At 70.3% G+C, this 53,986-nt stretch carries 59 protein-coding genes and 1 pseudogene (1 of these 60 cut by a window edge); 18 read left to right on the top strand and 42 right to left on the bottom strand.

Annotated elements, in window-relative coordinates:
• From ACYQ0U_RS15670 to ACYQ0U_RS15655, 4 genes are all read left to right on the top strand, one after another.
• On the top strand, window positions 1-495 hold the 3' portion of the coding sequence (locus ACYQ0U_RS15670) for a dihydropteroate synthase (protein WP_459974535.1). 372 nt of this gene lie to the left of the window's left edge; 495 of the gene's 867 nt are visible here — the last part of the coding sequence; the start codon falls outside the window, past its left edge; its stop codon occupies window positions 493-495.
• A 7-nt stretch (window positions 496-502) separates the two neighbouring features.
• On the top strand, window positions 503-2,455 hold the full coding sequence (locus tag ACYQ0U_RS15665) for an ASKHA domain-containing protein (RefSeq protein ID WP_459974533.1): 1,953 nt from the start codon (window positions 503-505) through the stop codon (window positions 2,453-2,455).
• Window positions 2,394-3,050 (top strand): DUF1638 domain-containing protein, encoded by a 657-nt coding sequence (locus ACYQ0U_RS15660; RefSeq protein ID WP_459974531.1) that lies wholly within the window; start codon window positions 2,394-2,396, stop codon window positions 3,048-3,050. The genes ACYQ0U_RS15665 and ACYQ0U_RS15660 overlap by 62 nt, the downstream gene beginning before the upstream one ends.
• A 318-nt stretch (window positions 3,051-3,368) precedes the next feature.
• Window positions 3,369-3,704 carry a GNAT family N-acetyltransferase gene (locus ACYQ0U_RS15655; RefSeq protein WP_459974529.1) on the top strand — a complete coding sequence of 112 codons (336 nt, stop codon included), beginning with the start codon at window positions 3,369-3,371 and terminating at the stop codon, window positions 3,702-3,704.
• 118 nt (window positions 3,705-3,822) lie between these two features.
• Here ACYQ0U_RS15655 and ACYQ0U_RS15650 read toward each other — a convergent pair whose 3' ends face one another.
• Both ACYQ0U_RS15650 and ACYQ0U_RS15645 read right to left on the bottom strand, forming a co-directional pair.
• On the bottom strand, window positions 3,823-4,695 hold the full coding sequence (locus ACYQ0U_RS15650) for a methylenetetrahydrofolate reductase (protein ID WP_459974527.1): 873 nt from the start codon (window positions 4,693-4,695) through the stop codon (window positions 3,823-3,825).
• Window positions 4,696-4,735: 40 nt separating this feature from the next.
• The gene (locus ACYQ0U_RS15645) at window positions 4,736-6,133 is read right to left on the bottom strand and encodes an MFS transporter (RefSeq protein WP_459974525.1); all 1,398 of its coding nucleotides are present in this window, start codon (window positions 6,131-6,133) and stop codon (window positions 4,736-4,738) included.
• A gap of 71 nt (window positions 6,134-6,204) precedes the next feature.
• On the opposite strand from ACYQ0U_RS15645, the gene ACYQ0U_RS15640 reads away from it, so the two are divergent.
• Window positions 6,205-7,065 (top strand): GTP-binding protein LepA, encoded by an 861-nt coding sequence (locus ACYQ0U_RS15640; RefSeq protein ID WP_459974524.1) that lies wholly within the window; start codon window positions 6,205-6,207, stop codon window positions 7,063-7,065.
• On the opposite strand, the gene ACYQ0U_RS15635 is transcribed toward ACYQ0U_RS15640, so the two are convergent.
• The 3 genes from ACYQ0U_RS15635 to ACYQ0U_RS15625 all read right to left on the bottom strand — a co-directional run bounded on the left by ACYQ0U_RS15635 (window position 7,062) and on the right by ACYQ0U_RS15625 (window position 9,935).
• Entirely contained in the window at window positions 7,062-7,631 is a 570-nt protein-coding gene (locus ACYQ0U_RS15635; protein ID WP_459974522.1) for a TetR/AcrR family transcriptional regulator, read from the bottom strand. The genes ACYQ0U_RS15640 and ACYQ0U_RS15635 overlap by 4 nt on opposite strands.
• 24 nt (window positions 7,632-7,655) lie before the next feature.
• Window positions 7,656-9,080 (bottom strand): fatty acid desaturase, encoded by a 1,425-nt coding sequence (locus ACYQ0U_RS15630; RefSeq protein WP_459974520.1) that lies wholly within the window; start codon window positions 9,078-9,080, stop codon window positions 7,656-7,658.
• Window positions 9,081-9,182: 102 nt separating this feature from the next.
• The gene (locus tag ACYQ0U_RS15625) at window positions 9,183-9,935 is read right to left on the bottom strand and encodes a maleylpyruvate isomerase family mycothiol-dependent enzyme (protein ID WP_459974518.1); all 753 of its coding nucleotides are present in this window, start codon (window positions 9,933-9,935) and stop codon (window positions 9,183-9,185) included.
• 55 nt (window positions 9,936-9,990) lie between these two features.
• Here ACYQ0U_RS15625 and ppgK point away from each other — a divergent pair, with 55 nt between their 5' ends.
• A complete protein-coding gene (ppgK, locus tag ACYQ0U_RS15620; RefSeq protein ID WP_459974516.1) occupies window positions 9,991-10,746 on the top strand; it encodes a polyphosphate--glucose phosphotransferase in 756 nt (251 codons plus the stop codon).
• A 27-nt stretch (window positions 10,747-10,773) separates the two neighbouring features.
• Here ppgK and ACYQ0U_RS15615 read toward each other — a convergent pair whose 3' ends face one another.
• Complete coding sequence (locus tag ACYQ0U_RS15615; protein WP_459974514.1) at window positions 10,774-12,147, bottom strand: NAD-dependent malic enzyme; 1,374 nt, start codon at window positions 12,145-12,147, stop codon at window positions 10,774-10,776.
• Window positions 12,148-12,249: 102 nt separating this feature from the next.
• Here ACYQ0U_RS15615 and ACYQ0U_RS15610 point away from each other — a divergent pair, with 102 nt between their 5' ends.
• Window positions 12,250-12,840, top strand: coding sequence for a TetR/AcrR family transcriptional regulator (locus tag ACYQ0U_RS15610; RefSeq protein WP_459974512.1), 591 nt, complete (start codon window positions 12,250-12,252; stop codon window positions 12,838-12,840).
• Window positions 12,841-12,869: 29 nt separating this feature from the next.
• Complete coding sequence (locus tag ACYQ0U_RS15605; protein ID WP_459974511.1) at window positions 12,870-15,173, top strand: MMPL family transporter; 2,304 nt, start codon at window positions 12,870-12,872, stop codon at window positions 15,171-15,173.
• 23 nt (window positions 15,174-15,196) lie between these two features.
• Here ACYQ0U_RS15605 and ACYQ0U_RS15600 read toward each other — a convergent pair whose 3' ends face one another.
• Entirely contained in the window at window positions 15,197-15,673 is a 477-nt protein-coding gene (locus tag ACYQ0U_RS15600; RefSeq protein WP_459974510.1) for an SRPBCC family protein, read from the bottom strand.
• A gap of 85 nt (window positions 15,674-15,758) precedes the next feature.
• On the opposite strand from ACYQ0U_RS15600, the gene ACYQ0U_RS15595 reads away from it, so the two are divergent.
• Complete coding sequence (locus ACYQ0U_RS15595) at window positions 15,759-15,950, top strand: hypothetical protein (protein WP_459974508.1); 192 nt, start codon at window positions 15,759-15,761, stop codon at window positions 15,948-15,950.
• A 21-nt stretch (window positions 15,951-15,971) separates the two neighbouring features.
• Here the strand turns inward: ACYQ0U_RS15595 and ACYQ0U_RS15590 are convergent, their stop codons facing one another.
• The 3 genes from ACYQ0U_RS15590 to ACYQ0U_RS15580 all read right to left on the bottom strand — a co-directional run bounded on the left by ACYQ0U_RS15590 (window position 15,972) and on the right by ACYQ0U_RS15580 (window position 18,458).
• Window positions 15,972-16,853 (bottom strand): formylglycine-generating enzyme family protein, encoded by an 882-nt coding sequence (locus ACYQ0U_RS15590; protein ID WP_459974506.1) that lies wholly within the window; start codon window positions 16,851-16,853, stop codon window positions 15,972-15,974.
• Window positions 16,850-18,091 carry a D-arabinono-1,4-lactone oxidase gene (locus ACYQ0U_RS15585; RefSeq protein WP_459974504.1) on the bottom strand — a complete coding sequence of 414 codons (1,242 nt, stop codon included), beginning with the start codon at window positions 18,089-18,091 and terminating at the stop codon, window positions 16,850-16,852. The genes ACYQ0U_RS15590 and ACYQ0U_RS15585 overlap by 4 nt, the downstream gene beginning before the upstream one ends.
• A 61-nt stretch (window positions 18,092-18,152) precedes the next feature.
• Entirely contained in the window at window positions 18,153-18,458 is a 306-nt protein-coding gene (locus ACYQ0U_RS15580; protein WP_459974502.1) for an STAS domain-containing protein, read from the bottom strand.
• 85 nt (window positions 18,459-18,543) lie between these two features.
• Between ACYQ0U_RS15580 and ACYQ0U_RS15575 the strand changes: the two genes are divergently transcribed.
• Together ACYQ0U_RS15575 and ACYQ0U_RS15570 are read left to right on the top strand one after the other, a co-directional pair.
• The gene (locus tag ACYQ0U_RS15575; protein ID WP_459974500.1) at window positions 18,544-18,939 is read left to right on the top strand and encodes an ATP-binding protein; all 396 of its coding nucleotides are present in this window, start codon (window positions 18,544-18,546) and stop codon (window positions 18,937-18,939) included.
• A gap of 73 nt (window positions 18,940-19,012) precedes the next feature.
• A complete protein-coding gene (locus tag ACYQ0U_RS15570) occupies window positions 19,013-19,465 on the top strand; it encodes a PTS sugar transporter subunit IIA (RefSeq protein WP_459974499.1) in 453 nt (150 codons plus the stop codon).
• A 38-nt stretch (window positions 19,466-19,503) separates the two neighbouring features.
• Here the strand turns inward: ACYQ0U_RS15570 and ACYQ0U_RS15565 are convergent, their stop codons facing one another.
• From ACYQ0U_RS15565 to ACYQ0U_RS15495, 15 genes are all read right to left on the bottom strand, one after another.
• Window positions 19,504-19,704 (bottom strand): hypothetical protein, encoded by a 201-nt coding sequence (locus tag ACYQ0U_RS15565; RefSeq protein ID WP_459974497.1) that lies wholly within the window; start codon window positions 19,702-19,704, stop codon window positions 19,504-19,506.
• A 409-nt stretch (window positions 19,705-20,113) separates the two neighbouring features.
• Complete coding sequence (locus ACYQ0U_RS15560; RefSeq protein ID WP_459974495.1) at window positions 20,114-20,518, bottom strand: hypothetical protein; 405 nt, start codon at window positions 20,516-20,518, stop codon at window positions 20,114-20,116.
• Between the two features lie 13 nt (window positions 20,519-20,531).
• The gene (locus ACYQ0U_RS15555; protein WP_459974493.1) at window positions 20,532-22,172 is read right to left on the bottom strand and encodes a GMC family oxidoreductase; all 1,641 of its coding nucleotides are present in this window, start codon (window positions 22,170-22,172) and stop codon (window positions 20,532-20,534) included.
• A gap of 190 nt (window positions 22,173-22,362) precedes the next feature.
• Window positions 22,363-23,121 carry an IclR family transcriptional regulator gene (locus tag ACYQ0U_RS15550; protein WP_459974612.1) on the bottom strand — a complete coding sequence of 253 codons (759 nt, stop codon included), beginning with the start codon at window positions 23,119-23,121 and terminating at the stop codon, window positions 22,363-22,365.
• Window positions 23,122-23,177: 56 nt separating this feature from the next.
• On the bottom strand, window positions 23,178-24,305 hold the full coding sequence (locus ACYQ0U_RS15545) for a mandelate racemase/muconate lactonizing enzyme family protein (RefSeq protein ID WP_459974491.1): 1,128 nt from the start codon (window positions 24,303-24,305) through the stop codon (window positions 23,178-23,180).
• A complete protein-coding gene (locus ACYQ0U_RS15540; RefSeq protein ID WP_459974489.1) occupies window positions 24,302-25,639 on the bottom strand; it encodes a nickel pincer cofactor-dependent isomerase, group 22 in 1,338 nt (445 codons plus the stop codon). The genes ACYQ0U_RS15545 and ACYQ0U_RS15540 overlap by 4 nt, the downstream gene beginning before the upstream one ends.
• Complete coding sequence (locus tag ACYQ0U_RS15535) at window positions 25,632-27,350, bottom strand: dihydroxy-acid dehydratase (RefSeq protein ID WP_459974487.1); 1,719 nt, start codon at window positions 27,348-27,350, stop codon at window positions 25,632-25,634. The genes ACYQ0U_RS15540 and ACYQ0U_RS15535 overlap by 8 nt, the downstream gene beginning before the upstream one ends.
• Window positions 27,350-28,087, bottom strand: a complete 738-nt coding sequence (locus ACYQ0U_RS15530; RefSeq protein ID WP_459974485.1) for an ABC transporter ATP-binding protein — start codon at window positions 28,085-28,087, stop codon at window positions 27,350-27,352. The genes ACYQ0U_RS15535 and ACYQ0U_RS15530 overlap by 1 nt, the downstream gene beginning before the upstream one ends.
• A gap of 4 nt (window positions 28,088-28,091) precedes the next feature.
• Window positions 28,092-29,867, bottom strand: a complete 1,776-nt coding sequence (locus ACYQ0U_RS15525; protein ID WP_459974483.1) for a branched-chain amino acid ABC transporter ATP-binding protein/permease — start codon at window positions 29,865-29,867, stop codon at window positions 28,092-28,094.
• Window positions 29,867-30,742: a branched-chain amino acid ABC transporter permease gene (locus ACYQ0U_RS15520; protein ID WP_459974481.1), complete on the bottom strand. Its 876-nt coding sequence runs from the start codon at window positions 30,740-30,742 to the stop codon at window positions 29,867-29,869. Before ACYQ0U_RS15520 ends, ACYQ0U_RS15525 begins: the two co-directional genes overlap by 1 nt.
• Window positions 30,743-30,770: 28 nt before the next feature.
• The gene (locus ACYQ0U_RS15515; RefSeq protein ID WP_459974479.1) at window positions 30,771-32,135 is read right to left on the bottom strand and encodes an ABC transporter substrate-binding protein; all 1,365 of its coding nucleotides are present in this window, start codon (window positions 32,133-32,135) and stop codon (window positions 30,771-30,773) included.
• A gap of 40 nt (window positions 32,136-32,175) precedes the next feature.
• Entirely contained in the window at window positions 32,176-32,940 is a 765-nt protein-coding gene (locus ACYQ0U_RS15510) for an SDR family NAD(P)-dependent oxidoreductase (protein ID WP_459974477.1), read from the bottom strand.
• Window positions 32,941-32,944: 4 nt separating this feature from the next.
• The gene (locus ACYQ0U_RS15505; RefSeq protein ID WP_459974475.1) at window positions 32,945-33,361 is read right to left on the bottom strand and encodes a GlcG/HbpS family heme-binding protein; all 417 of its coding nucleotides are present in this window, start codon (window positions 33,359-33,361) and stop codon (window positions 32,945-32,947) included.
• A gap of 28 nt (window positions 33,362-33,389) precedes the next feature.
• A complete protein-coding gene (locus ACYQ0U_RS15500; protein ID WP_459974473.1) occupies window positions 33,390-34,199 on the bottom strand; it encodes a cyclase family protein in 810 nt (269 codons plus the stop codon).
• Window positions 34,192-34,395, bottom strand: a complete 204-nt coding sequence (locus ACYQ0U_RS15495; protein ID WP_459974471.1) for a tautomerase family protein — start codon at window positions 34,393-34,395, stop codon at window positions 34,192-34,194. Before ACYQ0U_RS15495 ends, ACYQ0U_RS15500 begins: the two co-directional genes overlap by 8 nt.
• Window positions 34,396-34,567: 172 nt before the next feature.
• On the opposite strand from ACYQ0U_RS15495, the gene ACYQ0U_RS15490 reads away from it, so the two are divergent.
• The 3 genes from ACYQ0U_RS15490 to ACYQ0U_RS15480 all read left to right on the top strand — a co-directional run bounded on the left by ACYQ0U_RS15490 (window position 34,568) and on the right by ACYQ0U_RS15480 (window position 37,298).
• Window positions 34,568-35,740 carry an MFS transporter gene (locus ACYQ0U_RS15490; protein WP_459974469.1) on the top strand — a complete coding sequence of 391 codons (1,173 nt, stop codon included), beginning with the start codon at window positions 34,568-34,570 and terminating at the stop codon, window positions 35,738-35,740.
• Window positions 35,731-36,381 (top strand): histidine phosphatase family protein, encoded by a 651-nt coding sequence (locus ACYQ0U_RS15485; RefSeq protein ID WP_459974467.1) that lies wholly within the window; start codon window positions 35,731-35,733, stop codon window positions 36,379-36,381. Before ACYQ0U_RS15490 ends, ACYQ0U_RS15485 begins: the two co-directional genes overlap by 10 nt.
• Window positions 36,382-36,674: 293 nt before the next feature.
• On the top strand, window positions 36,675-37,298 hold the full coding sequence (locus ACYQ0U_RS15480) for a hypothetical protein (protein WP_459974465.1): 624 nt from the start codon (window positions 36,675-36,677) through the stop codon (window positions 37,296-37,298).
• Window positions 37,299-37,504: 206 nt separating this feature from the next.
• On the opposite strand, the gene ACYQ0U_RS15475 is transcribed toward ACYQ0U_RS15480, so the two are convergent.
• Window positions 37,505-37,999, bottom strand: a complete 495-nt coding sequence (locus tag ACYQ0U_RS15475) for a nuclear transport factor 2 family protein (RefSeq protein WP_459974463.1) — start codon at window positions 37,997-37,999, stop codon at window positions 37,505-37,507.
• Here ACYQ0U_RS15475 and ACYQ0U_RS15470 point away from each other — a divergent pair.
• The 3 genes from ACYQ0U_RS15470 to ACYQ0U_RS15460 are packed head-to-tail and all read left to right on the top strand — an operon-like array spanning window position 37,944 to window position 38,774.
• Complete coding sequence (locus tag ACYQ0U_RS15470; RefSeq protein ID WP_459974461.1) at window positions 37,944-38,189, top strand: FCD domain-containing protein; 246 nt, start codon at window positions 37,944-37,946, stop codon at window positions 38,187-38,189. The two genes, ACYQ0U_RS15475 and ACYQ0U_RS15470, sit on opposite strands and share 56 nt — an antisense overlap.
• Window positions 38,190-38,229: 40 nt before the next feature.
• A complete protein-coding gene (locus ACYQ0U_RS15465; protein WP_459974459.1) occupies window positions 38,230-38,511 on the top strand; it encodes a type II toxin-antitoxin system Phd/YefM family antitoxin in 282 nt (93 codons plus the stop codon).
• Window positions 38,508-38,774 (top strand): type II toxin-antitoxin system RelE family toxin, encoded by a 267-nt coding sequence (locus tag ACYQ0U_RS15460; protein ID WP_459974456.1) that lies wholly within the window; start codon window positions 38,508-38,510, stop codon window positions 38,772-38,774. Before ACYQ0U_RS15465 ends, ACYQ0U_RS15460 begins: the two co-directional genes overlap by 4 nt.
• Window positions 38,775-39,356: 582 nt before the next feature.
• On the opposite strand, the gene ACYQ0U_RS15455 is transcribed toward ACYQ0U_RS15460, so the two are convergent.
• From ACYQ0U_RS15455 to ACYQ0U_RS15395, 13 genes are read right to left on the bottom strand one after another with little or no spacing between them, the layout of a single operon-like run.
• The gene (locus ACYQ0U_RS15455; protein ID WP_459974454.1) at window positions 39,357-40,127 is read right to left on the bottom strand and encodes an SDR family oxidoreductase; all 771 of its coding nucleotides are present in this window, start codon (window positions 40,125-40,127) and stop codon (window positions 39,357-39,359) included.
• 33 nt (window positions 40,128-40,160) lie between these two features.
• Window positions 40,161-41,783 carry a class I adenylate-forming enzyme family protein gene (locus tag ACYQ0U_RS15450; RefSeq protein WP_459974452.1) on the bottom strand — a complete coding sequence of 541 codons (1,623 nt, stop codon included), beginning with the start codon at window positions 41,781-41,783 and terminating at the stop codon, window positions 40,161-40,163.
• The gene (locus tag ACYQ0U_RS15445; protein ID WP_459974451.1) at window positions 41,780-42,082 is read right to left on the bottom strand and encodes a putative quinol monooxygenase; all 303 of its coding nucleotides are present in this window, start codon (window positions 42,080-42,082) and stop codon (window positions 41,780-41,782) included. The genes ACYQ0U_RS15450 and ACYQ0U_RS15445 overlap by 4 nt, the downstream gene beginning before the upstream one ends.
• 10 nt (window positions 42,083-42,092) lie before the next feature.
• Window positions 42,093-42,860, bottom strand: coding sequence for an uL22 family ribosomal protein (locus ACYQ0U_RS15440; protein WP_459974449.1), 768 nt, complete (start codon window positions 42,858-42,860; stop codon window positions 42,093-42,095).
• Window positions 42,857-44,092: an NAD(P)/FAD-dependent oxidoreductase gene (locus tag ACYQ0U_RS15435; protein ID WP_459974447.1), complete on the bottom strand. Its 1,236-nt coding sequence runs from the start codon at window positions 44,090-44,092 to the stop codon at window positions 42,857-42,859. Before ACYQ0U_RS15435 ends, ACYQ0U_RS15440 begins: the two co-directional genes overlap by 4 nt.
• On the bottom strand, window positions 44,092-44,421 hold the full coding sequence (locus tag ACYQ0U_RS15430) for a Rieske 2Fe-2S domain-containing protein (RefSeq protein WP_459974445.1): 330 nt from the start codon (window positions 44,419-44,421) through the stop codon (window positions 44,092-44,094). The genes ACYQ0U_RS15435 and ACYQ0U_RS15430 overlap by 1 nt, the downstream gene beginning before the upstream one ends.
• Window positions 44,418-45,458: a ferritin family protein gene (locus tag ACYQ0U_RS15425; RefSeq protein WP_459974443.1), complete on the bottom strand. Its 1,041-nt coding sequence runs from the start codon at window positions 45,456-45,458 to the stop codon at window positions 44,418-44,420. Before ACYQ0U_RS15425 ends, ACYQ0U_RS15430 begins: the two co-directional genes overlap by 4 nt.
• Window positions 45,455-45,763, bottom strand: coding sequence for an MmoB/DmpM family protein (locus ACYQ0U_RS15420; RefSeq protein WP_459974441.1), 309 nt, complete (start codon window positions 45,761-45,763; stop codon window positions 45,455-45,457). The genes ACYQ0U_RS15425 and ACYQ0U_RS15420 overlap by 4 nt, the downstream gene beginning before the upstream one ends.
• Window positions 45,757-46,068, bottom strand: coding sequence for a toluene-4-monooxygenase system B family protein (locus tag ACYQ0U_RS15415; RefSeq protein WP_459974439.1), 312 nt, complete (start codon window positions 46,066-46,068; stop codon window positions 45,757-45,759). The genes ACYQ0U_RS15420 and ACYQ0U_RS15415 overlap by 7 nt, the downstream gene beginning before the upstream one ends.
• Window positions 46,065-47,591 (bottom strand): ferritin family protein, encoded by a 1,527-nt coding sequence (locus ACYQ0U_RS15410; RefSeq protein WP_459974437.1) that lies wholly within the window; start codon window positions 47,589-47,591, stop codon window positions 46,065-46,067. The genes ACYQ0U_RS15415 and ACYQ0U_RS15410 overlap by 4 nt, the downstream gene beginning before the upstream one ends.
• An 8-nt stretch (window positions 47,592-47,599) precedes the next feature.
• On the bottom strand, window positions 47,600-48,085 hold the full coding sequence (locus ACYQ0U_RS15405; RefSeq protein WP_459974436.1) for a nuclear transport factor 2 family protein: 486 nt from the start codon (window positions 48,083-48,085) through the stop codon (window positions 47,600-47,602).
• Window positions 48,086-48,096: 11 nt separating this feature from the next.
• The gene (locus ACYQ0U_RS15400; RefSeq protein ID WP_459974434.1) at window positions 48,097-48,525 is read right to left on the bottom strand and encodes a nuclear transport factor 2 family protein; all 429 of its coding nucleotides are present in this window, start codon (window positions 48,523-48,525) and stop codon (window positions 48,097-48,099) included.
• Window positions 48,526-48,571: 46 nt separating this feature from the next.
• The gene (locus ACYQ0U_RS15395) at window positions 48,572-49,606 is read right to left on the bottom strand and encodes a type 1 glutamine amidotransferase domain-containing protein (protein WP_459974432.1); all 1,035 of its coding nucleotides are present in this window, start codon (window positions 49,604-49,606) and stop codon (window positions 48,572-48,574) included.
• A 249-nt stretch (window positions 49,607-49,855) separates the two neighbouring features.
• On the opposite strand from ACYQ0U_RS15395, the gene ACYQ0U_RS15390 reads away from it, so the two are divergent.
• Window positions 49,856-50,569, top strand: a complete 714-nt coding sequence (locus ACYQ0U_RS15390) for a type 1 glutamine amidotransferase domain-containing protein (RefSeq protein WP_459974430.1) — start codon at window positions 49,856-49,858, stop codon at window positions 50,567-50,569.
• Here ACYQ0U_RS15390 and ACYQ0U_RS15385 read toward each other — a convergent pair.
• The 3 genes and pseudogenes from ACYQ0U_RS15385 to ACYQ0U_RS15375 all read right to left on the bottom strand — a co-directional run bounded on the left by ACYQ0U_RS15385 (window position 50,555) and on the right by ACYQ0U_RS15375 (window position 53,781).
• Complete coding sequence (locus ACYQ0U_RS15385; RefSeq protein WP_459974428.1) at window positions 50,555-51,505, bottom strand: AraC family transcriptional regulator; 951 nt, start codon at window positions 51,503-51,505, stop codon at window positions 50,555-50,557. The genes ACYQ0U_RS15390 and ACYQ0U_RS15385 overlap by 15 nt on opposite strands.
• A 123-nt stretch (window positions 51,506-51,628) precedes the next feature.
• Window positions 51,629-53,033, bottom strand: a pseudogene (locus ACYQ0U_RS15380) (NAD-dependent succinate-semialdehyde dehydrogenase).
• A gap of 67 nt (window positions 53,034-53,100) precedes the next feature.
• The gene (locus tag ACYQ0U_RS15375) at window positions 53,101-53,781 is read right to left on the bottom strand and encodes a DUF1097 family protein (RefSeq protein ID WP_459974426.1); all 681 of its coding nucleotides are present in this window, start codon (window positions 53,779-53,781) and stop codon (window positions 53,101-53,103) included.
• Window positions 53,782-53,986: the final 205 nt, after the last annotated feature.

Below are 53,986 nucleotides of genomic sequence, written 5' to 3'. Positions count from 1 at the left end.
GACCGCCTCGCGGCGATCCTGCCGCTGGTGAAGAAGTACGACGCCGCGATCATCGCGCTGCCCAACGACCACGACGAGATCCCGATGGAGGCCGACAAGCGCGTCGACCTCACCGGCAAGATCATCCGGGTCGCGACCGAGGAGTACGGCATCGCCCAGGCCGACATCGTGATCGACCCGCTGGCCATGCCGATCGGCGCGGACACCGGCACCTCGCTCGTCACCTTCGAGACGATGCGCCGGATCCGCGACGAGTTCGGCGTGAACATGACCTGCGGCGCGTCGAACACCTCCTTCGGCATGCCCGACCGGCACACGCTCGGCGCCGCGTGGCTGCCGATGGCCATGACCGCCGGCCTGACCAGCGCGATCATGGACACCCGCACGCCGCAGATCGTCGAGGCGGTCAAGGCCGCCGACGTGTTCCTGGACCACGACGACTGGGGCATGGCCTGGATCTCCGCCCACCGGGCGAAGGCGGCCGCGACGGCATGAGCACCGCGTGACCGACGAACTGCCCGACGTCGACCTGGACGCGTTCCGGCGCGAGGGGCTGCTGCCCACACCCGGGGCCGAGCCGGCGCAGCACGACGGGACCGGCCGGGTCGAGCTGTCGTTCACGGTCCGCGACACCGACCCGGAGCGCACCGCGCACCGCCAGGTGCGGGTGCCGCCGGGCGTCACCGTCTTCGACTCCGCGTCGTGGAACGGCATCGCGATCGACTCGACCTGCGGCGGCCACGGCACCTGCCACAAGTGCAAGGTGCGCATCGACGGACCGAGCCCCATCACGCGGCACGACGTGAAGACGTTCAGCCGCGAGCAGCTCGACGCCGGCTGGCGGCTGGCGTGCCTGGTCAACGCGACCCGCAACCTGGCCGTCGACGTGCCCCCGCTGACCACCCGGCCCAAGGCCGCGACCGTGGGCGTGGGCCGGCAGGTGATCCTGCGGCCGGCGATCCAGAAGCGGTACGTCGAGCTCGACGAGCCGACCCTCACCGACCAGCGCACCGACCTGGTCCGACTGCTCGAGGCGATCGACGACCTCGAGCCGACCGCCGACCTGCACGTGCTGCGCCGCCTGCCCACCGTGCTCCGGCAGGCGGACTTCAAGGTGACCGCGGTGGTCGTCGACGAGGCCCTGGTCGACGTCGAGCCCGGCGACACCACGAAGCAGCAGTACGCCGTCGCCTTCGACCTCGGCACCACCACCGTGGTCGCGACGCTGCTCGACGTCGGCACCGGCACGCCGGTCGCGGTGGCCTCGATGCTCAACCGGCAGCAGCCGTTCGGCGGCGACGTGATCACCCGGATCAGCGCGACGATGATGGACCCGACCGCGCTCGACCGGCTCCGGGTCGCGGCCCAGGAGACGCTGGCGACCCTGGCCGCGCAGGTCTGCGCCGAGGGGGACGTCGACCCGGCTCACGTCTACGAGGTCGCGCTCGCCGGCAACGCGACGATGACCGCGCTCGTGCTGGGCATCGACCCCGAGCCGCTCGGCGTCGCGCCGTTCGTCATGTCGGCGGCGCAGCCGCCCGACCTGCTCGCCATCGAGCTGGGCCTGACCCTGCACCCGGGCGCGCGGGTCACGCTGTTCCCGGCCCTCGGCGCCTACGTCGGGGGCGACATCGTCGCGGGCATGCTCGCGACCGGGATGGACCGTGACAAGCGCACCCGGCTGTTCATCGACGTCGGCACCAACTGCGAGATCGTCGTCAGCGACGGCGACCGGATCCTCTCCACCGCGGCTCCGGCCGGCCCCGCGTTCGAGGGCGGCGCGATCCGGTGTGGGATGCGGGCGGCGGACGGCGCCATCGAGGTGGTGAAGATGGGCGAGGACGTCGAGGTCGGCGTCATCGGCGACGTGGAGCCGAAGGGGCTCTGCGGGTCCGGCCTGGTCGACGCGGTCGCGGAGCTGGTGAAGGTCGGGCTGCTCGAGGCGTCCGGGCGGTACGTCGCCGACGAGGTCGCCAAGGAGGTCGCGCCCTCGCTCGCCGACCGGCTCACGACGCTCTCCAACTCCAAGGGGGCACAGGAGCGCGTCTTCGTCCTGCACCGGCCCACGCCCGACGCCGAGCCCGAGGACTGCGTGGTGCTGTCGCAGCGCGACGTGCGCGAGCTCCAGTTCGCCAAGGCCGCGATCTCGACCGGGTGGACGCTGCTGCTCGAGGAGCTCGGCCTCGAGCACCGCGACGTGCAGCAGGTGCTGCTCGCCGGGTCGTTCGGGTCCTACCTCTCCGCGGCCTCCGCCGTCCGGATCGGCCTGGTGCCGAAGCTGCCGGTCCTGCGCATCGTCGCCGCCGGCAACGTCGCGGGCGAGGGCGCGAAGATGGCGCTGCTCTCGGTGCGCGAGCGCGCGGGGGCGCAGGCGCTGCTGGAGGAGGTGACGTATGTCGAGCTCTCCGACCGCGCCGACTTCAACGACCGCTTCGTCGACCAGCTCGGCTTCTGACTCGGGCCGGCAGCGGGTCGTCCTCGTCGCCTGCGGCGCGATCGCCCAGCCCTGCAAGGAGATCGTCGCCCGCCACGGCTGGCCGGTCGACGTCCACCCGCTGCCGCCGCTGCTGCACAACCAGCCCCAGCTGATCGCGGGCGAGGTACGTCGTCTGGCGACCGAGCTGCGGCCGGCGTACTCCTCCGTGGTGGTCGGCTACGCCGACTGCGGCACGTACGGCGCCCTCGACTCGGTGTGCGAGGAGCTCGGGCTGGAGCGGCTGCCCGGGCTGCACTGCTACGACCTCTACGCGGGCGCGTCGCGGATCGAGAGGTTCTTCGACGAGCAGCCGGGCACCTACCTGCTCACCGACTTCCTCGTGCGGTCGTTCGCGCGCACGGTCGAGCAGGAGCTCGGCCTCGACCGCTGGCCGGAGCTGCGCGACGCGTACTTCGGCCACTACACCCGCGTCGTCTGGCTGGCCCAGGCCCCGGACGACGAGCTGCGCCGGCTGGCCGCCGAGGCCGCCGGGCGGATCGGGCTGCCGCTGACCGTGGTCGAGACCGGCGACGCTCGTCTGGAGGACGCGCTGCGCCGCACCGTCGTCGGATGACGCATCCCCGGGTCCGCCAGACCGCGATCGACTCCCCCGACCCCGCCGGCCACCCGTTCTGCGTCTTCGTGGCCTGGCCCGGCCGGGGACCGTCGAGACACCCGGACGGGCCCTTCCCGTCCCCGGGTGAGGGCCGTTTCGGGTGTCTCGACGCCAGATGACCGGCCGCGTGGCCTAGCCTGCCCACCGGGGAGGGGGTGATCGCGGTCGACGACCCGCGAGCGCCGGACGTCGTCGCGCTGCTCGGCAGCCACCTCGAGCTGATGAACGCGCTCAGTCCCCCGGAGGAGGTGCACGCCCCTCGACGTCGAGGCGCTGGTGGACCCGGCGATCACGTTCGTGGGCTACCGCGTCGACGGTGAGCTGCTGGCGGTCGGGGCGCTCAAGGACCTCGGCGCCGGGCACGGCGAGCTGAAGTCGATGCACACCGCGGCGGTCGCCCGCGGTCGCGGCATCGGCGGGGCGATCGTGCTCCACCTCGTGGACCTCGCCCGGCAGCGCGGCCTGGCCCGGGTCAGCCTGGAGACCGGTACGCCGGAGGGGTTCGCCGCGGCGCGCGGGCTCTACTCCCGCCACGGGTTCACCGAGTACGGGCCGTTCGGGGACTACGCCCTCAGCCCGTGGAGCACCTTCATGACGCTGTCCCTGGACTGACCCGCGGCGCCGTGGGCGTGCGTGGGCTGGGCGGCGGCTCTCCTCGATTCATCACGGTAGGTGGGTGAGCTTGCACCTACCGGGGCGGGTACACCCATGGAAGCGCCGACCCGACCGCCTACCGTGATGAATCGGCGGCGCACGGCCCACCCAGTCGACGGAGCAGGTCCTGGCGCCAGGCCTCGGTCTCGGCGACCTGGTTGAAGGTGAAGACGTGCAGGCCCTCGACCAGGGCCTCGGGCTCGCCGAGCGTCGGCGCGCACTTCTCCAGGAACCGCTCACCGGTGAAGCCGCCGGGCGCGGCCAGCCGGGCGAACGTGCCCTTGTGCTTGGCGAGGAACCGGGTCGACTCGCCGACCCCGATCTTGGTGGCCATCGCCAACAGCTTCGCCCGGTCGACCGGTCCCGGGATGCCGAGCAGCAGCGGCATCGTGATGCCCCGCCGCCGCATCCGGTGCACCCAGTCGCGGATCACCGCCGGGTCGAAGGTCAGGTTGCTCACGACGTGGGTCGCGTAGCGCCGCTTGTCCCACATCGACTGCACCGTGAGGTCGTCGTGGATGGTCGGGTGCGACTCCGGGTATCCGGTGACGCCGACCTGGGTGAACGGCCGGCCGAGGTCCGCGAGATCCTCGAGCAGTGCCAACGCGTCCGGGTAGTCGCCGGCCGGCTCGGCGTCGCCCCCCGGCACGAAGATCCGGCTGATGCCCTTGCCGGTCAGCCGCTCGCAGATCTCGGCCAGCTCGCTCCGGCCGGCGACCATGCGCGCCGCGACGTGGGGCACCACGGTGTACCCGTGACCCGTCAGCCGCTCGCTCAGGTCGAACGTCGCCTCGAGCCCCTTGCCGGGCGAGGCGGTCACGGTGATGACGACGTCGCGCGGGACGTGCGCGAGCACCTTCTCCTCCGTCGACGCCGTGGGCAGCACCTCGTACCGGGCCTGCCCGAGCAGCCGGATCAGGGTCTTCGCGGAGGACACCTTGTTGCGCATTATGGAACTCGTTTCGTGATGCGCATCGACGCTCCGGAGTCTAGACCCCCGGGTCCCGGATCGTCACCCATGAGATCGCGCCGCCCGCGACCAGCAGTGCCGCGCAGATGAGGAGGGCCGACCCGTACGCCGCGTCGAAGACCGCGGCGTCGGCGTACTCCTCCCCCGTGAGGCCGACGGCGACCGGCAGCGCGGCGACCGCGAGCAGGGAGCCGGCGCGGGCGACCGCGTTGTTGACGCCGCTCGCGACGCCGGCGTGCTCGTCGGGCGCGGCCGCGAGCACGGTCGCCGTGAGTGGCGCGACCATCAGCGCCAGGCCCAGCCCGAAGACGGTCATGCCGGGGAACACGTCGGTCCAGTAGCTCACGTCGCCGTCGACGCGCAGCAGGAGCAGAACGCCGCCCGCCATCACCAGCGGCCCGACGGTCATCGGTAGGCGCGGGCCGATGCGCGAGCCGAGCTCGCCGCCCTTGGACGCGAGCAGCAGCATGCACCCGGTCATCGGCAGGGTCGCGACGCCGGCCTCGAGCGCGCCGTAGCCGCCGACGGTCTGGAGCTGGAGCACGAGGAAGAAGAGGACCGCGCCGAGGGCGGCGTACACGACCAGCGTCATCGCGTTGGCGGCGCTGAAGGTCCGGTCGGCGAAGATCCCGAGCGGCAGCATCGGGTGGTCGCTGCGCCGCTCGTCGACGAGGTAGCCGACCGTCGCCAGCACGGTGACGACCAGAGCCCACGGCGCCCACACGCTGCCCCACTCGATGAGCGCGTAGGTCAGTCCGCCCAGCGCGAGGGCGGCCAGGACGGCGCCTCCCAGGTCGAACCGCCGCGGCGCGTGCGGGTCGAGGGTCTCGGGCACGGCGCGCTGCGCGACGACCACGGCCACCACCGCGAGCGGCAGGTTGACGAGGAAGATCCAGCGCCAGTCGGCGTACTGCACGAGGCCGCCGCCGACGAAGGGGCCGATCGCCGCGGCGATGCTGCCCAGCCCCGACCACGCGCCGATCGCCTTCGCCCGGTCCCCGCGGACGAACGCCCCCTGGATCATCGCCAGGCTGCCCGGCATGAGCAGGGCGGCGCCGATGCCCTGGAGGATGCGGGCGGCGATGAGCACCTCGGGGTGGGGCGCGATCCCGCACAGCAGCGAGGCGACCGCGAACCAGACGGTGCCCGCGACGAACATCCGACGCCGGCCGAACCGGTCGCCGAGCGAGCCGCCGAGCAGGATGAAGCTGGCGAGCGAGAGCAGGTAGCCGTTCGAGATCCACTGGAGCTCGGCCAGGCTCGCGCCCAGGTCCTCCCCGATCGTGTGCAGCGCGACGTTGACGACGGTGCCGTCGAGCATCGTCATGCCGGAGCCGAGCACCGCGGCGAGGACGACGGCGCGTCCGGTCGCCGTGCCGAGGCGGACGCCGTCGCCCAATCCGCCCTCGGTACTCACTCCGAAAGAGTAGGGAAGCGTCGGGGACGACCCCGACGAGAGCCGTCTTTACTTTTCCCTAGGATTCCCGCATGCCGCGTGCCTCCCTCAACGAGTCGAGACTCGTCGACCACGTCGAACGCCTGGGTCTGGAGCACCCGCCGATCGAGCTGTCCACGGTCGACTTCACCCTGCGGCAGCCGGAGACGTTCAACGCGCGCTACGGCCACGTCCTGGACTACATGGCGCGCGTCGAGCTCGAGGTCGACCGCAACGTGCTCGAGCTGACGACCCTGCTGCCGGACCCGCCGGAGATCGACCGCCGCTTCTACGCCGAGGTGTGGCATCCGCAGGAGGTCCAGCACGGCCTGATCCTCGACGCGCTCCAGGTCGAGCTCGGTCGGCCGTCGGCCCAGCCCGACCTCACCTCCGTCAGCCTGAAGATGAAGGTCCTCGGAGGGCTCGCCCACCTCGACGCCTTCCAGGACGTCTGCCGGATGATCTACTACCTCACCGGCATGGCGACCGAGCGGTCCGCGGTCCTCGCCTACAACCTCCTCCACGCCGGCGTCGTGGAGATGGGTGAGACCGCGATCGCGCAGACGGTCATCGCGCCGATCAAGCGGCAGGAGCCCGGCCACTACGCGTTCTACCAGCTCTCCGCGCGCGGGCTGTGGGGCCAGCTCGCCGGCTGGCAGCGGTGGCTGGTGCGCCGGATGCGCTCGTTGTCCTTCGCCCCCGTCGGCGCGAACGACGACGACCAGCTGGCCGACTTCGGCGACCTCATGCGCACGCTCGGGATCGACCGCCGCTCCGACGACTTCGCCACCCAGATCACCCGGGTCGAGTCCGAGCTCCTCTGGGCGCACCGGGACGGGCTGCGGCTCCCGCCGTACGTCGCCAAGGCGTTCCGCGAGGCGGTCGAGCTGGCCGAGGCCCGGCGCGCGGCCTAGACGGTCAGGACCCGGGCGGCGACCCAGGCGATGTCGTCGGCGGTCCGCGCCGGACCGGCCGTCGGCTGCATCACGTGGCTGAGCACCACGCGCACGATCATGTCGATGCCGGCGTCGAGCTGGCCCGGGCTGAGCAGCACCTCGTACGGCGTGATCCGGTCGCGCACGACCACCTTGGCCGCGGCGAGCAGCGACTCGGCGTGGGTGGTCAGCAGCGGCAGCAGCTCGGTGTCGGCGCCGTGGGTGGCCGACACCACCGCGTGCAGGAGCTTGTTGTCCTGGGCCAGCTCGAGCACCTCGCGCGACGCGGCCCGGATCGCCTCGACCAGGTCGGTCGGGTGGGCGTCGAAGGCGGCCGTGACGACGCCGAGAAAACGGTCGAGCTCGTGCAGGATCATCGCCTCGGCGAGCCCGGGCTTGGTGCCGACCTCGTTGTAGACGGTCTGCCGGCTGACCCCGACCCGATCGGCGAGCGCACCCATGGTGACCGCCGACCACCCGGACTCGGTGGTCATCGCGGCCGCGGCCCCCACGATGCGCTCACGCATCGTCGGGGCCGGGCTCATGACGCCAGTCTAGGAGGCGCGGAACTACGCCACCGCCCCGGTGAGCGGCACGAAGTCGACCTTCTCCCGTACGCCGCAGTCCGGGCAGCACCAGGTGTCGGGTACGTCGGCCCAGGCCGTACCGGCGGCGAAGCCCTCGTGCTCGTCGCCCTCCTCGACCCGGTAGGTGTAGCTGCAGCCCGGGCAGCGAGCGGCCATGACCTCGTCCCCGACGGAGGTTCCAGACGGTTGCGGAGCGACCTCCTCCACGACCGTCGGGGCCGGCGGCGGGTACTTCGCGAGGATCTTGTCGCGCTTGCGCGGGCTGAGGTTCGCGCGGGACAGGTCGCCGTCGAAGTGCGCGAGGACGCGCGGGTCCATCACCCGGCGCCAGATCGCGGGGACGATGGCGAGCACGATCATGCCGGCGTACCCGGTAGGGAGCACCGGGCTCTCCTCGAAGTCGCGCAGGGACTGGTAGCGCCGGGTCGGGTTCGCGTGGTGGTCGCTGTGCCGCTGGAGGTGGTAGAGCAGCACGTTGGTCGCGATGTTGTTGGAGTTCCAGGAGTGCGAGGGGTCGACCCGCTCGTATCGCTGGCGCTCGCCGACGCCGACCTTCTGCCGCAGCATCCCGTAGTGCTCCATGTAGTTCACGACCTCGAGCAGCGAGAAGCCGACGACCGCCTGGATCACCAGGAACGGCAGGATCTCCAGGCCGAGCCAGGCGACCAGCGCGCCCCAGAGCACCAGCGACATCAGCCAGGCGTTGAGGACGTCGTTGCCGAGGCGGAACGGGTGCTGCTTCTTGCGCGCGTAGCGGCGCTTCTCCAGGTTCCACGCGGACTTGAGGGAGCCGAGGACCGTGCGCGGCCAGAACTGGTAGAAGTTCTCCCCCATCCGGCTGCTCGCCGGGTCCTCGGGCGTCGCCACCCGGACGTGGTGGCCACGGTTGTGCTCGATGTAGAAGTGCCCGTAGAAGCTCTGCGCGAGCGCGACCTTCGAGAGCCAGCGCTCGTTCTCCTCGCGCTTGTGGCCGAGCTCGTGGGCGGTGTTGATGCCGATGCCGCCGATCGCGCCGATCGAGACCGCGAGGCCGATCTTGTCGAGGGTGCTGAGGTCGGCGCCGCCGCCGATGAGCCACATGGCGCCCACGAAGCCGAGGTACTGGATCGGCAGGAAGAGGTAGGTGATCCACCGGTAGTAGCGGTCCTGCTCGAGCGCCTCGATCACGTCGTCGGGCGGGTTCGAGCGGTCCAGGCCCGCGACCAGGTCGATCGCCGGGACCACTCCGAGGATGACGATCGGGCCGATCCAGAACCAGACGCCCCAGCCGGTGAGCGACCAGGCGCCGTACCCGATGAAGGCGAGCGAGGGCACCACCAGGCCGATCAGCCAGAGGTAGCGCTTCTTGTCCTTCCAGCGCTCGGTCGATCCCTGCGGGACGGTGCTGTTGGCGATCCGTTCGGACATTTCCCCTGCCTCCATCGGTGACGGCGGTCACTGCTTTACACGACCGTACGGAATGTCAACGCACTTGACAAGAGATAGGCGAATGTAAAGTTGAGCCACGGCTCAGCTCCAGGTGACCGCCGCCCGGTCCCCGAGGGCCTGCCGGGAGGTCCGGTTCCACAGCGAGAGGTAGAGGTCGACCGCGCTGCCTTCGAGCGTCCAGTCAGCGTCCGGGACGGTCGCCGAGGTGCCCACGAGTCGTGTGGTGACCGGTGGCCGAGGGCTCAGCCGCACCAGCCACCAGTCGGCGGCATCGTCGGGCGCGACCACGAGGACGGCGTCCTCCTCGCAGCGCAGCCGCGACCGGGGCCGGGCCAGGAAGCCGCCGAGCAGCTCGTCGATCCCGTCGACCGCGAGATCGCGTTCGATCCAGGTCTCGGTGGCGTCCGGGGACCGGCCGAGGGAGGCCGCCAGCGCGTCGACCGCGTGCACGGTCGTCTCGTGGCACTGCCGCCGGGCCCAGAACTCCCGCGGACCGGGCGCGTCGTTGAGGAACACCGGCGCCCGCACGTCGTCAGGTGCCGCGGTCAGCGCCTCGGCCAGCTCGATGACGCCGTCTCGCAGCCACTCCAGCGGGTCGGGGTCGGCACGGCCGGCCGCCTCGAACGCGTCAGGCTCGACGTCGGCCTCGCCGCGCACCAACGAGGCGGCCCAGCGGTGCACCATGCCCTGGTGCGCGACCAGGTCGCGGACGGTCCAGTCGGGGCAGGTCGGCACCGGGGCGCCGAGACCGGCCCGGTCGGCGTACCTGACGAACGCGACCATCGCGGCGCGCAGTCCCTCGAGGTGCCGAGGGAGGGGGAGCTCGGTGGGCACGTCCCGAGCGTGACAGGTGCTCCCGGCATCGGCCCAACGGTTTAGGTTGAGCGGCATGGCGACCAGCGAGCAACCGTTCGGCATCGACTTCGGCGGCACGGGCATCAAGGGGGCGCCGGTCGACCTCGAGCGCGGGGACTTCGCGGCCGAGCGGGTGCGGGTCCGCACGCCCCAGGTGTCGACGCCCGAGAACGTCGCCCGGGTGTTCGTGGACCTGCTCGCGCAGTTCCCGGGGTGCACGGGTGCCGTCGGGGTGACCGTGCCGGCGCCGGTGCGGCACGGCGTCGCCCTCTCGGCCGCCAACATCCACCCCTCGTGGAAGGGCACCGACGCCGACAGGCTGCTCACCGAGGCCACCGGGCGCGAGGTGCACGTGGTCAACGACGCGGACGCGGCCGGCCTGGCCGAGGTGCGGTACGGCGCGGCCAAGGGCCGCTCCGGACTGGTGATCGTCACGACCCTCGGCACGGGCATCGGCTCGGCGCTCGTGCACGACGGCGTCCTCGTCCCGAACGCCGAGCTCGGCCATCTCGAGATCGACGGCCACAACGCCGAGTCGCGCGCGGCCAACAGCGCCCGCGAGCGCGAGGAGCTGTCGTGGGAGCAGTGGGCGAAGCGGCTGACCCGCTACTACCGGACCCTCGAGATGCTGTTCTCCCCCGAGCTGATCGTCGTCGGCGGCGGGGTCAGCAAGTCGGCCGACGAGTTCCTGCCGCTGATCGACCTCGACACCGAGATCGTGCCGGCTCAGCTGCGCAACAGGGCCGGCGTCGTCGGCGCCGCGCTCTACGCCGCGGAGGGCGGCGGCTGACCGGCGAAGCGCCGCCTCAGTCCCCGATCAGTCCCCGCGGATGGCCGCGGCGACCGCCTTGGGAACGTCGGGGTGGAACACGGTGGGGATGATGAAGTTCGGGTTGAGCTCCTCGTCCTTGACCACGAGCGCGATGGCCTCGGCGGCGCGGAGCAGCATGTCGATGGAGACCTCGGATGCGCGGGCGTCGAGGAGGCCGCGGAAGACGCCGGGGAAGGCGAGCACGTTGTTGATCTGGTTCGGATAGTCCGACCGGCCCGACGCCACGACCGCGGCGTACTTGTCGGCCTCGGCGGGGTCCACCTCGGGGTCGGGGTTGGCCAGGGCGAAGACCACGGCGTCCGGGGCCATGTCCTGGATCCACTCCGCCTTGAGTACGCCGGGCGCGCTGACGCCGATGAAGACGTCGGCGCCGACCAGCACCGTCTGCAGGTCGCCGCGGACGCGCCGGGGGTTGGTGACCGACGCCAGCTCGGCGTGCACCGGGGAGAGCGAGGTGTCGTCGGCCGACAGCGCGCCGGCCCGGTCGACGACCACGACGTCGGTGACGCCGGCGGCGAGGAGCAGCGTGACGATCGCCGTACCGGCCGCACCACCGCCGGAGACGACCACGCGCACGGAGTCCAGGGACTTGCGCACCACGCGCAGGGCGTTGGTCAGGGCCGCGAGCACGACGATCGCGGTGCCGTGCTGGTCGTCGTGGAAGACCGGGATGTCGAGGGACTCGCGCAGCCGGCGCTCGATCTCGAAGCACCGCGGGGCCGCGATGTCCTCGAGGTTGATGCCACCGAAGCCCGGGGCGATCATCTCGACGGCACGCACGATCTCGTCGGTGTCCTGCGAGGCCAGGCAGATCGGCCAGGCGTCGATGTTCGCGAACCGCTTGAACAGCGCGGCCTTGCCCTCCATCACCGGCAGCGCGGCACCGGGACCGATGTTGCCGAGTCCGAGGACCGCCGAGCCGTCGGTGACGACGGCGACCGAGTTGCCCTTCACGGTCAGCCGGGGGACGTCCTCGGGGTTGTCCGCGAGCGCCCGCGACACCCGGCCGACGCCGGGGGTGTAGGCCATCGAGAGGTCGTCGCGGTTGCGCAGCGGCACCTTCGAGGTCACCTCGATCTTGCCGCCGATGTGCAGCAGGAAGGTCCGGTCGCTGACGCGGTGGACCTCGACGCCGCCGACCTGGCCGACCGCCTGCTCGAGCGAGGCGGCGTGCGTGGCGTCGGCCGCCGAGCAGGTGACGTCGACGACCAGCCGCTCGTGGCTGGACTCCGCGACGTCGATCGCCGTGACGATGCCGCCCGCCTGCGCGATGGCCGTGGCGACCGCGCCGACGACCCCGTGGTCGGGGGCCGTGTGCAGGCGCATGGTGATCGAGTACGACGAGGTGGTGGCGGCCATGGCTCGACCCTCTCCCCGATCCGCGGTTACCGGCAAGTCACCGGCGTTGTGATGACGACCACCTATTTGCACTCGTAGGATCAGAGTGCAAGAATGCACTACATGTCCCAGAGTGCAACAAGCCTGCGTGAGCTCAAGAAGGTGGAGACCACCCACCGGATCACGCTGTGCGCACAGCGGCTCACCGACGAGCGGGGTCTGGACGGCTTCACCATGGACGACCTGGCCGAGGCGGCGGAGGTCTCGCGGCGCACCCTGTTCAACTACTTCCCGGGCAAGGTCGACGCCGTGCTCGGCGCGCACCCGGAGCTGCCGGAGGACGCGCTCGCGACGTTCCGCGCCGGCGGCCCCCACGGCGAGGTGGTCGACGACGTGGCGGAGCTCGCCCGGATCGCGCTGGCGGTCAGCGACCCCGACCGTGAGTCCCTCGAGCTCGGCCTGCGCCTGCTGCGCGCCGAGCCCCGGCTCCTCGCCGCGTCGCACGAGCGCTTCGAGGCCGTGACCGACGAGTTCGCCGCGCTGCTGGTCGAGCGTGAGGGCCCGGGCTTCGCGCCCGACAAGGCCCGACTGCTGCTGCGCCTGCTGCTCACCCTCCTCGACGCCGCCCTCGGCGTACTCGTGACCGAGGGCCCCGAACGCACCCTCGTCGACGTCTTCGACGACCAGCTCGCGCTCGCCCGCGAGCTCTTCTGACCCTTCCCCACCACCCAGGAAGTCCACCCATGGCCACCCTGCTCCACCGTCTCGGCAAGCTCGCCTACCGGCGCTGGCCGCTGTTCCTCGCCGGCTGGATCGTCGCGATGCTCGCGGTCGGCACCGTCGCCGCCACCATGTCGAAGCCGATGAGCGACTCCTTCTCGATCCCGGGCATCCCGTCCGAGAAGGCCGCCGACCTCCAGTCCGAGCTCTTCCCCGGTTCCCAGGACGCCTTCGACCAGGCGACGGTCAACGTCGTCGTCGCGGCGCCCGAGGGCCACGCCCTCGACGAGCCGCAGTACCAGCGCGACGTCGACGCCCTCCTGCGCGACCTCGCCGCGCTGCCCCAGATGCCCGAGGACGCGCCGCTGGCCAACCCCGTCCAGGCGGCGGCCCAGCAGGAGGAGCAGGTCCTCGCGGCCGCGCAGGACTCCGGTACGCCGAAGGACGAGGCGCTCGACAACGCGGCCGCGCTCTCGCCCCTGTCGGGGGACGGCCGGGTCGGCCAGATCAGCTTCCAGTTCGACGTGGAGACCGTCGCCGACGTCGAGCCGTCCACGATCGAGGCGCTCGAGGACACCCTGGCCGAGCACCGCACCGACGGGCTCCAGGTGGAGGCCAACGGCTCGGGCTCCGTGGGCATGGCCGAGATCGACGGCACGTCCGAGCTGATCGGCATCGCCGTCGCGCTGGTCGTCCTCGTGCTCACCTTCGGGTCGCTGGTCGCCGCCGGCCTGCCGATCCTCACCGCGATCTTCGGCGTCGGCATCGGGATCATGGGCGTGACCGCGATGACCGCGTTCACCGACATCGGCTCGACCACCCCGATGCTCGCCACGATGATCGGCCTCGCGGTCGGCATCGACTACACGCTCTTCATCCTGGCCCGCTACCGCACCGAGCTGCACCACACCGAGGACCGCGAGGAGGCGGTCGGCATCTCCGTCGGCACGGCGGGCTCCGCGGTCGTGTTCGCCGGCCTCACCGTGCTCATCGCCCTGGCCGCGCTCGCGGTCGTACGGATCCCCTTCCTCACCACGATGGGCGTCGCCGCCGCGGTGACGGTCTTCATCGCGGTCCTGGTGGCGCTCACCCTGCTGCCGGCCGTGCTCGGCCTGCTGAAGTCGAAGACGTTCGCCGGCCGCGTCCGCCGCTACTCGCCGCGCCGCGAGGCCGACGGCACGGTCCTCAACAACGGCGTCCGCTGGGCCCGGCTCGTCGGTCGCAAGCCGGCCGTGGTCGCCCTGCTGGCCGTCGTCGGCCTCGGCGCGCTCGCGCTGCCGCTCAAGGACCTGCACCTCGCGTTCCCGACCGACAGCACCGCCGCGACCGACACGACCCAGCGGAAGGCGTCCGACCTGGTCGCCGACGCCTTCGGTCCGGGCCGCGACGCGCCGCTCGTGGTCGTGGTCGACGCCCGCGGGACGGACGACCCGCAGGCGGCGTACGGCGCCGTCACCGAGTGGGCGGCCGAGCAGGACGACGTCGCCAACGCCCAGGTGGTGGTCGTGAACGAGGCCGGCACCGGTGCGCAGATCCTGGTCACCCCGTCCTCCGGCGCGGAGGACACCGCGACCCAGGACCTGCTCCAGAGCCTGCGCGACGGGCAGGCCGCGGTCGAGGACGAGACCGGCGCCGAGCTCGGCGTGACCGGCCTGACCGCGATCACCACCGACGTGTCGGAGCGGCTCAGCGACGCGCTGCCGGTCTACCTCCTCGTGGTGATCGGGCTGGCGTTCGTCCTGCTGATGCTGGTCTTCCGCTCCGTGCTCGTCCCGCTGACGGCGACGTTCGGCTTCCTCATGTCGGTGCTGGCCACGCTCGGCATCACCGTGGCGGTCTTCCAGGAGGGCGCCTTCGGCCTGATGGAGGGCCAGCCGATCGTGAGCTTCATGCCGATCTTCCTGATCGGCCTGGTCTTCGGCCTCGCGATGGACTACCAGGTCTTCCTCGTGACCCGGATGCGCGAGGCGCACGTGCACGGCATGAGCACCCGCGAGGCCGTCGTCGACGGCTTCCGCAACTCGGCGCGCGTCGTCACGGCCGCGGCGGCGATCATGATCTCGGTGTTCGCGGCCTTCATCCTGATCGACGAGCCGATCATCAAGTCCATGGGCTTCGCGCTCGCGGTCGCGGTCCTCTTCGACGCCTTCGTGGTGCGGATGGCGCTGATCCCGGCGCTGATGTACCTGCTCGGCGAGAAGGCCTGGTGGCTCCCGCGCTGGCTCGACCGGCTGCTGCCGAACGTCGACGTCGAGGGCGAGAAGCTCCAGCGCCCGCACCTCCAGCAGGAGGGCGAGGAGCGCGAGCTCGCGGACGCGCGAGCCTGAGGGTCTCGGACCAGCGCAGGGACCTAGGCCACTTCCTCGGCACCCAGGTGGGCGAGCAGGTTCTTCGAGAACCGCTCGCCCATCTGGTCGATGACGGTGCTCATCGTCGCCCGCACGGCCGGGCCGGAGACCTTCGGCAGGGGGAGGTCGAGGGTGATCTCCAGGGAGGTCGTGAGCCGGGTGCCGGCCTCGCCCTCCTCGAGCTGGTACCAGCCCTCGACGGCCGACCGTTCGGTCGCGCCCGCGGGCGGGTCGTGCCGGAACTCGATGCGCTCCGGCTCGTCGTAGGTCATCCTCTCGGTGAACGCGGGCGAGACCCCGACGCCGAGGACCGAGAGGCCCGACATCTCCCAGCGCCAGTGGTCGCCGTCGGCGGTGATGCGGCGGACGAACGGCGTCAGCTCCGCGACCAGGTCCGGGTCGGTGAGCGCCGCCCAGATCTCGGAGCGCGGCGCGGCGACGACGGCCTGGGCACGGGTGTCGGCGGAGAAGCGGGCCATGCGGGCGCCGTACCCAGTCCCGGTGTTGTCCAGAACACCCGCGCCGCAGGTTTGCCCACCCCGGCCGGCGGGGGACTGACTGGTCATGTCCGCGGAGTCGTTCATCCAGATCGGCCTGATGGCCTTCGTCCTGCTGGCGCCCGCCCTCATGGTGGCCGTCCTGGTGTCGGGTCTGTCCCGGCGCACTTCCCCCGCCACCCCGGTGACCGAGATCGCCTCACTGCAGGGTCGCGGTCAGCCGCAGCCGGTGGTCGACGTTCCACTGGCCGCGTCCTGACCACCCGTCGAGGAGGACCCGTCAGGCCACCCGGACACAGCGGAAGCCGAGGTGGGACGCGGTGTCGTTGACGCCGTTGCCCTGCCGCGCCGCGGGCCGGTAGCGCCGGCAGTAGTCGGGCGAGCACAGGTGCGAGCCGCCCTTGCTCACCATCCGGTCGGTCTCGGCGAGCCGCGCGGAGCCGCCGCAGCACGGTGAGACGTCCTCGGCGGCCGTCCCGTGGCCGGGCGTCCAGCGGGTCCGGGTCCACTCCCACACGTTGCCGATCATGTCGACGAGCCCGTAGCCGTTGGGCGGGTAGCTCCCCACCGGCGAGGTCCGGTGGTGGCCGCGCTCGTCGTCGCTGCGCCAGGGGAACGGCCCCTGCCAGGTGTTGGCCAGCACCGCGCCGCCGGGCGACAGCTCGTCACCCCACGCGAAGTCCTGGCCGAGCAGACCGCCGCGGGCGGCGTACTCCCACTCGGCCTCGGTGGGGAGCGCCTTCCCGGCCCAGCGCGCGTACGCCGACGCGTCGGCCCAGCCGACGTGCACGACCGGGTGGTCGAGGAGGTCGGCCCAGCCGGGCCCGTCGGGTCCCTGCGGCGCGCGCCACGACGCGTCGGGCTGCCAGCGCCACCACTGCGTCCAGTCGCCGAGGTGCACCGGCCGGTCGGTCGGGGTGAAGACCTGCGACCCCGGCACGAGCGTCGCGGGGTCGGCGCCCGGGAAGTCGGCGGGGTCGGGCGTCACCTCCGCGACCGTGGTGTGGCCGGTCTCGTCCACGAACCGCGCGAACTCGGCGTTGGTCACCGGGTGCTCGTCCCACCACACATCGCCCACCTCGACGCCGCGGGCCGGCCGCTCCTCGGGGTAGTGCCGGTCGCTCCCGATCGTCGTCACGCCACCGCGCACCAGCACGCTCACGGGCCGTTCCTACCGGGGAGGCCGAGGTGACGGGAGAGGAACGCGTTGCGGAGCTTGCGCTCGGGGTCGAGCCGCTCGGCGAGGTCACGGAAGTCGTCGAAGCGGGGGTACGCAGCGGCGAGCCGGTCGGCCCCGGCGAGGAAGCACTTGCCCCAGTGCGGCCGGGCCCCGAGGGGCAGCAACGCGTCCTCGATCGCGGGCAGCACGGCGTGCACGCCCGCCCAGTCGCGGACCCAGGTGAAGTGGAAGCCGACCGCGTCGCCGGCGTACGCCCCCGAGAGCCAGAGGTCGTCGGCGGCGATCGTGCGCACCTCGCAGACCTGGAGCAGGTCGGCGAACCCGGGCGCGATCGCGCGGAGGGCGTCGACCGCGGCGGCGGCGTTCGCGCGCGGGACGAGGTACTCGCTCTGGAGCTCCTCGCCGCGGCTGGGCGTGAACGCGAGGCGGAAGTGCGGGAGACGCTCGTGCCACGGGCCGGCGACGCCGCCCTGCTCGGTCACGGCCGTGACGTCGGCGCCGGCCAGCATGTGCAGCACCGTGGCGGCCGGGGTGCCCGGCATGGCCGCGAGCCCCGGCTCGGCGCCGCGGCTCTTGAGCCAGACCTGGTCGATGAGCCCGTTGGTCCAGCGGGTGAACAGGCTGACGCTGTACGCCGCGCCGGTCAGCGCGTCGAGGTCCGCCCCGTCCCAGGGGACGTCGGTGAACAGGTCCTGGCGCACCTCGTAGGCCGGCTCGACGTCGAGCGTGACGTGGGTGGCGATGCCGAGCGCGCCCACGGACACGACGTGGGCGGCGAAGCCGGGGTCGCCGCGGCGGACCGTGCGCAGCTCGCCGTCCGCGCCGACGACCTCGAGGCCGCTCACCGCGGCGGCGAGCGAGCCGGTGCGGTCCCCGGAGCCGTGCGTGCCGGTGGCGATGGCGCCGCCGACCGAGATGTGCGGGAGCGACGCCATCGTGGCGAGCGCCCGGCCGTGCTCGTGGAGGCGCAGCGCCAAGTCGCCGTAGCGGACTCCGGCGGCGACACGGACCGTGGCCTCGCCGACCTCGACCGTGGGCGGTAGCGACAGGGTCGAGACGAGGTCGCCCGAGGTGTCCGCGACGTCGGTGAAGGAGTGCCGGGTGCCGAGCGCATGCACCTCCCGGGCGGCCGCGACCAGCTCCTGGAGCTGCTCGACGGCCGTCGGGTGGTGGACCCGGGGCGCCGCGAACTCGTGGCTGCCGGCCCAGTTCGCGGTCATGGGGACAGCGGCGTGAGGTCGCCCTCGCCGTGGTACGGCGTGTGGGGCGACCCCTCGAGGGTCACCGCTGCTCGCGGAACGGCAACGCCGAGACCGTCAGCACGCGCGCCACGATCGAGCCGGGCGCGGCGACGACGTCCAGGGTGCGGCCGGCGTTGCGCGCGTTCTTGAGGGCGACGGCGAGGACGCCCACCGCCAGGCTGGGGAAGAAGTCCACCTCCGTGAGGTCCACCGTCACGTCGCGTGCGAAGTGGTCGGACGCCTTCTCGAGGTCGGCGCGGAACGTCGGGCCCGAGAGCTCGTCCACCGATCCGGTCACGCTCAGCAGACCGGCGTCGTACGAGGAGGCATAAGGGGTGTCTTCCACCACAGCATTCTAGTCGGACACCGGATTCCGTTTCCTCACTCCGTGGGTGGGGTAAGCGGTCGGACGACCAACAAGGGGGTTGACGATGGAACACCGCCCGCTGAGTACCACCCTCGCGGTGTCGGCGGACGAGACGGCGACGCGGTCCGCCCGCGCCCTCGTCCGCGACCTCTGCGCGACCGGTCCGGTCGGTCCCCAGGCCGTCGAGACCGCGGTCCTGCTCGTCACCGAGCTGGTCAGCAACGCGATCGAGCACGGTGGGGGGTCCGCGCTCGTCGAGGCCGACCTCGACCGCACCCGGCTCCGGGTGTCCGTCGCCGACTCCGACCCGAGGCTCCCCTCGGCGGCACTCGCCGCCATCGACGCCGAGCGCGGTCGCGGGCTGCTGCTCGTCGAGGCGCTGTCCTCGCGCTGGGGCGCCACACCGCAGGACGACGGGAAGACCGTCTGGTTCGAGCTCGACCACGTCTCGTCCCGGTAGGGATCTCCAGGCGTCCACCGCGAAGCCCGTCGCCCCTGCGTGGGTCCCGCCGGCCGCGTGAAACACTGGCCGCATGGCTGACCAACTCCTCGACGCAAGCATCGTCTCGGTGAAGCAGGACCTCGGGTCGACGCTCGAGGACTGCGTCCGCGCCCTCGCCGGCCAGCTCGCGGAAGCCGGCCGGATCTCCGACGTCGACACCTTCGTCGCCGACGTCCTCGCCCGCGAGGCCCAGGGCTCCACCGCCCTCCCGGGCGGCGTCGCCCTCCCCCACGCCCGCTCCGCGGCCGCGACGACCACCTCGGTCGCCATCGCCTCCCTGCCCGCCCCGATCAGCGAGGGCGGCCAGCAGATCGACCTGGTCTTCCTCCTCGCCGTCCCCGGCGACCAGTCCGACCGCTACCTCGCGCTGCTCCGCCAGGTCACCAACGCCGTGGTCAAGCCCGGCTTCCGCGCCGACTGCCGCGACGCCGGCTCCCCCGCCGCCCTCGCCAAGCTGGCGTCGGACGCCTTCGGCGTCCGCTGACGGCGAGAGCTCCGGCTGACATCAGCGCCTCCTCGGCGTCAGTTCATCTGCGCCTGGGGGCGCCACTTGAGCAACGACCTCTCGAGCCTGTCCGCCAGGAAGAGGATGACGGCGGCCACCACGCCGGTGAGGATGACGATCGAGAACACCCGGTCCGTGTCCAGGAGGCCCTGGGCCTGACTCAGCTGGTAGCCCAGGCCGCACGTGGCGCCGACGAGCTCGCCGAGCATGGCGCCCACGAGGGCATGGCCGACGTAGTCTTCTCGGGCGTCACCGACCTGGGCCCTGCTGCGAGGGATGGCTCGAGGGCTGGCCACGGGTGAGCCAGGTGTGGCCCTGGGGTGTCGGCGTCAGGCCTGCCGATTCATCACGGTAGGCAGTCGAATCGCCACTTCCCGCGGTGGGTACGCCGCGGGGAGTGCGGGTTCACCCACCTACCGTGATGAATCAGCGGCGCGAGTGACCAGCACCAGGCCCGCGAGCACAGCCACCGGGCGTCGGCGGCGGGGGCACTGGCACCGCGGAGTCGACGGCGTCGCGGCCGTCGCGGTCGAGGTAGCGAGACGCCTCTTCGCCTCTGCCGACCCCGCGGTACGCCGAAGGGCCGGATCCCAGGAGGATCCGGCCCTTCGGTTCAGGCTGTCGAGCTCAGTTGGCGTCGCGGTACACCTGTCCGCGCTCGACCACGTTCTCGAGCAGGTCGATGTAGGTGTCCATGTCGTCGCGCGCGGGGGTCGGCAGCTGGCCGGGGTAGCCGATCAGCTGCTTGACCGCCGGGTTGAGGAAGTACGCCCCGGCCGTCAGGGTGCCGAGCGCCTCGAAGTCCGGGATGTGCTCGCGGTTGAGGAGCTCGACCGCTTCCGTCGCGGGCAGGTCGCCGGCGGCGTCGAGGGCGGCGACGAGGCGGTCGGCCAGGTCGGGCCGGAAGCGCAGGGCATCGTCGATCCATCGGGTCGGGACGTCGGCCTCGCTGGCCGACGGCATCCCCTCGGCCGACGGGATGAGGACGTCGGCGATCGAGGAGAAACGGTCGCGTTGAGATGCAGTCAGCATGGTGTGTCCTTCCTCAGGCGAACGCCGAGACGGGCTGCTCGCGACGGGTGGCGATGAGGTGCTCGACCGACCGCAGGGCCACCGCCATGATCGTCGCCGTCGGGTTCACGCCCGAGGAGGTCACGAAGGTGCTGCCGTCGATGATGTACAGGTTGGGGACGTCGTGCGAGCGGCCCCACTGGTCGATCACGGACGTGGCGGGGTCCTCGCCCATGCGCGCGGTGCCGAGCAGGTGCCAGCCGCAGTCACGCATCAGCTTGGTCGTCGAGGTGGTGAGCGCTCCCGACGCCTCGTGGGCCTCGACGGCCCGGGCGACGTGGAAGTCGATGAGCTTGCTGGTGTTCTCCGAGCTCGTGTAGACGATCTTCGGAGCGGGGATGCCGTCGGCGTCGGTCAGCGTCGGGTCGAGCACCACGCGGTTCTCGGGGTCCGGCAGGTCCTCGGCGATGATGCCCCACTCGAACGACCGGCCCAGGTTGACCTTGACGTTGCGGTGGAAGTTCACCCCCCACGACTCGTCGACCGGCCGACCGCCGTAGCCGGACCGCATGCCGAGCGGTCCGCCGCTGGGCATCACGTTCCACTTGGCGCCGCGCACGAAGCCGCGCGAGGTGTCGGTCTCGTAGAACTGCATGGACTCGATCGCGTGACCGGCCGGGCCGAGCCAGCTGTCGAGTGGGTCCTCGTAGGTGCCGACGACCGCCGCGTACGGGTGCATCATCAGGTTGCGACCCACGAGGCCGGAGCTGTTGGCGAGGCCGTCCGGGTGGTGGCTCGACGTCGACAGCTGCAGGAGGCGGGGGGTCCCGACGCCGTTGGCGGCCATGATCACCACGGCGGCCTTCTGCTGGCGCTCGACGCCGTTGCGGTCGACGTACACGGCGCCGCTGGCCAGGCCCTGGGCGTCGACGGTGATCTCGCGTACCCGGGCGCCGGTCACCAGCTTCGCGCCGGCCTCGAGCGCGGCCGGCCAGTGGGTGAGGTCGGTGCTCGCCTTGGCGCCCGCGGGGCATCCGGTGAGGCAGGTGCCGAACCGCTGGCAGCCCGGGCGGTGGCGGTACTCCCGGGACGGGATCGAGTTGGCACCCGGCCACCAGTGCCAGCCCAGCTTGTCCATGCCCTCGGCGGCCTTGCGGCCGATCTTGCCGATCGGCAGCGGCGGCAGCGGGAAGCTCTCTCCCTCGGGGTACGCCGGGTTGTCGCCCAGGCCCGAGGCGCCCATCTCGCGGTCGATCTTCTCGTAGTACGGCGCGAGGTCGGCGTAGGTGAACGGCCAGTCGTCCGCGATGCCGTCGAGCGACTTCACCCGGAAGTCGGAGGGCAGGAACCGGCACCAGTGAGCCGCGTAGAGGATCGTGCTGCCGCCGACCGCGCTGAACATCAGCGGGTTCACGTCCGACTCGGAGGTGTCGATCGGGTAGTCCGAGGCGTGGCCCCGCACGTTCGGGTTGGGGTGCCACTGCTTCTGCTTGACCAGCTCCCACTCCGGCTTGTCACCGGCGAAGGAGTCCGGCGGCGTCCACTGGCCCTGCTCCAGGCAGACGACCGAGAAGCCCGCTTCCGCGAGTTCCTTGACCGCCACCGAGCCGGAGGCTCCTGCGCCGATGACGAGGACATCGGCGACCTCGGGGAGGTCGATGGACTGGTTGATCATGTGGGCACCGCCTTCTGGGCATGTGATGGGCTTCACTGCAGGGGCAGACTATGCGGCTGTTTCGCACAGCGCAACCCTTGTGTCGAAAATGAAACAGCAAAGTGAACAGGTCCGCACGGTTTTCCGGCGATTCGCGGCACCCGGAAGCCGACCGAGGCCCCGTTGGCGCCTCGGCGACGACACCTGCGGGTCAGTGCAGGGGCGGTGCCGGCTGCTTGCCGCGGTAGCCGAGCCGCTCGCTGGCTCGGCTGGCGACGTCGGTCACGATGCGACCGAGCTCGTCGACGCCCGTCTCCTCGAGTCGGAACTCGGGCATCATCGCCGAGAGGGCCGCGATGGCCTTGCCCGTGGCGTCGTGGACCACCGCGCCCACGGCGCACACGCCGTCTCGCCAGTAGCTGCGGTTGACGGCATAGCCGCGCCTCCGGAACTCCTCGACCAGGTCGCGCAGGGCGCTCTCGTCGGTCACGGTCCCGTCCGTGGAGCGCTGGAGGCGCTCCTGGAGGTACAGGTCGAGCAGCGGCGGGTCGTCGGCCAGGAACGCCAGCCCGGACGAGCTGGTGTGCGCGGGCCAGACCTCACCCACGGTCGCCACCGAGACGACGGAGTGCTTGGAGGGGATGGAGTCGATGCACACCGAGTCGCGGCCGGCCAGGACGGAGAGGAGCGCGGTCTCGCCCGTGCGTTCGTGGATCTCCTCCTCGGCCCAGCGGAGCTCGCGACGGATGTCGATGTGCCCGAACGCCCAGGCGGCCAGCATCAGGCACCGCGGCCCGAGTGCGTAGCGGCTGTCGTCGAGCTGGACGACGTACCCGCTGCTCTGGAGCGTGCGCGCCAGCCGGAACGCGGTCGCCTTGCTGACCCCGATCTTCGCCGCGAGCGCCGTGGCGCCCACCGGTCCGTCGAGCAGGGCTTCCATGAGATGGAGAGCTCGTTCGACCGAGGCCACTCCCCCTTCTGAAGCCACGCCGCCGCCTCCTTCTGATCCGCCGGATGCCCAGTGTTTCACGCAGCGAAACGTTCGAGCAGGTCTGGTACGAACCGGATCCCGATGCCCGGGCGGTCCGGCACGATGACGTGCCCGTCCGCGACGGCCAGGCGCGACTCCGGCTCGAGGAGGACCTCGAAGTTGTAGATGTCCTTCTCGAGGGCGAAGTGCTCGACGGTGAGACCGTTGCTGGTCGCGGCTCCGAGGTGGGCGTGCAGGTTCGCGTGCCAGTGCGGAGCGACCGGTACGCCCACGGTGGCCGCCGCGGCGGCGACCCTCATGTACTCGGTGACTCCGCCGAGCACGCCGGCGTCCGGCTGGAGGATGTCGACGGACCCGTGCTGGAGGAGGTCGCGGAACTCCCATCGGGACGATGCGATCTCGCCGGTGGCGATGGCCGTGTGGGCCCTCCGCCGGAGCTCGGCGTGTCCTGCCAGGTCGTCGGGCGACAAGGGCTCCTCGAACCACCACAGCCCGGTGTCGCCCGCCGCGGCCTCGAACGCCCGGAGCGCGGCGGCCGCCTCGACCGGTGTGCGGTAGGCGTTGTTGGCGTCGAGCGCCAGCCGGCCGCGCCCGGCCATGGCCTCCACGGCTGCTGCGACGCGGCGAGCGTCCTCCGCGACGGTGAGGCCGCCCACCTTGATCTTGTGGTCGGTGAAGCCCTGGTCGACGTTCCGCGTGATCTCGCGGTGGACCGCCTCCGCCCAGTCGCCGTCGTCAGGTCGGTAGTACCCGCCCGACGCGTACGCCGGGACCGGTCCGGTCGGCCCTCCGAGCAGGTGGGCGAGCGGGAGATCGGCGCGGTGCCCCGCCAGGTCCCACAACGCGATGTCGACGGCGGAGATCGCGCGCATGACCGAGCCGCGCCGTCCGTGGAGCAGTGTCTCCTGGTACATGGCGTCCCACGCACCGACGATGTCGGCGGCGTCGCGGCCGAGGAGCACCGGGACGAGCAGTGCGTTCACGGCCTCGGTGACGACGGTGCCGCCCGAGGTTCCGGCGTAGATGTAGCCGGTGCCCTCCCAGGTGCCGGCTCGGAGGCGCACGACCGTGTAGTCGCGGTTGGCGAGCACCCGTGTGGAGATGCGCGTCGGCTTCTCGACGGGCACGCGGAGCGTGTGTGCTTCGACGGCCGAGATGATCACGGGGCCTCCTTCTCCTGGGCGGGGGCGTCGTCCCACGCGATCAGCTCTCCGTGCTCGTCGAGCATCGGGCGTGGCGTGGACCAGACCTGCTCGAGGTCGTCGGCCTCGGCCAGCAGCGCCGGCGAGACCAGCAGGTCGTCGAGCGCGAGGGTGCTGCGGATCCGCGCCACGCGGGTGTTCCGCGGGTCGGGAACGCCGGCGGTGGTCACCGCAGCCGTCACTGCGTCCGCGGGCGTCGCGAGCACGATGGGGATCTGGGCTCGTTGCACGCCCTGCAGGCCGGCCGTGAGCGCGTTCGCGTAGGTCGCGGCCAGGTCGACGCGCTCGAGTGCTCCATGCGGAACGAAGTCGGCCAGGCCGAGCCCGACCGCGTTGCCCCCCGAGGCAGCGGTGACGTCGAGGACGACCACGTTGGTGATGTGCGGGGACGGAGGCTCGGCGCTGCCGCGGACCATGCGCCGCCCCAGGACGTTCGTGTCCATGCCGGTGCCCGAGATGTCCTTGCCCATCCGGTCGACGATGAGCACGTCGATGCGGTCGAAGGGCAACCGCGCCTCGTTGCGTCGAGCACGGTCGAGCAGCTCGGCCTCGCGCCGGCCGCCGATGTCGTCGGGGCCGACGAAGTCCAGCGACAGCACGGACTTGTCCTGGGCCTCGGTCACCGCGATGCCGCCGAGGACCGGCACGTGCTGACGGACGACGCCATAGGCGCGGACGATCCTGTCCTCCAGCACGAGCGGGCCGAGCCGGTGCAGCTCCTCGGCGCCGCGCTGCTTGCCCAGACCGATCGTGCTCATCTTGGCCAGGCCGCTCTCGATCGCACCGCTGAACGAGGTGTGGCTCTTGAGCCGGTTGACCAGGAGCACCCGGTCCACGTCGAGCACCGACGCGGCCATGTGGACGTCGAGGTCGTCACCGGCCGCTCCGAGCCGCGCGGTGCGCATGGACGCGTCGATCGGCACCCCGAGCGAGTCGTCGATGCCGAGGCCGGCGAGGATCTTCAGCTGCCCGGCCTCGGTCGCGCCGCCGTGGGAGCCCATCGCCGGCACGATCCGGACCTCGGCGCCACGCCGCCGCAGCTCGTCGACCACCGCCCGCACCACCTCGGCGAGGCGTGCGATGCCGCGGCTTCCCACGGCCAGCGCGACCACGTCCCCCGCCGACACCTGCTCGAGGGGCTCGGCGAGCTCGCGGCGCACCCGGGCCGCGACGTCGAGCGGCTCGCCGGCCGGCGACGCCTTGCGACGGACCCGTACCAGGTCGGGAAGCGCGGCGGGTGACGACAGCACGTCGCCGAGCTCGATCAGCGGAAGCCCTCCGGCGAGATCAGGCATGGTCGTCCCCCACCATGAAGTCCAGGTCTGCGCCCTCGTGGGCCTGGAGGACGTGGTCGAAGTACAGCCGTCGCCAACCCCGCTCGGGGCGGGGCGGCGGGGTCCAGGCCGCCCGTCGCTGGGCGAGCTCCGGGTCGGGGACGAGCAGCTCGAGGCGGCGCTCCGCGACGTCGAGCCGGATCAGGTCGCCGTCCCGCACCAGCGCGAGCGGGCCACCGACCGCGCTCTCGGGCGAGCAATGGAGCACGACGGTGCCGTAGGACGTGCCGCTCATCCGGGCATCCGAGACGCGCACCATGTCCGTCACGCCGGCGCCCGCGAGGGTTCTCGGGATGGGAAGCGAGCCGGCTTCCGGCATGCCGGCGCCGACCGGACCGGCGTTGCGCAGGACGAGCACGGAGTCGGCGGTGATCCCGAGGGCGGGATCGTCGATCCGCTCGGCGGCATCGGCCGGTGAGTCGAAGACGACGGCGGGCCCCGTGTGCTGGAGCAGGGCGGGGGTCGCCGCCGAGACCTTGACGACCGCACCGTCGGGGGCGAGGTTCCCCTGCACGACCGCGAGCGCGCCGCCGGGCTGGAGCGGCTGCGCCAGCGACCGGATGGTGGTCTGCCACGGTCCGAGGTCGGGCGTCTGGTCGATCAGCTCCCGGACCGTGTGGCCGCTGGCGCCTCGGTGGTCGAGCCGCAGCAGCGGACGCAGCTCGCGCAGCAGCGCCGGGACCCCGCCGGCCCGGTGGAAGTCCTCCATGTAGCCCTTCCCCGAGGGCTTGAGGTCCAGCAGGAGCGGCGTGTCCGCGGAGACCGCGTCGAAGTCGGCCAGCGTGAGGGGAACGCCGGCACGACGCGCGATCGCCAGCAGGTGCACGATCGCGTTGGTCGACCCGCCGACCGCGGCCAGGGCACGCAGCGCGTTGTGGAAGGCGTCCGGGGTCAGCACGTCCTGCGGAAGCACCTGCTCGTCGACGAGCTCGACGGCCCGTCGGCCGGTGCGCACGGCGTGTCGCAGCCGGTCACCGGTCGGGGACGGGGCGGCGGCACCGCCGGGCAGCATCATCCCGAGGACCTCGGTGACCGTGGCCATCGTCGAGGCCGTGCCCATCACCATGCAGGTCCCGGACGTCGTCGCCAGGGCGCCCTCGGCGGCGGCGATCCGGTCGTCGTCGAGCTCGCCGGCGCGGTAGCGGCCCCACAGGCGCCGGCAGTCGGTGCACGCACCGACCCGCTCACCCTCGAAGGTGTTGGTCAGCATCGGCCCGGTGACCTCGAGCAGCACCGGGATCGTGCTGCTCGCGGCCGCCATGAGCTGGGCCGGGACGGTCTTGTCACAGCCGCCCACGAGGACCACCGCGTCCATCGGCTGGGCGCGCACCAGCTCCTCGGTCTCCATCGCGAGCAGGTTGCGCAGCAGCATCGACGTCGGGGACAGGAAGGTCTCGCCCAGCGACATCGTCGGGAAGACCATCGGCAGGCCGCCGGCCTCGGCGACCCCACGGCGCACCGCGTCGACGATGCCCGGCACGCCCCGGTGACACGGGTTGAAGTCGGAGGTGAGGTCGGCGATCCCGACGATCGGTCGCTCGAGGTCCTCGCGGTCGAAGCCGGCCGCCGAGAGGAACGCGCCCCGGAGGAAGCGGCTGAAGCCCACGTCGCCGTACGACGTCGCGCCGCGGAGCACACCGCGGGCCGGTGGGTTGTTCTCGGGACCACCCATCAGAAGAGGTCCCACCAGACCTCGCGCCGGCGAGCGTCGTCGCCGGACTCCTCGAGCACGATCTCGCCGTTGCGCAGGACGTAGACACGATCGGCCACCGCAGTCACGGCCTTCACGTTCTGCTCGACGACGAGGACGCTGGTGCCTCGGCTGGCGGCGAGCTCCCGGATCGTGTTGAAGGTCGAACCCACGACCGCCGGCGAGATGCCGAGCGATGGCTCGTCGAGCAGCATCAGCTTCGGTTCCGCCATGAGCGCGATCCCGATCGAGAGCTGGCGCTGCTGACCGCCGGAGAAGCGGCCCGCCAAGGTCGCGCGACGCTCGGCCAGGATCGGGAAGACGTTGAAGACGTCGTCCATCCGCCGGCGCACCTCGGCCCGGTCGCGGATGCCAGAGGCTCCGAGCTCGAGGTTCTGGTCCACCGTGAGCTCGCGGAAGATCGGGGTCTCGGCCGGGGTGATCGACATGCCGCGCCGCACCATCTGGACGCTCGAGACCTTGGTGACGGGCTCACCGAGGAACTCGACCGTGCCGGACACGAGCGGCTGGATGCGCACCAGCGCCTTCAACAAGGTGGTCTTCCCGGCGCCGTTGTGCCCCAGGACGCCGACGACCTCGCCGGGTCGGACCTCGAGGTCGACACCGTGCAGGACCCGGCGCTTGCCGTAGCCGGCGGTGATCCCCGAGGCGGCGAGCAGGGGCGCCTGCGTCGCGGTCGGGCTGGTGGTCTCGGTCATCGCGTCACGTCCCGAAGTAGAGGTCGGCCAGCTCGCGACGGCTCATGAGCTCGTCGACGGAGCCGTGCGCCACGACGGCGCCCTGGTCGAGGAAGACCGCGCTGTCGGCGAGCCGCTGCACGAAGTGCACGCTGTGCTCGACCAGGCAGACGGTGTGGCCCAGCTCGCGGAGCCGGGCGATGCCCGCGACCACCTTCTCGACGCCGACCGGGTCGACGCCGCTGGTCGGCTCGTCGAGCAGCAGCACGTCGCAGCCGGTGGCGAGCAGCCGGGCGATGGCCACCAGCTTCTGGTCGCCGTACGAGAGCTCGGACACCCGGAGGTGGGCCCGGTCGGCGATGCCGAGCAGGGCGAGGCAGTCGAGTGCCTTCTGCCGGACCTCTCGCTCCGTACGGAACGTGGCGAGGGGCCGCAGGACGATGCGGCTGACCTTCTCGCCGGGCTGGCCCTGAACACCCATCGCGACGTTCTGGAGCGCGGTGAGCCGCTGGCACACCCGCACGTCCTGGAACGACCGCGCCATGCCCTTGCGGGCGAGCCGGTACGCCGGCTGACCGGTGATGTCCTCCCCGCGGAGGAACACGCGACCGTGGTCCGGGGTGAGGGTGCCGCAGATCATGTTGAAGATCGTGGTCTTGCCGGCGCCGTTGGGACCGATGAGCGCGGTGACCTTCCCGCGCTCGAGCTCGAAGGTCGCGCCTCTGACGGCGGTGAGGCCGCCGAAGCTCTTCTTCAGGTCGAGCACCTGCAGCACCGGCGCGTCCGAGTCGTCGTCGGCGTGGGAGGCGGCCTTGCCCAGGCGAGCGAGCGCCTCCTGCTCCGTCGGGAGGTTCTCCGGTGCGCGGCGGTTGCGACGCAGCAGCCGACCCGGGCCGACGCCCTCGGGGAGCAGTCCCTCCGGGCGGACCATCATCATGAGGACGAGAGCCGCGCCGTAGATCACCGACTGCCACGGGATGGCCTCGTCGCCGACGTACTGGCGCAGGATCGGCTCGATCATGCCGAGCACGATCGCACCGACGACGGTGCCCCACAGGTTGCCCAGACCGCCGAGCACGACCACCGAGACGATGAAGATCGAGAAGTTCAGGGTGTAGTTGCCGGGGACCACGGAGCCGTAGTAGAAGGCGGCCAGGGCTCCCATTCCGCCGGCGATCGCGGCGCTGATGCTGAACGCGAGCAGCTCCGGTACGACGGGGTTCTTGCCGACGCTGGCGACCGCCGTTTCGTGCTCGCGGATGCCCTTGAGCAGCCGGCCGAAGGGCGACTCACCGAGGCCCCAGCAGACGAGGATGGCGACGACGGCCGCGGCGAGCATCACCCACACGACCTGCTCGGGCGTGATGAGCAGGGTCTCGCCGATGGTGATGGGCGGGATCCCCGACAGGCCGTAGGGTCCGCCGGTCACCTGGTCGACCACGCCCATCAGCTGGTTGGCCACCAGCTGGAAGGCGAGCGTCAGCAGGATGAGGTACTCACCGCGCACCAGCCGCACCGCGGGGACGGAGATGACCAGGGCGGCGAGGAACGCGACGACGATCGCGACGCCCAGCGCCGGGAGCCAGGACCAACCGGCGCCGGTCTGCAGGCCGGGTGTCACCACCCCGCCGAGGTCCTCGACGCTCGGGAGGGTCAGGCGGGCTGCGGTGAAGCCGCCGATGCCGAAGAAGATCGCGTGTGCCATGGAGACGCGTCCGGCGTACCCGAGGAGCAGGTTCAGCGAGACACCCAGGGTCATCAGGATCAGGATCGAAATGGCGATGTCGGAGTAGTAGCTCATCAGACGGCTGCCTTTCCGAAGAGGCCCTGCGGCCGGATGAGGAGAACGAGGAACATGGCGCCGAAGACCACGACGGGGCCGTAGTCGACCTGGAGCCACATCGCGCTCCAGCTACTCACCAGCCCGAGCGCGAGCCCGCCCACGGCGGCGCCCCACTGCGAGCCGATGCCACCGAGGAAGGCCGCGATGAACCCGGTGAGCACGGGCGAGAGTCCCATGGTCGGGGTCGCGACGCCCTTCGAGACGAAGAGCAGGCCGGCGACCCCGACCAGAGCGGACCCGATGGCGAAGACCGCGACGTACACCTTGCGGCTGTCGATGCCGACGGCCGCGGCCATCGTCGGGTTGGTGCGGAGACCCGTGACGGAGCGTCCGAACCGGGTGCGGGCCAGGAACAGCGCGACCGCCGTCACGAGCACCCAGCAGACCACCACGGTCGCGACGTCCATGCGCGAGATCGTCACGTCGCCCCACCCGTAGGTCGGGTTGTCGGGACGGTCGAGGGTCTTGTTCTCCGGCCCGAAGGCGAGCTGGAGGACGTTGGGGAACGCCACGCTGACGCCGAGGGAGACCAAGAAGATGGTCAGCAGCGTGGCGTTCCGCCGTCGCATGGGTCGGTAGAGGAGTAGTTCGATCAGTACGCCGAGCACCACGGCCGCGACCAGCCCGGCCACCAGCGACGGCCAGAAGCCGAGGCCGAGGGTCTCCGAGGCCCACACGGCGCCGTACGCCGCACCGGCGTAGGCGACGGCGTGGGCCAGGTGGAAGATCTTCGTCGTCGCGTAGATGACGCCGAAGCTCACGCCCAGCAGGGCGTAGGTCGATCCGACGACCAGGCCCGAGACCGTCAGCTGAGCCAGCAGGTTGAAGTCCATGGTGCTCTTACTCCTCGACCCGTGTGGGTCAGACCAGTGCCGTCGCCGGGTCCGCGCCCGACTCGACCTTGACGATGTCGGCGATCTTGGCGGGCACCCCGCCCTTGACCTCGAAGACACCCATCGGCTTGGCGATGGTGTGGTCGTCGGGGTTGAACTGCACCTCGCCGGGCTTGTCCGCGGTGCCGCCGTAGAGCGAGTAGAAGGTCGGGTTCGCGATCAGGGCGTCCTGCAGCGCGGCGGTGTCCGTCGGGTCGCCGCCGTCGGCGATGACCCGCCGCACCAGCTCCCACACGAAGAAGACCTGCTCGTAGTAGTTGGCGCCGTAGTACTCGGGGTCCTCGCCGAACATCTCGTTGTGACCCTCGACGAAGATCTGGTTCCAGGGGTTCGGGTTCTTCGGGTCGTAGAAGTCGGTGGCGAAGTGGTAGGTGTCGTAGGACTCGCCGGCGACCTTCGCGGCCTGCTCGGTGAACTCGATGCCCATGATCGGGACGGTTACGTTCGCCTCGCGCAGCTGCTTGACCAGGTAGCCCACGTCGTCGCCGAAGCTGAACGTGAGGATCGCGTCGGGCTCGGCCGACTTGATGCGCGCGATGACCGAGCTGTAGTCGGTGGCGCCGACGTCGTGCTGCTCGTTGGCGACCACGGTGCCGCCGGTCAGCTGCTCCCAGGCGGCCGGGGCGATCTCCTGGGCACCGGTCACGCCGTTCTCCTGGGTGCCGATGATCGCGAGCTTCGTCGCGTCGGGGAACTCCTGGTGGATCCAGGCGAGGCCGCCCGGGCACGGGTCGTCACCGAAGATCATGCGGGTCTGCCACAGGAAGTCCTTGTCGACCTGCCCGGGGCTGGAGCCGCCGCCGTTGAAGGAGAGCAGCTTGTTCTGGCCGATGAGCGGGACGATCGCCTCGCTCGGCGCGCCGTAGGACGTCTGCAGGACCTTGATCTTGTCCTGGGTGACCAGCTGACGGGTCGCGGTGAGCGCCGTGGGCACGTCGCCGCTCTTGTGGTCGGCGATGCTCAGGTCGTAGGTGATGCCGTCCGCGGCCTTGATCTGCGCGGCGGCGAGCTGCGCACCGCGGCTCATGACCTCGCCGAAGAACGAGCCCTGGCCGGTCATCGCCAGCAGCATGCCGGCCGCGAGGGTGACCTCGGAGCCGCCCTCCTTGCCTCCGGGACCGAAGATGTCGTTCAGGCCCTTCGCCGCGCTGTCATCGATCTTCGAGGTGTCGATGCCCGCGCCGCCGCCCGAACTGCTGTCGCTGCCGCACGCGCTGGCCAGGATGGCGACGCCACCGAGGGCGAGGGAGCCCCGCAGGAATCCTCGGCGGTTGACGTCCACCGACGGGAAGCTCAGTCCCGAGGCGCGCCTCGGGAGTCGTCGATTGCTCATTTATCTCTCCTTGGAAGGGTGTGCCGGATGGCCCGGATGGTCAGACGACCCCGCCGTCGATGACGAGGTTCTGGCCGGTCATGTAGGAGGAGGCGTCGGAGGCGAGGTAGACAACCCCACCGGCGACCTCCTCCGGCGTGCCCTGTCGCCCGAGAGGTACGACGTGGCGAACTGCGGATTCCTGCTCCGAGCGACCTCCCATGAAGTCGATCGCCGGCTTGTTGAACGGGGTGTCGATCCACCCCGGACAGACGGTGTTGACCCGGATCCCGTGGGGCGCGAGCTCGCTGGCCAGCGCCTTCGCGAATCCGATGATCGCTCCCTTCGACGCCGAGTACGCCGTCATGCCCGGACCGCCGCGAAGGCCGGCGATCGAGGAGGTGAGGACGATCGATCCCCCGTGCTCGCGCAGGTGCGGCACGAGGTGCTTGGTGGCGAGGAAGCAGTGCCGCGGGTTGACGCGGAAGAGCGCATCCCACTCGGCGACCGCGAAGCCGTCGACCGCGCCGGAGCGCTGGAGCCCGGCGTTGAAGAAGCCCACGTCGAGCCCGCCGAGACGCTCGGCGGCGCCATCGATCAGGGCGCGGACGGCGTCCTCGGAGGTCACATCGGTCTGGACCGCGGTCGCGGTCCCACCCTCTGCCTCGATGAGCGCGACCGTCCCGGCCATGCCGTCGACATCGAGGTCGCCGATCACCACCGAGGCGCCGTGTCGTGCCATCTCCACCGCACAGGCGCGGCCGATGTTCGCGGCGCCGCCGGTCATGACGACGCGCTTGCCGGCCAGCAGTCGGAGGTCGGTCACGTGCTCAGCCCTCCAGGGCGGCCGCGCCGGCGGCCGCGATCTCGTGGTCCTGGTCCGGGGAGCCGCCGGCGACACCGACCGCGCCCACGGGGGCGCCGTCGACAGCGAGCAGCACGCCGCCGCCGAACGAGATCAGCGCCCGGCCGGCCGCGAGGTGCGCGGTGTGCAGGCCGAACAGCGCACCACCCGGCTGCGCGAGTCCCTCGATGTCGCGGGTGTCGCAGCCGAGCGAGCGCGAGGTGTACGCCTTGGCCTGGGAGATCTCGGAGCTGGCGAGCAGCGCTCCGTCCATGCGGGCGAAGGCGAGCAGCTCGCGGCCGTCGTCGACGACGGCGATCGAGGACGCCGAGCCGATCTCCTCCGCCTTGGCGATGGCGGCGTCGAGGACGGCGCGGGCCTGGGCGAGCGTGAGTGCGGACATGCTTTCTCTCCTTGGTGTTCGGGGAAACTCAGGACGTGACGATGGCGACCGGGCGCACCGGGGAACCGGTGACGCCCTGCATCCGCAGGGGGAGGCAGACGAAGAGGAACTCGTGGACCTGGTCGGCAGCGAGCTCCTCGAGCGCGACGTTCTCGACGATGTAGATGCCGGACTCGACGATGAGGATGCGGTGGCAGGGCAGCGAGCCGAGCTCCGGGTCGACGTTGTCGGGCAGGTCGAAGGCCACGTTGTCGGCGCCGCAGAGGAACGGACGGCGCTCGGCCAGCCAGGCGGCGCCGGACCCGTCGATGCCGGCACCGGCGAGGTAGGTCTCCGCCTGGTCGTAGTCGCGGCCGGAACCCGTACGCACGAGGACGCAGTCGCCCTCGCGGATCTCGACACCCTGGGCCTCGGCCGTGACCTCGAGGTCCTTGTCGGTGACGAGGTAGCCGGGCTCTAGGCGCTCCAGGCCGAGGGCCCGCGGGACATCCAGCAGCACGCCACGGCGGAAGATCGGCTCGATGGTCTCGACGCCCAGCTCGGTGAACCCGCGGGGATGCTGCACGTCGGGCGTCACGCGTACGCCGCCGTACATCTCCATCTCGATGGCCTGGTGGCACAGCGCGTCGATGTGCGTGCCCGAGTGCTCCTGCATGATCACGGTTCCCGAGGCGCTGGTGCGCGCGCCGTCTCCGAGCGGCTCGTGGTGCCGGTGCAGGGTGTAGACGAAGCCGGGCCAGTGCGCGGGGAAGATCGGTGCGCCGACGTAGCGCAGGTGCTCGAGCTCGTAGGTCCGGGCCCCCGCGAGGGCGGAGACCAGGCCGGACGTGTCAGTCACGAGCGCCCGCCTCGCCCCGGGTCACCGCGCGGCCGGCGACGCTCCAGTCCTCGGAGCCGTGCTCGGTGAGGAGCACGGTGATCCGCTCCGGGTCCGCGTCGAGCGTGCGGTGGACGACGTCCGTGAGCTCGCGGACGAGCTCCGCCTTCAGGGCGGGCTCGCGACCCGCGAGGAGGTGAACGTGCAGAAGCGGCACAGCCGACTCACTTTCGCTTTCGTGACAGGCGCCACATGGCGCGTTCCACGATGCTAAACGTGGTTCGCTGTGCGGAACAAGCATTTCTGCAAGAAATGTTTCTTTCTGCGGAACCTAGTTCGCAGACCGGAACGGATGAGACCATGCGCCGGTGGGACGCGGAGCATCAGGTGTGGCGGTGATCGCGATCTACGCGACGGTCCTCTCGGGCGTGACCGCTCCCACGCCGATGTGGAGCACCTTCCAACAGCGCTGGGAGCTGTCCGACACCGGGGTCACCGTCCTGTACGCGCTCTACCCTCTGGGCGTCCTGGCGGTCCTCCCGTGGGCGGGGGCCCTCGTCGACTCCTGGGGTCGTCGCCGGGCGTTGGCCGCCGGCATCCTCGCGAGCGGCCTGAGCTCCCTCCTTCTCCTCGTGGCGCTCTCGCCGCTGTGGGTGGCGCCCGCGCGGCTGCTGACCGGAGTCGCCTCCGGCCTGGTGGTCAACGCCAGCAACGCGTTGCTGGTGGACTCCAGGCGGGCCGGCGGGCGCGCGGGCTCCGTGGTGGGGACGACGATCAACCAGCTCTCCCTCGCGGCCGGCGCGGTCCTGGCGACTCTCGTGGTCGGCCTGTGGTCGCTGTCCGCCGCCCTCTTCGCCGGCCACCTGCTGCTCCTCGCCTGCGTGGCTCCGCTCCTTCGGTCCGTGCCGAGAACGGCGGGCGTCCCTGCCCGGAGCGGCCCGGGCCGGTCCGGCCGTCCCGTGCCGCGACGCGTCTTCGTCCCCGCCGCGCTGGCGGCGTTCGCGGCCTTCGCCATGTGCGGGCTCCCCGCGGCTCTCGCCCCGACGCTCGCCGGTGACCTGCTCGGGGCTCCGGGGGCCGTCGCCGGCGGTCTTGCCGTGGCCATCGTGTTCGGCGGGGCGGGTCTCAGCCAGCCGGCGTGGGCGCGGCTGAGCGACCGGGTGGCGTGCCGGGTGAGCAGTGCGCTCGGCGCAGCCGCCCTGCTGCTCACGACGGCGGGCCTGGCCGTAGCCTCACCGGCGGCCGCCGCCGTGGGTGTGGTGCTGCTGGGCCCGGCAGTCGGAGGTCTGTTCATGGCGAGTCTCGCGATCGTGAACCGCTTCGCGGATGCCGCCTCGCGTGGTCGCGCAGGGACGCACTACTTCATCGTCGCCTTCGCGGGGCTCGTCGTGCCCGTGGTCCTCACGGGCGTCCTGTCGGACGCCCTCGGCCAGACCACCGCAGTCGTCGTCTTCTGCGGTGTCCTGCTGGCCTGCCTCCTCGTCGCCGCGACGGGGATCGAGCGGTGCGGGGACACGATCGGCCCCGACGGGCCCCGACGGGAGCCCGCCACATGCGTCTGATCCTCGTCCGTCACGGCGAGACGCCGTCCAACGTGGTGGGTGCGCTCGACACGGCCCGGCCCGGAGCGACACTCACCGCACTCGGGCACCGGCAGGCCGCCGCCATCCCGCCGGTCCTGTCCGACCAGCCCGTCGCGGCGGTGCACGCCTCGCCGCTCGTGCGGACCCAGCTCACCGCCGCGCCCCTCGCCGCGGCCCTGGGGCTGGAGGTCCGGGTGACCGAGGGCCTGGAGGAGGTCTCCGCCGGCGCACTCGAGATGCACACGGCGGCCGCCTCCGTCGAGGCCTTCGTCGACACCGCCGCCGCCTGGGTCGCCGGCGACCTCGACGCCACCATGCCGGGCGGGAGCGACGGCCACGCGTTCGTCGAGCGCTACGAAGCCGCCGTGCGCACGATCACCACCGGCCACGCCCGGGACGCCACGATCGTGGCGTTCAGCCACGGCACGGCGATCCGAACGTTCGCCGCTCGGCACGGCGGCCCGCAGGACGAGCGACTGCTCAACACGGGCGCCGTCGTCCTCGAGCCGGCCCCGACGGGCTGGACCGTCGTCGAGTGGTCCCCGGAGCCGCTGGGTGGCGCGCACCTCATCGACCCCGCCGCGGTCGACCCCACGGGCGACCCGGACCCTGTCACGTAGGCGGCCAGGCGCAGACGGGCCCTGCGCCGTGCGGACCCTGGACATGGGTTGCCATCTCTGGACAAGGCCTGCCCCCGCTCCCCCGGGTTGAACGCTCGGCCATGGCCGGAATGGTCACCGAGCCCGCGCCAAGGGGAACGTCCGCCCAAGCTCTCCGGCCCCATGTGAGTCTCACGCCGCGGTTGGTCGAAGTACTCAGCACGAGACGCAAGACCACGGCGTGCGAGAGGACCTGCGGCATGGCCGTCCCCAGAACCACAACGACTGTCGGCAACCGCCGGGAGGATGGACACGTGAGCACCGAACAGACCCCTTCGCCGGCGCAGGCGGCCTCGGAGTTCACCCTGCACGCGTGGGTCGACGAGTCGATCCACACCTCCGGCGTCGAGACGCCGGACGGCATGTACGTCCTGGCCGCCGCGGTGGCGGACCGGGAGGACTGCGGCGGCACCCGTGAGCAGCTGCGTGACCTGGTTCCGCGCGGCGCCGTCCGGCTTCACTGGCGCGGCGAGGGGGATCCGCGGCGCGCGATCATCACCTCGACCATCGCCTCGTGCGACCTCATCAACGCGGTCGTGGTCGGCTCTCCGCTCGACCACCGGCGCCAGGAGCGCGCCCGCCGCAAGTGCATGCAGCGCCTGCTCCACGAGCTCGAGGCCCTCGGGGTCTCCCAGGTCTGGGTGGAGTCGCGCACCAAGACGCTGAACCGCAAGGACCTCCAGATGGTCGACGCGCTGCGTGGTGAGGGTGTGATCACCCGGGCGCTGCGCGTGGACTTCAGGCTGCCGTCCGAAGAGCCGATGCTGTGGGTGCCGGACGCCGTGGCTGGCGCCGTCAGCGCTGCCCGCAAGGGCACCGAGACGACCCACCGCAAGCTGCTGGGCGAGATGGTCACCGAGTACGAGATCGCGCTCTGAGCACGAGCGGCTCAGAGATGCGCGAAGGCCGGGTCCCGTCTTCCGGCGGGGGTCCCGACCTCACTTCCCGGTCCCCCAGCGGGGGCGGGCTACGCGACCACTCTACCCCGGTGGGATAGCCCGGGAAACCCCGGAGCAGAGCTGAACAGGTACGCCTGGACAGGCCCCCGGCGGGGCTGAGCAGGTGTCGGGTGCGTGGGACCGGATCAGCCGGCGGCGATCCAGGGATAGCGGGCGGTGTCGGCGTAGTCCGGATCGAGATAGACGAAGGGGCGGTGGATCCTGCCGTCGCGGATCTCGAAGACGTCGCACCAGCGGCCGGCGCGGGTGACGCCGGCGCGCCACTCAGCGCCGTCCACCGCGCGCCCCGAGGACGTGCCCTCCACGACGACGGTGTCACCGGCGTGGATGTAGTTGAAGTAGGTGTAGTCGTGGGTGACGGCGGAGATGATCGTGCCGATGGCGCCGAAGGCCTGCCTGATCTCCTCGATCCCGTTGGCCAGCCCCCACTTGGAGAAGTAGAGCTGGGCGTCAGCCAGGCGGACGACGAAGCCTGTCCCAGGAGGACCTGCGCGACCTGACCGCCACCCGGTCCGACATCGAGGGCATGGCGCTGCGCTACTCCGTCGAGCGCGGCGACGTGGAGTGGAGGCGCGTCTGGTGGCGGCCCACCGCCTCCTCGAGCGGACACCCCTGCTCACCGACGACGCCCCAGCCCGGGTCTCCGACGAGTGGGAGGCCGCGCACGCGGCCTTCCACTCCGCCCTTCTCGACGGCTGCGACAGCCCACGCCTACTGTGCATGACCGAGTCGCTTCGAGACGCCTCGGAGCTCTACCGGCGGCACGAGCTGGGAGCTACTTGTCGGCGTAGACGCTCAGCGGCCAAGTGAGGGTCTTGTCGTCAGCGACAACGTGGCTACACTTGTGGCTATGACAGTGAGTGGCCCAATGGCTCTGAGAGACGTCAAGAACCACCTCTCCGAGGTGGTCGACCAAGTCGAACGCGAACACGACCGCGTCGTCATCACCAAGCATGGCAAGCCAGCAGCCGTCGTGATCAGCGTCGATGACCTGACCTCACTCGAGGAGACCTTGGAGATCGCCGGCCGGCCCCGGCTGATGGAGCAGATCCGCGACAGCCTCGGTGAGCTCGCGGCGGGCGAGGCTGAGGTGCTGACGAAGGACGCGCTCTCGGCATCGTTGCGTTCGTGACTGACGAGCCCCATCCGGTTGCCTGGGCCCCGACGGCACGGCGCGCGCTGACTCGGCTGCCAGAGAAGGCGGCAACGGCCGCTGTTGAGTTCATCTACGGACCGCTGGCGGAGAATCCCCAGCGAGTGGGCAAGCCACTCCGTTTCGAACTCGACGGACTGCACTCAGCCCGACGCGGTGACTTCCGCATCATCTATCGGATCACTGAAGTCGTCACCGTTGTCGCCATCGAGCACCGCGCGGACGCATACCGCACCCACTGACTCTGCGCGCTGTCAGCGGCAGACCCGGATGGTGGAGCCGGCGTCAGTAGGTCGTCGTCATCAGGCCAACAACGCCTATGACCAACCAGACAGGTACTGACGCCAAGGAGGCGACAACCGCGCCGATGCCAATGCGGCGAGTGTTCGGGGAGAAGCAGAGGATCACACCGTTCGCGAATACCAGCGCCATTCGCCACGAGGATGGCAGTGTTGCTGCCTGCCGTGAACGGCGTCGCGGAGTTGATAGATGCGTCGTTGTCGTTGTCGTTGCTGATGCTGGCCGAAACGATCATCAGCACGGTGAGATCGACGAGTAGAAGCGCCGCTGCCTGAGCAATCGGACCCGTTATCCATGATCCAAGTATCGGCACCGCACCGAAGCAGGACACTCGTTGGATCCGTACATCGGCTGCTTGGCGAGCGCCTGCAGCTCCTCGCGGGTCTCCTGCGACATGCGTTCGCCGGGGAACGGTTCTCGGGGGACGACAGTCTCGCGGATGAACGCGCGCGTACGCCGGCGCAGGTCCTCGACAGCGGGGGGCAGAGTGCTAGACATGAGGTTCCTTCGCGGGTCGAGTGGGCTCAGGCAGTGCCGCCGGCGACGGCGAGGCCGCCATCGACCGTGAGCACCTCGCCGCTGACCCAGGCGGCGTCGTCAGAGGCGAGGTAGGCGACGGCAGCGGCGACGTCCTCGGGCCGGCCGAGCCGCTTGAGCGGGTAGTCCGCCGCGACCTCGTCCTCCTTTCCCTCGTAGAGGGCCTTGGCGAACTGGGTCTTCACCACGGCCGGGGAGACCGCGTTGACCCGCAGGCCCGGACCGAGCTCGGCGGCCATAGTGCGGGTCAGGTGCGCCAGCGCGGCCTTGCTGACCCCGTACATCCCGATGCCGGGCGACGGCGTGTTCCCGGTGACGGAGGAGACCGTCACGATCGAGCCGCGGGCTGCGAAGTCGGGGACCGTGGCCAGCGCCCGCTGGGTCCACGCGAGCGGGGCCAGGACGTTGGCCTCGAGGATCTTGCGAGCGGCGTCGAGGTCGATCTCCGCGATCGGGCCGTAGGCAGGATTGACCCCCGCGTTGAGCACCAGGATGTCCAGGCCGCCGAACTCGTCGACGACCCGCCCGATCACCGCCTCGACATGGGCGGCGTCGTCCGCCTTGCCGGCGACGGTGATCGCCGAGCCGGCCGGCAGCGTTTCGGCCGCCTCGGCGAGCGGCTCCGGCCTGCGTGCGGTCAGGCAGACGCGGGCGCCCTCGGCGGCCAGGCGCTGGGCGATGGCCAGGCCGATGCCCCGGCTCGCGCCGGTCACGATCGCGGAGCGGTCCTCGAGCCGGCAGGGGGTGGGTGGGTTCACGAAGGAAGTGCCTCTTCCTGTGGGGGCGGTCGGTCAAGGGGCCGCGCGGGCGTCGTCGACGCCGTGGTCGCGGAGCACGTTGCGGCGGATCTTCCCGGTCTGGGTCTTCGGCAGGTCGTCGATGAGGACGAGGCGGCGAGGGGCCTTGTACGCCGCCAGCCGCTCGCGTGCGAACGCGATCAGCTCCTCTGGGGTGGCGGTGGCCCCGGCGGCGAGGGAGACGTAGGCGACGACCGTCTCACCGCGGTAGTCGTCGGGCTCGCCGACGACCGCGGCCTCCCGGACTGCGGAGTGCTCGTAGAGGGCGTCCTCGACCTCGCGCGGCCAGACCTTGTAGCCCGAGACGTTGATCTGGTCCTTGAGCCGGTCGACGAGGTAGATCCAGCCGTTGTCGTCGATGATCGCGCCGTCGCCGGTGCGCAGGCGACCGCCAGGCATGGTGGCCGCCGTCGCAGCGGAGTTGCGCCAGTAGCCGGGAACGACCTGCGGGCCAGCCAGCTCCAGCTCGCCCTGCCCGCCCGGCGGCAGCAGGTTACCGTCAGGGTCAATGATGCGCGCGGTCAGCTGCGGCAGAGCCACGCCGACCGAGAGTGTGCCGCTCGGACGGTGCACAGGGGCGTGGCTACCGGCCGGAACGGCGATGACGGCGGACGTGGTCTCGGTCATGCCGTAGACGTTGCGGATGTAGACGCCGAATCGCTCCTGGAACTTCTCGACTGTGGCAGGCGGGATCGGCGCGCCCCCGGAGTAGAGCCGCTTCATCGTGGCGAAGTGCTCGCGAGCGGCCTGGGGCAGCTGATAGATCGCGTTGAACGCCGTGATCGACCCGATCGTGAACGTGACCCCGTGCTCGGCGAACGCCTCGAGCGCGACCTCGGGGTGGAACCGGTGAATGAGTACTAGGGTGGTGTCGCGAAGGAGTGAAACGGTCGCGTTGATGACGGCGCCGGTGATGTGGAACAGCGGCGCGGTCGCGAACACCACGTCGCCGGGCTCGAGTTCGACCCAGTCGCCGAACGTGGAGGTGACCGCGAGCAGGTTGCCGTGCGTGTTCATCGCGCCTTTGGGCGGGCCCGTGGTGCCGGAGGTGTAGGTCAGAAGAGCAATGTCTTCGTGGGTGAGTTCAATATCGTCGGGACGCCGGCCACGGTGCTGCTCGATCAGTTCCAGGAGGTCGCCCTGCGGGGCGACCGGGCTGCGCTCGACGGTACGGAAGGCACGGGGGTCGTTGCGGGTCTGGTAGTCAAGCGGAGAGGTGCTCACCACCCACTGCACGCTGGAGTCGCCCAGAGTCTTCAGCGACTCCGGCACGTCGGCGTCGGCGCAGATGAAGCCACTTGCCTCGGCATCGTCGACCAGGCGGCGCAACTCCCTGCGCCGATACATCGGGTTGAGGATCAGGGCGGTGGCGCCCAGCTTCCACAGAGCGAGGAGGACGACGGCGTACTGCGGGATGTTCTGGAGGTAGACGCCGATCCTGTCGCCACGGCGTGTTCCGAGGCCGTGGAGTGCTATCGCCAAAGCGTCCGAGTCCCGCTCGAGTTCTGCCGCCGTGAGTTGACCGTCAAAGTAGGCGATGGCTCTGCGGTCCGGACCGTCGGAGACGCGGGCCCGCCAGGCGTCGATCAGCGAGCGGTGACGCCAGTCCGTCGTCACTGCTCGAGTGCGTCGATGGTTGTGAAGATCTCGATGTTGCGTTCTGCGAGCAAGGGGATCGCTTCACCGAGCACCCGCTCCTGGAACGCCTGAGTGGCGCGGTGGTCCTCGTAGCCGGACGGGTCGGTGTAGTGCTCGTAGAGCACGATCGTGTCCGGGTCGGTGGTGCTGACCTGGGCCTGGAAGTGGACCATCTTGGGCTCATTGCGGTTTCCCGGGGTCACCTCGTTCAGCAGTTTGATGACCTTGTCGCGCTCCCCCGGCTTGGCCTTCCAGGTGGCGACGATGACGTGTCCCATGCGTGTCCTCTCAATTTCCGATGGTGAAGCCGATGGCTCGCAACTGTTCGCGGCCTTCGGCGGTGATGTCTGAAGGGTTCCACGCTGGCGTCCACTCCCAGTCGATGCGGAAGTCATCGACCAGGGGCGGCTCACCACCGAGCAGCTCGGTCCGGATCTGGTCCTCCATGACGCCGGTGACGGGGCATGCGGCGGAGGTGAGGGTCATCGTCAGCACCGCCGTGGTGTGGTCGACCGCGACCCGCCTCACGAAGCCGAGGTCGACGACGTTGATGCCGAGGTCGGGGTCGATGACGTCGAGCAGCCGCTCGCGCAGGAGAGGTACCCACGGGTGGTCAGGGTCGCCAGCCCGGCATGGGGGCACGGCGAGGGCCGCCGGTTGCTCGGTCGCCTGGGGGAGGTCCGCACCGCTGGACTGCGCGGCCTTGTAGAGCCCGCTCGGCGTGAGCTCGACGGTCACGTCGCTGGTGACGCTGGCGATCCAGTCGGCCTTCCCGTGGGCCTTCCTCCGTACGCGCACGATGTCCTCGCCCCGCACGACAATGGCGCTGGATACGACGAGCTGCGTGGGGTCGAGGCCGGCCGCGTGGGCACGGACAACACCACGGTCGAGGACCCGCGCGATCTGCTCGCAGGTCTGTCCGGGACCGTGGCGCAGCCGTGCCACGGCGACGACGAGGTGCTGGCCGGTCACCCGGTCTATGGCGTCGCCACCCGCCCGGGGGTCGACGCGGACCTGTGCCTCGTGCACGGACAGGTGGGTCAGGGTGGACATCATGCCTCCACGCGGTGCCGGGGCTTCGGGGGCATCAGCCGGTTCAGTTGGGTGGTCTCGTCCTGGAGCTGTTCGGGTGTCACCGTGTGGTCGGTGAGCAACATGCGCCGGACAGCGAGGATCTCCTTCGGCCGGTTCAGCGAAGTGACGCGCATGATCCGGCCGTCCCGGATCGAGAACGCGGAGAAGGAGAGATCGTCGAGCGACCCGCGCACGACCACGTCGTCGTCGGGAAGGCAGCGCCCGACCTGGTGGATGGTGTGGTCGTACTGGTCGGACCAGAACCAGTGCGCCTCGACGAAGGGGGTGTCGATGCCGAGCATGTTGCGTGCCGCTGAGGCGCCGTGCCGGACGGCGGAGTCGTGGTGCTCGACGCGGAGGTACTCGCCGTAGTGGGGATGGAAGGCCGCGGCCACGTCACCGGCCGCGTAGACATCGGTGGCGCTGGTACGGGAGAACTCGTCAGTGACGATGCCGCCATCGATCTTCAGGCCGGCCTCCTGCGCGAGCTCGACGTTGGGTGACGTGCCGGCCCCGACCAGGACGAGGTCGGCCTCGATGACGCCGTGGTCGGTGCGCACGACCAGTGTCGTGTGAGATACCTCGACGTTCTGGACGACCACCCCGGTGAGCACGTGGACGCCCGCGGCGCGGTGTACGTCGGTCATCACCCCACCGATGACCGGTCCGAGGGCGGCCTGCATCAGGGTCTCCGTCCGTTCCAGGACGGTGACGCGCTTGCCCGAGCCGACCGCGGTGGCGGCCGCCTCGCAGCCGATGAACCCGCCGCCGAGGACGGCCACCTTTTCCGCCTGCCCGAGGCGGCTGCGGATCTTCTCAGCGTCGGCGACCGTACGCAGGGTGAGGATGCTCTCGTGCCGCACGTGCGGAAGTCCCCGTGCGCGGACGCCGGTCGCGAGCAGCAGTTTGTCGTATCCGAGGGTCTCGCCGGACGACAGGCCGACGGTCTTCGCCTCCACGTCGAGCGCGGTGGCCCGGGTCTCCAGGAGCACGGTGACGTCGTTGTCGTCGTACCATTGGGGCGGCTTGACGAAGGTCGCCGCACCGTCGGCGCCGGAGAGGAAGCTCTTGGAGAGCGGCGGCCGCTCATAAGGTGGGACCTTGTCGTCACTAACGAGGACAATCTCGCCCTCGAACCCGTTGGCCCGCAGGGTGGCCGCCGCCGATGCGGCGGCCACCCCTCCCCCGACGATGACGTGGCGCTGCTGGGACATCAGCTGACGTCCACCCGGATCATGCCGTCCTCGCCGACCTCGCAGGGATACCCGTTGAGGCAGGTGTCGTCGGGGTTCACACCCTTCCCGCTGGCTGCGTCGAAGCTCCACATGTGCCGCACACAGGTCAGCGTCTCGCCGTCGAAGTCGCCCTCGTCGAGCGCCCACGCCTGGTGGGGACAGCGGTTCTGGTAGGCCTTGACGACGCCGTCGACGTTGACGAGCAGCACCCTCGTCCCGTCGACCTCGACCGGCGCCATCTCGCCTTCCCACAGGTCGTCGATGTGGATGGTCTCCTGCCACTGCATGGTCGCGCTTGCCGACGTCATGCCGGCGTCCTGTCGGCGACCCGCAGGGCACTCGCCAGAAGGCTCTCCCGCGCCGCGCGGGCTCCGACGGTCACCTCGTCGGCCGAGCGGGAGGACTCTGGGAGCGACGCGAGCAGCGACCCGAGCCCCGCTGCGGCCTCGTCGGCCCGCGGCGCCCACTTCTCCACCCACTTCTCCACGGCACGGCCGGACGCCTCGTTCTGCCCCGCGGCGAACTGGACGACGGCAGCGCTCCACCTGTTGCGTCGTTGGTTGTCCGCGTCGAGCAGGCTCTGCAGCAGCCAGGAGAGGCTGTCGCCGTTGGCGCGGGCGAGCTCACCGAACTGGCGGGTGAGCACGTCGTCCAGGGTGGGGAGAAGGACAAGGTTCAGCGCCGTGTGCGCCTCACCCCAGTCGTAGGTGGCGAGGATCTCCTCGATCGCCCGTCGCGTCGGCTGCCACCCGGCGCACTGCTCCCAGTGCTTGCGCTCCTGCGCAGTGCCGATGCCCGACTCGGGATGTGCGACCTGCAGCTCACGGGTGCGGTAGGCGATGGTCGTGACGCGGCGCAGAAAGTCGGCCGTCGAAAGGCCGGCCGGGTTGGTGATGTAGGCGGTTGGGGCCATGTACCCGATGTAGGCCTCGATCTGCTGGCATCCGTGGACGAGGTAGCGCGACGGGGTGTGGAGGGCGGCGAGCAGAGCCACCCAACCGGGTGGAAGGTCCCGGTCCGTTCCCAGCTCGGCGTACTCCTCGAGAACACCGTGGATCTTGGTTTCGGCGTCGGCCTGGATGTTGACGTAGGAGCGGTAGGTCAGGCTGTCGGGTTCCCGGAGCTCCTCCCAGTTCTCTGCCTGGAGCGGCGAGGAGTCGCGGTAGGTGAAGAACCACAGGTTGGCCGCCGAGGACGGGTTCTGTTCGAACGCTGCGGCCCGGTTCTCACGCGTCGTCCAGTTCTGGCCCTGCGTGACGATCTCGTACTCGGTCGGCATTTTCCGCACGTCGCCGAAGGCGCTGAACGTGCGGCGGGGGCGTGTCCTCTTGGCGCTGTCGCTCATCGGACCAGCGCTCCTTCCGGGCTGTCGCGCTTGATCTTCTCCCAGACGATGTCGTCGCTGGTGGTGATCACCCGGCCCACGAACGACGACATCATCGTGCCGAAGGACCGGATCTGGTAATCGCTTCCCAGGTACTCGCGCAGCGTCTGTTCGGTGAGTCGGATCCTGTCCTCGCCCTGGATCCGGACATAGGATCCTCGGTCGACCACCTCGATCTCCCGGTCCGGGTTGTCGTCGCGGATCGCCTGGATCACGTCGTCGATCTGGTCGCCCATGCGCAGGATGGGGCCGACGGGGTTCAACATGTCTGTCCTTCCGGGAGGTCGTACTCGACCGCGACGTGGTCGAGTGCTTCGATGCCTGCTTCTGCGACGGTCATCTCGGCGGGCAGCTTGCGCCCGTTGTGGATGGCGACCTTCGGATACGGCAGTGCGCGCACCCGCTTCCCCTCGACGTGGTGGGCGACTGCCGCGGCGACCTCGGCCATGGTGCTGGCCGTGGTCACAGGTACCAGGATCTGGACGAAGTCGGTTGCGAAGATGGCGTTGAGAGGCACCAGCTCCGGGGCCCTGTCCTCGACGCCCAGTTCGCTGTGCCGTTCGGTCGTCACTGGGCCACTCCCGCCGGCGTGGCCAGACCGGTGGCGGCGCGTCCGGCGTAGTCCTGTGCCCAGGCTGCGTAGTCGGGGTCGTCGCCCATGACGTCGGGCGTCATGCCCATGTAGGCGAGGATGCCGCCGACGTCCATCGGCTGGATCTGACCGGCGAGGAAGCGGTCGATCACGGTCTCGTGGTTGACGTTGTCGCGGTCCTTCCAGAAGATCTGGCGGCAGGCGTTGGTGCAGAAGTGGTACTTCTTGCCGTCGTACTCCAGCTGCCAGTCGCGGACTCGCCAGCTGCCGTCGCGCGACTGCGTGGGGTTGCAGGCCGGGAGGTGGCACGTGGTGCACAGCCAGGGCAGCGTCTCTGGGAGGGTCGCTTCGACGTGGTTGGCGTTGACCTGGTCGATGATGACGTCCCACTTGTCGCCGTAGAGCGTCTCCCAGTTGGGGTACTTCTCCTGCAGCCACTCACGCGATTCGCGGGAGACGCCGGCGGTCGGGCGCCACCACAGCGTCGGGCGCCAGTACCACAGTCCCATGGAAAGTCCGTGGTGCCAGGTGTCGAGGCCGCGCATGAACTCATCCCAGAACCAGGGCTTCTTCAGGCCGTAGTCCTCGATCGTGTGGATGAACTGGTCGATCACCCACTCCTCCATGAACTCGCGGTAGGACTGTTTGCGGTGCTCGACCGGCGTGTAGTAGTCCATGGCCGGACCGGTCAGGGCGGCGAAGGCACGGGCCGACCCCCAGAAGCTCTTGTCGATGATCCACTGGGCGCGGACCGGGTCGTGCTCAACGAGGATCTCCATCGTCGGTCCGCCCTGTTGGGAGTGGCGCGCCTCATCGGTCTGGATCGAGGAGATCATGTTGGCGAAGTTGACGTCGCCGGACTCCAGGGCGTCGGCCGACAGGGCGACGAACTGCAGGTTGGTGAACCCGGTCTCGAACGTGAAGGGAAGCTCGATCGCAAGGTCGACGACGTTCGGCGCGATCATCATGCCGTCGAAGAGGTTGCGTAGGCTGATCGGGACCCAGTCGTTGGTATGGAAGGTCTTCTGCGTCCAGTCGTACTGGGGGTCCTTGGAGATGAACTCGTGGCCGAAGAAGGTCGTGATCTGTGCGTGCCGCATCTCGTCGAGCTGGCCGAAGGTGGCCATGTTGCGCCAGGAGCCGTTGAGTCCGAAGCGAGCCATCTTCAGCTCCGCGAGGACGGCGGCGTACTCGACGAGGGCCACGCCTCCGAAGTGCATCTTGGTCGCGGACTTCCACCCCTCGCTGAGGGTGTCGAAGTTGTTGGAACGCTGGAGGGCGGCCTTGACGGCGTACGCAGCTGATTCCTTCTCCCGCTGAGTGGCGACGTATTCGGGGTAGGTGACCTTGTAGGACTCCTCCCAGTTCAGCCACGCCTCGCGCGGTACCTTTCCGGTTCCGGAGTGCCATTCGGGGTAGATGGCTTCCTCGTCGACGTAGGTCGCCGTCCAGTCCACGTCGCGGACGAAGCCCTGCCACTCTTCTCTCTTCAGCAATGCCATGGTGTCTCCTAGTCGACTTCGTTGTGGCCGAGCTGTTGGCTGATGCCGGCGTTGTTCCAGTAGCCGGTGACCGAGGTGATGAGGCCGTCGGGTCCGACCTTGAAGATGAACAGGTGCGGCTCGTTGAATGCCTTGCCTTCCGGGCGGACGGTCCCCCAGGGGAGCTGCTGGGTGCCACCGATGTCGACCTGGACGACGACGTCGCCGTGATCGTTCGCCTCGATGGTGTGGACGACGTTCGACAGGCTCGGGAACGCCTGGATCAGGCCAGCCCAGATGGCCTTGCCGACCGTGCCGACTTTCCCGTCGCCGCGGACCACCCGCTGCTTGCCCCACATCTCGAACGGCGGATATGAGAAGTCGGCGTTGACCGAGCACAGTTCTGCCATGCCGTGGACTTCGTGGGCGCGGTAGCGGTCGAAGAACTCGCGCACGACCGCGGCGTTGTCTGCTGCCGTGCGTGCCTGCTGAGTTGTTGTGGTTGTCATCGTCATCGACCCGCTCCTCACACGATTGCGATCTGGTCGAACCGCTTCACACCGAGGCGGCGGTAGAGCTGCTGCTGACACCAGTAGGCGTCCACCGCGGTGATCTGCCCGCCGCCCACCTCGAAGCGCCAGGCCTCGTCAAGGTCCAGGTGCTTCTCCTGATTGATCGCTCCGGCGTAGTCGGCGGCCTGGGTGCCCTCGACCTTGAGCTCGGCGGTGACGACGTCGCCGGTGCGGATGGTCCGCTTCACGGTGAGCAGCAGGTCCGGGAACGCCCGGACGAGGTCCTCGAGGACCTCGCCGAGGCGGTCGCGGCCCTGCGCGGTGATGTCCAGTCCGTAGAACGCCACCCGGACTTCGTCGTGCACGTTGCCGAGGGCAGTCGTGACGTCGCGCTGGGCGAAGGCGTCGAGAAACCCCTCGACAGGATCGTTGGTGGCGCTCACTGGTGTGGCTTCCTTTCTGGGCAGGACCTTGCTAAGGAGTGACATGTCACGCCGCCTTCACCGAGTGGGCGCGCAGCGCCTTGATGACGGCGTCCGCGACAGCCTCGGTCGAGCCGGGGTTCTGTCCGGTGATGATGTTCCGGTCGACCACGACGTGGCTCACCCAGGCCGACGGTCCGTCGTCGAAGACGGCGCCGGCGTTCTTCAGGGCGGTGTCGACGTACCACTGCATGCCCAGCCGCCCCGGCACGGTCTGGTCCTCTTCCTCGTCGGTGAAGCAGGTCATCCGGTAGCCGTCGAAGAGCCACTGGCCGTCCGGTCGCTCGGGTGCGGAGAGCATGAGCGCGGGCCCATGGCAGAGCGAGGCGATCAGTGCGGTCTTGGCGTGCAGCGCAACCAGGAGCCGAGCCACATCGGGGTTGTCGGCGAGGTCGACCATCGGCCCGTGCCCGCCTGGGGCGAAGACGGCGTCGAACCCGGCCAGCTCCTCGTCGGTGAGTGCCCGGAGGTCGAGGGGATTCTGGAAGCCGGGAATCGCGTCGAGCTTCGCTTTCCGCGCCGCCGCGAGCTCCTCGCTGTCACACCGCTGGGCGGCGATGGCCTCGGCGACCTCGGCACCGGTCAGCCCGTGTGCGTACTGCTCCTCGGCCAGCACGTCGGCGATATTGCGGTCCTGCCGCCAGGCGACCTTGGCCGCTGCGCTGACCGCCGCGTGGGCCTCCATGCGCGACAGCCCCTTGCCCTGGAGCGTCTCGGCGAGCCGGCGGGCGGCCGCGAGCCCGAGCTCAGTGCTCTGGTGCAGGGTGAACCTGATGTCGTCTGGGTCCACGGCGAACGTTCGCACCACGGAGTCGAGGTAATCCTTGTCTGCCTCGGGGTAGTGGAAGAACCAACTGAGGCCATAGGGATCGGCAGTTGGCGGGTTGCCGTCGGGTGTCACCACAGCGACGTCGAAGCCTGCGGCGACGAACCGCTCATAAGGTTTCAGGGCCTCCTCGGCGAAGTAGCCGGTCGGATGCTTCGTGCCGTCGGCCATGGTGATCTCAGAGGCGCTCGAGACCAGGTAGGCAATTCGAGTCATCGGCGTGTCCTTTGTTCGTTCCTCGACAGTTGTGTGATCGGGGTCACGACCTGAGGAAACTGCAGGAAGGCCATTCGCGGTACTCGATTCCTGCCTGATGTGTGCCCATTCCGATTGACTTCGGATCGCGATATCGCACTCCAGTGGACTTGTGTCGGGAAACGACGCGATGAGTCCTCAGCGGGTCGCCACCGACCTACAGTGGGGATCTTCTCCGCCTCGGAGAACCGCTATGAGAGAGGAACGAAGATGGCTCGCGTCCTGTTCGCAGTGACCGGATCTCGACACTGGACCCTCAACGACGGCACCCAGCACCGCTGCGGGTACTGGCCGGAGGAGCTCGCCGTGCCCCATGAGGTTTTTGCTCATGCACACATCGACGTCGACATCGCCACGCCCGGTGCTGTCGTCCCGGTGCCCGACGAGGCCGGCTTCAGTGCCGAGATGAACGGCGGATCGGAGGAACCGGGCGCCAGGTTCCGGGCCTACCTGAAGACCATCAGCGACGACCTCGACAACCCCGTGGACCTGAACCAGGTAGATCCTGACGACTACGACCTCGTGTTCGTGCCGGGTGGCCACGGACCGATGGAGGACCTTGCCGCCTCGGAGGCGTTCGGACGGCTGGTGGTCGCCTTCACGGAGCAACACAAGCCGGTCTCGGCAGTGTGTCACGGGCCGGCGGCGCTGCTCCCCGCCGTCGATGAGGACGGTTGGATCTTCCGTGGCCGCCGGGTGACCGGGTTCAGCAACACCGAGGAGGAGCAGGTCGGGCTCGCCGACAAGGCGCCGTGGCTGCTCGAGGACCGTCTGAGGTCGGCCGGTGGCGAGTTCGAGCAGGGCCCGGGTCCCTGGCAGGAGTACGTCGTGGTGGACGGCAACCTTTACACGGGCCAGAACCCGGCGTCGTCACGGCCGTTGGCCCAACTGCTGGTGTCGGCTGTGTCGTCAGCGAGGGTCTGACCGTCGTCGCGCCACGATCTCCTCGCCCAGGGCCTGTGCATCGACATAGGCCCTGGGCGTGGTGCCGAAGCGGCTGCGGAACTCCTTGATGAAGTGAGAGGCGCTTGAGTAGCCCACGGACCGCGACACGTCGGTGACGCTCAACCTGCCCTCGAGGAGGAGCTCGCGTGCGCGGTCGAGCCTGATCTCCTTGAGGAACTGGTACGGGGAGCGTCCAGTCACTTCTCGGAAGAGGTGCGAGAACGAGCTGGGGCTCAGGTTGACGCGCTCGGCCATGTCGTTGACGGTGATGGGCTCCGAGTAGTGCTCGCGGATGTAAGTCAAGGCGGCCGAGACGGGGTTCCCGCCGGCTTGTTTAGCGGCGATCTGCAGCATCCGCGCAAACTGCTCGCGCTGGAGCACCCGGTATACGATCTCCTGCATGTAGATCGGGGTGAGCACGCGGCGATCAGCACCGGTCCCGAGGCTTTGGAGGAACCGGATGACCACGCCTAACAGCTCAGGATCCAGTGGCGAGACGACTCCCTTCTCCGGCGCCGGTGATGCCTTGACCGGTGGAAATCCGGCGGCCGTACGTCGATCGATCATGTCGGTCGAGACCTTCTTGACCAAGGCCGGGTCCACCTCTAGGACAACGGAGAGGAAGGGCCTGCGCGGGCTTGCTTCGAGGATCTGCGCCTGGAAGTGAAGGTTGCTGCTGAGGACGAGGTAGTTGAAGGGGTCGTAGACGTAGTTGCTGCCCTCCACCATGACGACTTTGCGCCCCTGCGCCACGATGCCGATCGACAACGTTTGGATCTCCTCCCACGTCGGCGCCATCGGCTCGTGGAAGCGGTAGATCGTCAATCCTGGCCAGCCACCGTCGTTGCCGCCGATCTTCGGTGCCCGGGCGGCAAGTTCGGCGATCAGGTCACCGGTCGTGATCAGATGTTCCATCTGAGATGTCATGGGTCGTCCTTCGTCTTTCCCAGAGCCCGGCGGCCGGTCGCGGAGCAGGCATCTCCTCCATGGTATGTGGCTCTGGTCACATACGCGCTGGGTTACCGGCAATGCCGCTCCTCAGCTCATCGGGGCTGCGGGGCTGGCGACGTACTGGGTGGTCAGGTACACCTCGATCCCCTCCGGCCCGCCCTCGCGACCCAGCCCCGAGCTCTTGACGCCGCCGAAGGGTGCCGCCGCATTGGAGATGGTCCCGGTGTTGACGCCGACCATGCCGGCCTCGATCTGCCGCGCGAAGGCGTGGCCGACGGACAGGTCGGGTGCGAAGACGTAGCCGGCCAGGCCGTACTCCGTCGCGTTGGCCTGGATCATCGCCTCTTCGGTGTTCTCGAAGCGGGTGATGGGAGCAATGGGACCATAAGATCTCTTCAGCGAGCGCGCGGCTGGCCGGGTGTACCTCGCTAATCACGGTCGGTTCGAGGAAGTGTCCCGGTCGGTCGATGCGGTGGCCGCCGGTGAGCACTCTGCCACCACCGTCGACGGCGTCGCTGATGATCCGTAGGTTGCGGTCGACCGCGGCTTCGGAGATCAGCGGACCCAGGTTGGCGCCTGGCTCATTCCCGGGTCCGACCTTCAGCCCGCTGGCCCGCGCGGCCAGTTGATCGGCAAACTCGTCGGCGAGAGCGTCGTGGACCAGGAATCTGTTCGCCGTGGTACCCGCCTGCCCGATGTTCCTGAACTTGGCAGCCATTGCACCCTGGACAGCTTGCTCGACGTCAGCGCCCTCGAGCACTACGAACGGCGCGTTCCCGCCCAGCTCCATCGAGCAGCGCAGAACCCGGTCGGCCGCCTCTGCGAGCAGCAGACGCCCGACGGCGGTGGACCCGGTGAAGCTCACCTTGCGTAGTCGCGGGTCGTGCATGAGCGCGGTGCTGACCGGCCCGGGTCGAGTAGTGGTCAGGAGATTCACCACGCCGGCGGACACCCCAGCCTCGGCCAGCAGGTCGACGAATGCCATTGCGGTCAGGGGAGTGAGATCGGCGGGCTTGAGGACCACCGTGCACCCGGCCGCCAAGGCAGGCCCGACCTTGCGCGTGACCATCGCGAGCGGGAAGTTCCACGGCGTCACCAAGTAGCACGGCCCGACCGGAACCCGGCGGACCAGATCCGCGGTGCCTTCCGGCAGGAACTCAGCGGCATACGCGACCTCCGCGTGGGCCTCGGGCAGCGACTTTCCCATCTCCAGGGTGATCGTCGCGGCCAGATCGTCGCCGTACTTGAGTACGAGGTCGAACGCGTTGCGGAGCACCTCCGAGCGAGTCCGCGGAGGCATGCGCGCCCATGAGGACTGTGCCTCGGCTGCTGCGTCCAACGCCGGGAGTGCGTGCGAGGGCGTGGCGTCAACGACCTCGGCCACCGCTCGCCCCGACGCCGGGTCCCTCACCTCGAAGGTGTCGCAACCCGCTGGCGAGAGCCAACGGCCGGCCACATGGAGGCCGGTCCGTTGACCTGCTGTGACTCGCATGGATGGTGCTTCGACCACTGACACTATTCAGGCTCCAGTGTTTCTCTTGGTCCAGACCGGGCGAGATTCAGAGGTACGCACTCTCACGTGGGGCCTCTTTGCCAGCGCGGCCCCCGAGCGCAGCCGACAGAACGACAGTCACGTACGCGAGGACGCACCCCGCCAGCAACGACACGCCGCAGGTAACCCACACCCAGACATACGGTGTCGACAGAACGCCGCCGAATGCACCCGTCCCGGCCGTGGTCGGGTCAGCCAGCGACTTCAAGCCGCTGCCGACACCGCCCCCGTTGTCGGCCCAACCGTCCAGCCCCGTCGCCATCCACCAAAAGACGACAGCCGCGAAGGCCCCCAACGCCGCCGGCGCGTAATACCACTCGAAGACTGACAGGACCACAGCACCGAAGCCCAGCACGCCCACCCACAGGGCGATCCCCCAGAAGTCTGGGAGCTCGGCCGTCATGGAACCCAGTGCCATCAGAACCAAGGCCGCCACTGCTCCGATCACCGACGACACAGCCACCTTCACGACCGCGCTCAAGTCGGCTCCGGCGGCGAAGACGAGCCCCCAGGTGATGAAGGCCGCGGGCGCCACCAAATGCAGATTCGCCGGCAGTCCCAGGCCATTGCCGAGATCGCCATTGCTGTTCCAGTGGAACGTGAAGTTGAGAGCGATCTCGATCCAAACCCCTGCGAGAACACCAAACACGACGGCCAGCGGGACCGTCTGCTTCAACTTGTCCGCCATATCGAACTCCTTTGTCACGTGGCGCCGAACGAGGGGTCCGCACCGAAGGCGGTGCAGACCAGGTGGTTCCGCACCGACGGGGACGGACAGTAGAGGTGCGGAGATGCGTGATCCAGACCACAACGCAAGTCCCGTCGCATCCCGCACATATTCGCCCGGATCGCGACACTTGCGGTTACTCGTCGGTATCGGTCGACCGCTTCAC

The organism is Nocardioides pyridinolyticus (assembly GCF_054653575.1).
Note: the sequence above shows the minus strand (reverse complement) of the source record. Positions and strands in the feature narration are given on the sequence as shown.

Bases quoted from the DNA above. Each gene is read 5' to 3' on its own strand.
- ACYQ0U_RS15660 (WP_459974531.1), top strand. From the start codon at position 2,394: ATGTCGAGCTCTCCGACCGCGCCGACTTCAACGACCGCTTCGTCGACC.
- ACYQ0U_RS15650 (WP_459974527.1), bottom strand. From the start codon at position 4,695: ATGCGCAACAAGGTGTCCTCCGCGAAGACCCTGATCCGGCTGCTCGGG.
- ACYQ0U_RS15640 (WP_459974524.1), top strand. From the start codon at position 6,205: ATGCCGCGTGCCTCCCTCAACGAGTCGAGACTCGTCGACCACGTCGAA.
- ACYQ0U_RS15635 (WP_459974522.1), bottom strand. From the start codon at position 7,631: ATGAGCCCGGCCCCGACGATGCGTGAGCGCATCGTGGGGGCCGCGGCC.
- ACYQ0U_RS15630 (WP_459974520.1), bottom strand. From the start codon at position 9,080: ATGTCCGAACGGATCGCCAACAGCACCGTCCCGCAGGGATCGACCGAG.
- ppgK (WP_459974516.1), top strand. From the start codon at position 9,991: ATGGCGACCAGCGAGCAACCGTTCGGCATCGACTTCGGCGGCACGGGC.
- ACYQ0U_RS15615 (WP_459974514.1), bottom strand. From the start codon at position 12,147: ATGGCCGCCACCACCTCGTCGTACTCGATCACCATGCGCCTGCACACG.
- ACYQ0U_RS15610 (WP_459974512.1), top strand. From the start codon at position 12,250: ATGTCCCAGAGTGCAACAAGCCTGCGTGAGCTCAAGAAGGTGGAGACC.
- ACYQ0U_RS15605 (WP_459974511.1), top strand. From the start codon at position 12,870: ATGGCCACCCTGCTCCACCGTCTCGGCAAGCTCGCCTACCGGCGCTGG.
- ACYQ0U_RS15600 (WP_459974510.1), bottom strand. From the start codon at position 15,673: ATGGCCCGCTTCTCCGCCGACACCCGTGCCCAGGCCGTCGTCGCCGCG.
- ACYQ0U_RS15595 (WP_459974508.1), top strand. From the start codon at position 15,759: ATGTCCGCGGAGTCGTTCATCCAGATCGGCCTGATGGCCTTCGTCCTG.
- ACYQ0U_RS15585 (WP_459974504.1), bottom strand. From the start codon at position 18,091: ATGACCGCGAACTGGGCCGGCAGCCACGAGTTCGCGGCGCCCCGGGTC.
- ACYQ0U_RS15575 (WP_459974500.1), top strand. From the start codon at position 18,544: ATGGAACACCGCCCGCTGAGTACCACCCTCGCGGTGTCGGCGGACGAG.
- ACYQ0U_RS15570 (WP_459974499.1), top strand. From the start codon at position 19,013: ATGGCTGACCAACTCCTCGACGCAAGCATCGTCTCGGTGAAGCAGGAC.
- ACYQ0U_RS15560 (WP_459974495.1), bottom strand. From the start codon at position 20,518: ATGCTGACTGCATCTCAACGCGACCGTTTCTCCTCGATCGCCGACGTC.
- ACYQ0U_RS15555 (WP_459974493.1), bottom strand. From the start codon at position 22,172: ATGATCAACCAGTCCATCGACCTCCCCGAGGTCGCCGATGTCCTCGTC.
- ACYQ0U_RS15540 (WP_459974489.1), bottom strand. From the start codon at position 25,639: ATGCCTGATCTCGCCGGAGGGCTTCCGCTGATCGAGCTCGGCGACGTG.
- ACYQ0U_RS15535 (WP_459974487.1), bottom strand. From the start codon at position 27,350: ATGGGTGGTCCCGAGAACAACCCACCGGCCCGCGGTGTGCTCCGCGGC.
- ACYQ0U_RS15530 (WP_459974485.1), bottom strand. From the start codon at position 28,087: ATGACCGAGACCACCAGCCCGACCGCGACGCAGGCGCCCCTGCTCGCC.
- ACYQ0U_RS15525 (WP_459974483.1), bottom strand. From the start codon at position 29,867: ATGAGCTACTACTCCGACATCGCCATTTCGATCCTGATCCTGATGACC.
- ACYQ0U_RS15520 (WP_459974481.1), bottom strand. From the start codon at position 30,742: ATGGACTTCAACCTGCTGGCTCAGCTGACGGTCTCGGGCCTGGTCGTC.
- ACYQ0U_RS15515 (WP_459974479.1), bottom strand. From the start codon at position 32,135: ATGAGCAATCGACGACTCCCGAGGCGCGCCTCGGGACTGAGCTTCCCG.
- ACYQ0U_RS15505 (WP_459974475.1), bottom strand. From the start codon at position 33,361: ATGTCCGCACTCACGCTCGCCCAGGCCCGCGCCGTCCTCGACGCCGCC.
- ACYQ0U_RS15485 (WP_459974467.1), top strand. From the start codon at position 35,731: ATGCGTCTGATCCTCGTCCGTCACGGCGAGACGCCGTCCAACGTGGTG.
- ACYQ0U_RS15465 (WP_459974459.1), top strand. From the start codon at position 38,230: ATGACAGTGAGTGGCCCAATGGCTCTGAGAGACGTCAAGAACCACCTC.
- ACYQ0U_RS15445 (WP_459974451.1), bottom strand. From the start codon at position 42,082: ATGGGACACGTCATCGTCGCCACCTGGAAGGCCAAGCCGGGGGAGCGC.
- ACYQ0U_RS15440 (WP_459974449.1), bottom strand. From the start codon at position 42,860: ATGATGTCCACCCTGACCCACCTGTCCGTGCACGAGGCACAGGTCCGC.
- ACYQ0U_RS15435 (WP_459974447.1), bottom strand. From the start codon at position 44,092: ATGTCCCAGCAGCGCCACGTCATCGTCGGGGGAGGGGTGGCCGCCGCA.
- ACYQ0U_RS15430 (WP_459974445.1), bottom strand. From the start codon at position 44,421: ATGACGTCGGCAAGCGCGACCATGCAGTGGCAGGAGACCATCCACATC.
- ACYQ0U_RS15425 (WP_459974443.1), bottom strand. From the start codon at position 45,458: ATGAGCGACAGCGCCAAGAGGACACGCCCCCGCCGCACGTTCAGCGCC.
- ACYQ0U_RS15420 (WP_459974441.1), bottom strand. From the start codon at position 45,763: ATGTTGAACCCCGTCGGCCCCATCCTGCGCATGGGCGACCAGATCGAC.
- ACYQ0U_RS15410 (WP_459974437.1), bottom strand. From the start codon at position 47,591: ATGGCATTGCTGAAGAGAGAAGAGTGGCAGGGCTTCGTCCGCGACGTG.
- ACYQ0U_RS15405 (WP_459974436.1), bottom strand. From the start codon at position 48,085: ATGACGATGACAACCACAACAACTCAGCAGGCACGCACGGCAGCAGAC.
- ACYQ0U_RS15395 (WP_459974432.1), bottom strand. From the start codon at position 49,606: ATGACTCGAATTGCCTACCTGGTCTCGAGCGCCTCTGAGATCACCATG.
- ACYQ0U_RS15390 (WP_459974430.1), top strand. From the start codon at position 49,856: ATGGCTCGCGTCCTGTTCGCAGTGACCGGATCTCGACACTGGACCCTC.
- ACYQ0U_RS15385 (WP_459974428.1), bottom strand. From the start codon at position 51,505: ATGGAACATCTGATCACGACCGGTGACCTGATCGCCGAACTTGCCGCC.
- ACYQ0U_RS15375 (WP_459974426.1), bottom strand. From the start codon at position 53,781: ATGGCGGACAAGTTGAAGCAGACGGTCCCGCTGGCCGTCGTGTTTGGT.